Here is a 57,671-nt window from a genome sequence, read left to right on the forward strand (position 1 = left end):
CCGTGGCGGCGGATGAGCTCCTCCACGGCGGCGCGGGTCTGAGAGGACACTTCGGACCGGCCGTTCACGACCTTGGAGACCGTCGCGGTGGAGACTCCGGCCAGCTCGGCGAGCTCGGCGATGGTCAGGGGAGACGACTCCGCGGTCATGGCCGCAGTCTAGCCACGCAGGGCCGGCGGGCAGCGGCGGACGCCCATGAAGATCCGCTGCCGCCGGCGCTGCTCCTCGTGCGGGGCAGGAGCGATCCGTCAGAGGCGGTTCCACCGTTGGTTGGCGCCGGCGTGGCAGGTCCAGATGTTGAGCCGGGAGCCGTTGGCGGTGCCGTTCTCGGTCACGTCCAGGCACTTGTTCGCGCCGATGGCGGTGATGGTGCCGTCGGTGTTGAAGCGCCATTTCTGGTTGTTCTGGCCGTTGCAGTCCCAGATGAGAACGCTGGTGCCGTTGGCGGTGCCGTTGTTGTTGACGTCCAGGCACTTGCTGCCGTAGACGCGCAGTTCACCGGCGGAGGTGGAGGTCCATTGCTGGTTGGCCTGTCCGTTGCAGTCCCAGATGTTCACCGGCGTGCCGTTGGCTTGAGACGCTTCGACCACGTCGAGGCACCGGCCGGATCCGACGCCTTGGATTCGCGTCGAAGGATTAGGGGTGCCGCCGCTGACGCGGTACACGACGGTGCCGTGGGCCGGGACGCTCGCCGAGATGTTTCCCGTGGTCGTGGTGACGGTGTTGGTCCAGGCGTCGCGCAAGGAGAACGAGTTGCCGCTCAGGCCGATGGCGGAGGCGGTGGTGGTGATCGTGGTGGTGCTGCCGCCCTGGTTGAACAGGGCCACCGCGACGTCGCCGTTGCCGAGGCGTTTGGCCAGGATGCGGCGGGTGCCGTCGTTGCTGATCTGGGTGGCCTGGAGGCCGAGGGGGTCCTGGTTGATGGCGATCAGGTTTGGGTTCTTGAGGATTGTCGTGGTGGCGGCGTTCATGTTCCGGACGTCGTTGCCCGCGATGAGCGGCGAGGCCATGACGGCCCACAGGGCGAAGTGGCTGCGCATTTCGGTGTCGTTCATGCCGCCCCGGCCGACTTCCATCATGTCGGGGTCGTTGAAGGCGCCTGGGCGGGCGTAGCCGGCGAGAGGGACGTTGACGTTGACGATGTTCTGGATGCCCATCGGGTAGCCGTTGGTCTGGCCGGAGTCCCAGGTGTTGGTGATGTCCTCGGTGGTGCGCCAGATGTTGGCGACGTCGCCCCAGTTCCGCTGCGGGCCGGTCTTGGCGTGGATGCTGTTGGGGTTGATGCTGTAGAGGATCGGCCGGCCGGTGGCGGCGAGCGCGTCGCGCATCTTGGCGAAGGTGCGCACCTGGTCGTCGATGCTGCCGGTGGGTGAGCACCAGTCGTACTTGAGGTAGTCGACGCCCCAGGCGGCGAACTGGCGGGCGTCCTGGGCCTCGTGGCCGAGGCTGCCGGTCGCGCCGGGGTAGGAGCCGAAGTACTGGGCGCAGGTCCTGTCGAGCGGGGCCTGGTAGAGGCCGAACTTCAGGCCCCTGGCGTGCAGGTAGTCGCCGAGGGCCTTCATGCCGCTCGGGAACCTCGACGGGTTGGCCTGGAGGTTCCCGGCCGAATCGCGGGTTGGGTCGAACCAGCAGTCGTCCACCACGACGTACTGATAGCCCAGGTCGCGCATGCCGTTGCTGACCAGGGCGTCGGCCGTCTGCTTGATCAGCGTCTCGTTGATGTTGCAGCCGAAGGTGTTCCAGGTGTTCCAGCCCATCGGAGGGGTACGGCCCACGCCGTTGTCCAGCGCCTGCGCCGGGCCGGCGGCCACGGCGCCCGTCGTCACGGCCAGCATCGTGGCGGCGGTCAGGGCGAGGGAAAAGCGCGTTCGTTTCCTGCTCATCGATGTCTCCTCAGGCTTGAGCGGCGTAGCCGCTGTTCCGTACGAACGTGTCGCGCATCGAACGGCGGCCGCCGGCCCCGGCGCATGGCGCGGCTCCCTTCTGGCAGGTCATCGGAAGGAGGCGTCGTCGACGTAGAGGCCGTCGGTGCCGTCGGCCGTCTCGACGTAGAAGGAGGCGTTGGACAGCGTCCCGGTCCAGGAGACGGTCGTGGTGCCGGTGAGCTGGGTCCAGCCGTTCGCGCTGACCGCTCGCGCCGGGGTGAGCTGGTGGTAGTTCGTGGTGCCGTTCGCCGTGACCGCCAGGGTCGCCTTCGCACTCGGGGTTCCGCTCCGCGAGCGCACCCAGACGCTCGTGGTGTAGCTCTTACCGTTGGTGAGCTGGGCGGTCACGTTCTGGTTGGGGCCGTTCCAGGCGGCGGTACGTCCGGTGTTGAGCAGGGACCGGCTGCCGGCGTGGGCGACGTCGGTGACCGAGGACAGGGTGCCTCCGGAGGCGGTCCAGCCCGTCGTGCCGTTCTCCATGGTGCCGTTCGTCAGCAGGTCGGCGCCGTTGCCGCCGCTCGGCGTGAACTGCCACCAGTTGAGGTTGAGCAGGTAGCCGCTGCCGCCGGCGAACCGGAGGTAGAGATCATGGGTGCCGGTCGCCCCGGACACCGGGCAGGTGACCGAGGCCCAGTTCTGCCAGCCGCCGGTGCCGGTGACGGTGCAGGTGCCCACCAGGGTCCCGGTGGCGCTGCCGAGCCGCAGCTCGATCCGGCCGCCGCCGGTGGCCGAGGCCACCCGGGCGGTGAAGGAGGAGGCGCCGGTGCCGAAGGCGACCCCCTTGACCTTGAGGTGGTCGCCGTTCTCGATGAAGCCGACGTTCATGCCGCCTTCGCCGGAGGCTTCGGTCTCGACCCCGGAGGCCCAGGCGAGCGTCTCGGCCTCCTGGCGGACGAACGGGTTGAGCGTGCCGATCTGAGGCGGTCCGGCAGTGGTCATGTTGATGGCGGGGATGGTGCCGTCGGCGTTGTAGCTGAACTTCTCCACGGCCACCGACCTGGTGAAACCGCCTCCGCCGGGGAGGGCGCCGTTGTGGTAGAAGAAGTACGACCCGCCGTTGAAGTCGATGATCCCGGCGTGGTTGGTGAAGCTGCTTCCCTGGCGAGGCATGATCGTCCCGCGATAGGTCCACGGCCCGGTGGCGCTCGGGGCCGTGGAGTAGGCGATGAACTCCGAGCAGCATTCGGCGGCGAAGACGTTGTAGTAGAGGCCGTTGCGCTTGAAGACCCAGGGGGCTTCCTCGTAGAGGGTCGGGCGGCTCGCGTTGCCGGTGCGGGTGCCGTAGCCGGCCGTGGTGAGGGGGATCTGGGTGGGGCTGCCGGAGAAGGAGATCATGTCCGTGTTCAGCCGGACGTACCAGAGGCGAGGATTGCCCCAGTACAGATAGGCCTGGCCGTTGTCGTCGATGAAGACGTTGGGGTCAATCTCGCCGTTGTTGACCAGCGGGCGCCCGATGGCGTCCCGGAAGGGCCCGGTCGGGCTGTCGGCGACCGCGACGCCGATGGCCATCGAGCCGGTGGCGCGGTCGCGGACCGGCACGTACCAGTAGAAGCGGCCGTTGCGGTGGGCGACGTGGCCGGCCCAGGCGTTGGCGTCGGCCCAGGCGAAGGTGGCCAGGCTCATGGGCGAGCCGTGGTCGGTCCAGTTGGCCATGTCCGAGGAGGAGTAGACGCGCCAGTCCCGCATGGTGAAGTACGTGGAGCCGTCCTCGTCATGGCCGGTGTAGACGTAGACGCGGCCGTCGTGGACGAGCGGCGCGGGGTCGGCCGTGTAGATGGTCTGCACGATCGGGTTGTCGGCCCCGGCCGCCGACGGGAACAGCACGGTCGGAAGCAGCAGGCCCACGGTGTACAGGACCGTGTACAGGACCGTGCGCAGGGCGGGTCTCACCAGTTGTCTCCCTCGGGCGGGTGGCGGTTCGTGGGCCCCGGACACGGCGGACGCTCCCCATACGCCGTGTCCAGGGCCCGGTTCACAGGAGGGTCATCAGGAGGAGCCGGTCCGCGTCACGCGGTCAGCGCTGCAGTGTCAGCAGACCCGGCCGGTAGGGGAGGAGGCCGTAGTCACCGCCGGAGTTGGGGCTGCGTCCCTGGTAGAGCAGCTGCAGGTTGCACGGGTCGACGGTGAAGGTCTGGTCGGCGCTGGCGCGGATCAGTTCGCCGTGGCTGATGTCGTTGGTCCAGGTGGCGCCGCTGTTGGCCTTGCCGGCGAACGGGTTGCCCTCGGTGGCGGCCTGGGGCGTCCACGAGCCGTTCAGGCTGGTGGACGTGAACGAGCGGAAGTAGCGGCCCTGCGAGCCGATCGCCTCGACGAGCATGAGGTAGCGGTTCTGGTTCTGGAGCTTGTAGACCTGAACGGCTTCGAACAGGTTGTTCGTCGTGTCGCTCATGATCACCGTCGAGTTGCTGCCGAAGCTGCCCGGGAAGTTCCCGATGGGCATGCTGGCCCGGTAGATCTTGCCGTTGTCCCCGGCGAAGAACAGGTACATGTTCGTGCCGTCGCCGATGAGCGTCTGGTCGATGGGGCCCGTCCCGGAGCCGGAGATGCTTCCGGAGAAGAGCACCTGCTGCGATGACCAGCCGTTCGGGTTGGTGGGGTCGCTGGAGGTCCGGTAGGAGAAGGCGGTCCCGCCCCACTGGTAGGCGAGCACCCAGATGTTCTTCGGGGCGAAGTAGAAGAGCGTGGGCGCGACAGTGGAGGAAGACATCGCGTTCTGGCTGGCCGAAGCCATCTCGGACCAGTTGCCGAAGAGGCCGAAGTTCATCGAGCCCCACCTGGTCCCGGTGTCGTGCGTCGTGGCGTAGACCAGGTGCCTGCCGTTGTAGGGGGCGACGGTGAAGTCCTTGAGCGAGACCCACCCGGACCTCGGGGTCGCCAGCGGGCCGGTCGATGTCCAGCGGTACGACGACGGGAGATCACACGGGCCGGGGTTGCCGCCGCCGTCCACCCGGACGAGTTGCCACTGCTGGTTGGTGCCGTTCCAGTCGTCGTATTGGACGATGTTGGCGCCGTCGGTGGTGGAGGCGCCTTGGACTTCGAGGGTTTTGCCGCTGTGGCGGGAGATGAGTCTGATGTGGCCGTCGGGGCTGTCGGCGAGTCTCCATTGCTGGTTGGTGCCGTTGTGGTCGGTCCATTGGACGATGGCGGCGCCGTTGGCGGTGGAGAAGTTGTGGACGTCGAGGACTTTGCCGGAGTGGCGGGATTTGAGGCGGTAGTAGCCGCCGCCGGAGTCGACGAACTGCCATTGCTGCTGGTTCTGGTTGTTGCGGGCCCATTGGGTGATGCGGGCGCCGTCGTTGGTGGCGAGGTTGTAGACGTCCAGCGCCTTGCCGCTGTTGCGGTTGACCAGCACATACCACGCGCTGGTGTCGACGGTGGCCGCGTTGGCGGACTGAGCCTGAAGGGCGACGAACAGGCTCGCCAGTAAGGTGGCCAGCGTTGCGAGGACGGCCAGGAATCTGAATCTCACGATGTGCTCCGATTATCCGATTCGGACTAGGGGGTGGTGAGGTCGAAGCGGCGCACGGTCACCGCGCCGCCGAGGGACTGGGTGGCGTAGTTGAAGATCCCGAAGCGGTAGCCCATGAAGAACTGCCAGGCGTTGTTCAACGTGAAGGCCGGGCCGAGGCTGGCGAAGGTGCTGCCGTCGGTGCTGTAGGAGAAGCGCGCCTGCCTGCCGGACCCGGGCCGGATGTCCGCGTTGACCCGCAACCAGATCCGGCCGCCCGAGACGTTCGCGCTCGCCGCCTCCGTGCCGGTGCCGGTGGTCTGCCACGAGCTGTTCATGGTGAGCCCGTTCGTCATCACGACCCGGTTGACGCCGTTGTCGCGTTTGATGCCGATCCAGGCCGACTGGTCGCGCAGCATCGCCAGCCCGGCGCGGTCGCCGTTGGCCATCTGCGCGTAGTCGAGCTCGATCGTCGCCGTCGACGACGGGCCCTGGATGCGGTGGGTCAGCGTGTTGCGGGCGTTGTAGAGGTCGCCCGTGACGGTGGCCGTCTGCAGGCGCAGGCCGTTGCCGGTGGAGTAGCGGCTGGTGTCGGGGTTGTGGTTCCACTCCCAGCGGTGCCCGAGCGTGCCCGTGGTGAAGGTGTCGGGGCCGATCATGGAGGCCACGGTGCGGCTGGTCTGGATGTTCGGCTTCGGGTAGTTGACTCCCCAGCCGCCGTTGACGGTCTGCACGGCCGGCCAGTCGCCGCTCCAGGTGATCGGCGCGAGTGCCGGGACCCGGCCGCCGGGGTAGGCGTCGACGAACGACATGTAGTACCAGTCGCCGTTCTGCGTCTGGACGAGCCCGCCCTGGTGCGGCACGCCGCCGCCGGAGATGGGGCCGGGCATGTTGAGCAGGACCTGGCGCATCTCGTACGGGCCCCACGGCGAGGTGGAGCGGAGCACGTACTGGCCGTTGGCGGGGCGGGTCAGCCAGATGTAGTAGTAGCCGTTGCGCTTGTAGAAGCGGGCGCCCTCCAGGGTGCCGACGCTGCTCGGCGTCTGGAACACCTGCTGGGCGCGCACCTGGCTGAGCCCGTCGGCCGAGAGCTGGGCGACGCTGATGGTGCCGTTGCCGTAGGCGACGTACATCGTGTCGTCGGTGTCGATCAGCAGGCCGGCGTCGTAGTAGCAGTTGTTGATCTGCGAGCGTTTGCTCCACGTGCCGTCGACGGCGGAGGCGGTGTAGACGTAGGTCCGGTTGAACTCGACGCAGCCCATCCAGTAGTAGGTGCTGTTGCTGGGCCGGTAGTTCAGGGTGGAGGCCCAGATGCCCTTCACGTACGCGCGGCCGCCGTTGAGGTCGTAGGCGCCCGAGCCGAAGTCGAGCCGGGGGACCGAATGCCCCGCGTACTCCCAGTCGACCAGGTTGTAGGAGCGCAGGATCGGCGCGCCCGGCGAGTAGTGCATCGTCGAGGCCGAGTAGTAGTAGGCGTCCCCGACGCGGATGATGTCGCCGTCGGCGAAGTCCTGCCACACGACCGGGTTGGTGTACGTGCCACCACCGCCGCCGCCGTCGACCCGGACGAGTTGCCACTGCTGGTTGGTGCCGTTCCAGTCGTCGTATTGGACGATGTTGGCGCCGTCGGTGGTGGAGGCGCCTTGGACTTCGAGGGTTTTGCCGCTGTGGCGGGAGATGAGTCTGATGTGGCCGTCGGGGCTGTCGGCGAGTCTCCATTGCTGGTTGGTGCCGTTGTGGTCGGTCCATTGGACGATGGCGGCGCCGTTGGCGGTGGAGAAGTTGTGGACGTCGAGGACTTTGCCGGAGTGGCGGGATTTGAGGCGGTAGTAGCCGCCGCCGGAGTCGACGAACTGCCATTGCTGCTGGTTCTGGTTGTTGCGGGCCCATTGGGTGATGCGGGCGCCGTCGTTGGTGGCGAGGTTGTAGACGTCCAGCGCCTTGCCGCTGTTGCGGTTGACCAGCACGTACCACGCGCTGGTGTCGACCGTCGCGGCCGACGCCTGGGGCGTGAGGAACACGCCCACGAACAGCAGGGACGAGAGGACCGCGAGCACGCGCTTCACAGGAACCTCCACAGGTTGGTGTTCGAGCCGTTGTCGTCGGCGAGCACCACCTGGGCGCCCTGGGAGGTGCCGGCGAGGCCGAGGACGCGGCCGCCGTTGGCGCACTGGATGCGGAAGGCGGCGGCCGACCCGTAGCGGAGCCGCCACCGGTGGTCGGCGGTGCCGTTGTCGGCCCACTGCATGACGCGCGACCCCGAGGCGGTGCCCATGTTCTCCACGCCCAGCACCTTCTGGCTGTTGGAGTTGCGCAGCCGCAGGTAGCCGCCGGTGTCCACGACCGCCGTCCACAGGTGGTCGGCGGTGCCGGTGTCGCCCCACTGGACGACGAGCCCGCCGTCGGCGGTGGACATGCCGGTGACGCCGAGCACCAGGCCGGTGCTCACGTTCTGGATGCGCCGCGCGCCGTTCGGCACGAACCGCCACTGGTTGTCCGGGCTGCCGTTGTCGGAGTCCTGGACCACCCGGGCGCCGTTGGAGGTCGAGCCGTTCTGGACGCCGAGCAGCTTGGAGCTGTGGACGTTGCGGATCTTGACGGAGCCGTCGCCGGTGTCGGTGACCGTCCAGCGGTGGTCGGCGGTGCCGCTGTCACCCCACTGCAGCACCTGGGCGTTGTCGGCGGTCGACATGTTCTCGACGCCGAGCACCTTGCCGCTGTGCACGTTGCGGAAGCGCAGGGCGCCGCCGTCGACGACCGGGACCCAGTCGTGGTCGGCGGTGCCGTTGTCGGTCCACTGCAGGGCCGGGCCGCCGTCGGCCGTGGACATGTCCTGGATGCCGAGGGCCAGCCCGCTGGCCGCGTTGACCAGCCGGAAGCTCGCCGTGCCGGTACCGCCCTGGCCGCCGGTCCTCCAGTAGACGACGTAGTTGTGGCCGTGGGCGTCATGGAACGGCCCCAGGCGCACCGGCGCTCCGCCGGCCGTGGCCGTGAAGGCCAGGGAGGAGGCGCCGGCCCTGGCGATCGAGGAAGGGTCCAGGGAAGGGGCCGACGAAAGGCTGGTGTTGCCGTAGTCGCCCGACAGCACGACCGGGCCGTAGGTGACGGCCTGCACGTCGGGGTTGTCGTTGGCGGGCTTCATGACCACCCGCATGGGCAGTCGCACGGTCACGGTGTCGCCCGGCGACCACGACCGCGTGAGGGCGGCGTAGGTGCCCGGCGTGGTGGCGAGGTCCTGCTGGGCTCCGTTGACGCTGATCGTCGCGTCCCGGGTCCAGGACGGGATGCGGATCCGCATCGTCCACGATCCGCTCACATTGCCGGTGACCTGCAGCGACGTGGTGTCACCGACCGGGTAGGAGGTGGCCTGGGTGACCGTGATGCCGCGCCGGCTCCAGTCGAGTGTGGAGGGCACGAACAGGTTCACGAACAAGGTGGTGCCGTCGTGGAAGTAGATCGAGTCCATGAGCTTGGTGTTGGTCTCGATCCCGGTGCCCTGGCAGCACCAGAAGGAGTTGTAGTCCGTGCTCCAGGTGCCGCCGCCCCAGGCCGGGCCGACGCCCCGCCGCCCGCCGGGGTTCAGCGGGGTGAAGTACGTGACGTGCCCGCGCGCGTCCGCCGGGTTCTGCTGCCCGAGCAGGTGGTTGAGCAGCGCGTTCTCGTAGTAGTCGAAGTAGTCGGCCCGGCCCGGCGACAGCAGCCACAGCTCCCGGGTCAGCTTGAGCATGTTGTAGGTGTTGCACGCCTCGCCGGTGTCCCTGGTCAGGTGGGCGGCGATCGCGTCGGGGGCGCGGAAGTGCTCGGCCTGGCTGTTGGAGCCGTTCACGTAGGTGTGCGCGCCGACGGTGATGGACCAGGCGTTGGCGGCGATGTCGCGGTAGCGGGTGGTGCCCGTCGCCTTGTACTCGCGGGCCGCCCCGATCCACTTGGGCACCTGGGTGTTGGCGTGCAGCCCGTTGAGCCGGTCCTGGTTCGAGGCCAGCGGGTCGAACACCGACGCGTGGTCGAACCGCTGGGCCGTGGTCAGCCACCGGGAGTCGCCGGTCATCTGGTACAGGTCCGTCAGCACGGCGTTCATGCCGCCGAACTCGGTGCCGAGCATGGCCTGCATCTGGCTCCGGCTGAGGCGCGAGGTGCGGGCGTCCACCCACCCGGCCAGGGCCAGCAGCACGCTTCTGGCCTGGGTGTTGCCGATCAGCCGCCAGACGTCCAGCAGCCCGGCCAGGGTCTTGTGGATGCAGTAGTACGGGACGTTGCCGTTGCTCAGCGTGCGGTTCTCCACGGCCGTGATGTCCGATTCGGGGAAGCCGGACAGATAGCCGCTGGTGAACCCGGCGGCGCTGTTGTTGGCCTGGCATCTGGCCAGTTCGGCGACCATGTGGTCGGCCTTGTCGCGGCAGGTGGTGTCGCCGAGCACGGCGTACGCCTGCGCCCACGCCGTCAGGAAGTGGCCCTGCATGTGGGACCGGAACGGGAAGCTGGGGGCGTCCCAGCCGCCGTTGGCCGACGCGCCGCCGGTGGACAGCCGATGGTTGGCCCGGAAGACGTAGAGCAGCCGGTCGACGTCGACGAAGCGCAGGTAGTTGAGGGTGCGGTTCTGGTTGTCCAGCAGGCGTCCGGAGGTCAGCCGGACCTGGCCGAGGTCGAACTCGTAGGCCGAGACGCCGATGTCGGGTCTGGCCCAGGAGAGTGCGGCCAGGGCGGGGGAGGTGCCAGCCACCTGGCCGGCGACCGAGAACGCGGCGGTCGCGCCCGCGGCCTGTAAGAGCTGGCGACGGCTCAAGGACATGCGGAACTCCTTGGCTTCCAGACGTTTGTTAGCGCTAACAATTTTTCTGCGGAGATGCTGGGGTTGCTCTGATGAAGGTGTTTCGCGGAGTACATCCGACGGTCCGGCCTGGCGTCAACGAGGGGCGGCCCTCGCCGACCCGGGCGGTGTCAACGCAACGCCTTCCCGCCTGGAGTTTCGTCTCCACGGAGATCACGCCGCACCGCCCGTGCATGTGAAAGTTTCACAGAAGTTACCCCTTGGCAACAGGTAGCTTGCGGCAGATTTCCAGTTAAGTTGCTGCCCGAGTCGGGCTCGTACCGGTCTCGCCGGAGCCGTTCACCGTGTTCAGCACCGCCGAGACCAGGCGGCCCGCGGATCGGCGGCGTGCGGGGGATCTTAGTTAAGTTTCCTCGCGGCGAACGGTTGACGGGCCGCGTCAGGGGCCTTTACCTTCCTGCAAGAAGCGTTAGCGCGAAACAACGTGCCAGTTCACCCGGGAGCACGCCCGAGCGCCGGTGTCGCCCGCGATCAGCAGGGCCCGACGAACACCGATAGGGCGCGGATCAGCGCCGCCAGCCAGAGGAGCCGACATGACGCATGGCCGGGACGAGCCCGTGAGCGAGAAGCGAGAGTGGCCGGGCCGGAGAAGCGTGCTCGCCACGATCGGAGCCCTGCCGGTCCTCGCGGCCATGACACCGGCCGCGACAGCCTCGGCGGCCGCCACCGCCGTCATCGATCCGTCGGCGCGGCGGCAGACGATCCGGGGCTTCGGCGGCATGGCGCACGCGGCCTGGATCGGTGACCTGACGGCCGCCCAGCGGGAGACGGCGTTCGGCACCGGCGAGGGCCGGCTGGGATTCTCCGTGCTGAGGATCCCCGTCCCCGAGAACCGGGCGGACTGGAGCCGTGACCTGGCGACGGCCAGGCGCGCGGCCGAGCTCGGCGTGACCGTCATCGCCTCGCCGTGGAATCCCCCCGCCGGCATGGTCGAGACCTTCGTCCGCGGCAGCCAGAGCGACGCCCGGCGCCTCAGGTACGACATGTACGGCGCCTACGCCCAGCACCTGAACGACTTCACCACGTACCTGCGGGACAACGGCGTGAGTCTGTACGGCATCTCGGTGCAGAACGAGCCCGACTACGCCCATGAATGGACCTGGTGGACCCCCGCCGAGATGGTCCGGTTCCTGCGCGAGAACGCCGGCTCGATCGGCACCAGGGTGATCGCGCCCGAGTCGTTCCAGTACCTGAAGAACATGTCCGACCCGATCCTCAACGACTCCTCGGCGCTCGCCAACGTGGACATCATCGGCGCCCACCTCTACGGCACCTCGTACGCGAACTTCCCCTACCCGCTGTTCAGGCAGAAGGGCGCGGGCAAGGAGCTCTGGATGACCGAGGTCTACCACCCCAACAGCTCCGACTCGGCGGACCTCTGGCCCCAGGCGCTCGACGTGGGGCAGCACATCCACCACGCCATGGTCGACGCCGAGTTCCAGGCCTACATCTGGTGGTACATCCGGCGCGGCTACGGCCCCATGCGGGAGGACGGCCAGATCAGCAAACGCGGCGCCAACATGGCGCACTTCGCCAGGTTCGTCCGCCCCGGATACGTACGGATCGGCGCGACGGCCAACCCGGCGTCGAACGTCTACGTCTCGGCATACCTGGGCGGCGACTCCACGGTCGTCATCGTCGCCGTCAACAAGAGCACCGCCGCGGTGAGCCAGCAGTTCACCCTGTCGAACGGCACCGCCTCCAGCGTCTCGTCCTGGCTGACCGACGCGAGCAGGAACGTCGCCCCCCAGGGCGCGAGCAGCGTGTCGAACGGCTCCTTCACCGCCACGCTCCCGGCCCGCAGCGTGACGACCTTCGTGACGGGTGTGACCCAGACACCCGGCGGCGTCGACACCAGCGCGTGGTACGTGCTGGTCAACCGCAACAGCGGCAAGGCGCTGGACGTCTACAACCTCGCCACCAACGACGGCGCCCGCATCACCCAATGGGCCCGCAACAACCAGAACCAGCAGCAATGGCAGTTCGTCGACTCCGGCGGCGGCTACTACCGCCTCAAATCCCGCCACTCCGGCAAAGTCCTCGACGTCCACAACTTCTCCACCGCCAACGGCGCCGCCATCGTCCAATGGACCGACCACAACGGCACCAACCAGCAATGGAGACTCGCCGACAGCCCCGACGGCCACATCAGACTCATCTCCCGCCACAGCGGCAAAACCCTCGAAGTCCAAGGCGCCTCCACCACCGACGGCGCCAACATCGTCCAATACGACGACTGGAACGGCACCAACCAGCAATGGCAACTCGCCCGAGTCGGCTGACACCCCGCGACCGCCGAGCCGCCAGGTCAGGGGCGGGTCAGGTGCGCGGTCCCAGGAACAGGCCGCCGCTGGCGTCGATGACCTGACCGGTGACCCAGCGGGCCGCGTCGGAGGCGAGGAAGGCGACCACGTCGGCGACGTCGCCGGCGCAGCCGAGGCGGTCGAGCGCGGTCGACCCGGCGATGAACCCGGCCAGGCCCGGCGCTTCGAAGACGGAGGCGTTGGCGGGAGTGCGGGTGGCGCCGGGGGCGACCGCGTTCACCGTGATCCCCCGGACCCCGAGTTCGTTGGCCAAGGTCAGGGTCATCGTCTCGATCGCCCCTTTGGTCATGGCGAAGGACGTCTGGGCGGGGTTGGCCATGCGGGTCGCGACGGACGAGATCGTGACGATGCGGCCGCCGTCGCGCAGCAGAGGCAGCGCTCGCTGGACGATGAAGTACGGCGCCCGCACGTTCACCGCGAACAGGTGGTCGAACTGGGCCCGGGTCGTGGCGCCGAGCGGGCCGGCGGGCTGAGCCGCCGCGTTGTTGACGACGATGTCGAGCGGCCGTCCGGCCAGGCCCGCCTCGATGCCCGCGAAGAGCTTGTCGACGTCGTCGTCCGCCCCCAGCTCCGCCTGGACGGCGAGGGCGGTTCCGCCGGCGCGCTCGATCTCGCCGACCGTCGCCGTCGCGCCGTCCCGGTCCACGCCGAAGTGCACGATCACCATCGCCCCCCTGGCCGCCAGCCGGGTCGCGATCGCCTGGCCGATGCCGCGCGACGCTCCGGTCACCAGGGCCGCCCTGCCGGTCAGATCACTCATGCCCACCACTCCTGTCGTTAGTGACTACCAATCTGGTAGTTGCTATCACGGTGGTAGTGTCTATCACATGCCTGATCAGCCCTCAACCCTGCGAGCGCGACGACGAGCCCAGACGCAGCGCACGATCCAGGCGCACGCGATACGGCTGTTCGGCGAACGCGGATACGACGCCACGACCATGAACGACGTCGCCGAGGCGGCGGGCGTGTCGCCCATGACCGTCTACCGGCACTTCCCCACCAAGGAAGACCTCGTGCTGGTCGACCGGATCGGCGAGCTCATCGCCGAGCGGGTCGTCGCCTCGTCCACCGGCCTGCCCCTGTCCCGCCGCATCGGCGCCGCGCTCGTCGACGCGGCCGCCGCCCTGACCGGCGACGACCTGACGGCGGACCGGCAGTTCCTGCTCGTCCGCCTGCGGCTCATGATCTCGACGCCCGCGCTACGGGCCAGGCACCTGGACAACCAGTACGCCCTCCAGCAGGCCATCGTCAGCGCCCTGGGGGACGAAGCCGCCGATCCCGACACGGCTTTCCGGGCTCAGGCGGCGGCCAGCGCCTGCCTGGCCGCCCTGCACACGGCGCTGGTGCGCTGGGCCGCGGACGAAGGGCGTACCGATCTGCCCCGCCTGATCGGGCAGGCGCTCGCGGCCGTCTTCGGCGACGACGTCGCCGGGTCCGCCCGCTGAGCCGTACCCGTCGATCGTGAGGCGACGCGCATCGAGTACCTTGGCTGCCCACCCCACCCCCTGAGCCAAGAGGAACGGACCGATGACCGACTCCGTCGTGCCCGCTGTCGTCAACCTTGACGTGCCCGGTTCGGTGATCAACCGGCACCTGTACGGCCACTTCGCCGAACACCTGGGCCGATGCGTCTACGGCGGGTTCTACGTGGGCGAGGACAGCGACCTGCCGAACGAGGGCGGGATCCGGCTGGACGTGGTGGAGGCGCTGCGCGTGCTGAACATCCCGAACCTGCGCTGGCCGGGCGGCTGTTTCGCCGACGAGTACCACTGGATGGACGGCATCGGCCCGAAGGCCGATCGGCCGGTGATGGTCAACACCCATTGGGGCAACGTCGAGGAGAACAACCACTTCGGCACGCACGAGTTCATGGCGCTGTGCGAGCTGCTCGGGGCGGAACCCTACATCAGCGGAAATGTCGGCTCCGGCACGGTGCGTGAGATGAGCGACTGGGTGGAGTACCTCACCCGCGCCGGCGACTCGCCGATGGTGCGGCTGCGCAAGCGGAACGGCCGCGAGCAGCCGTGGAAGGTGCGCTTCTGGGGGCTCGGCAACGAGGCGTGGGGCTGCGGCGGCCACATGTCCGCCCAGCAGTACGCCGCCGAGGCCCGCCGGTTCGGCACCTACTCCCGCGACCACGGCGACAACAAGCTCTACCGCATCGCCGCCGGCGCCAACTCCGGCGACTACGCCTGGACCGAAACCCTGATGAAGCAGCTCGGCGAGCTCGGCTGCGCCTACCGGCCGCAGCCGTTCATGCAGGCGCTGTCGTTCCACTACTACACCATCCCCGGCACCTGGCAGGACAAGGGGAACGCCACCGTCTTCGACACCGGCGACTACTACCGCACCCTGGTCCAGGCCGCCCGCGTGGACGAGCTCATCACCGGCCACGCCAACGTCATGGACTGCTACGACCCCGGCAAGAACGTCGGCCTCGTCCTGGACGAATGGGGCACCTGGTGGAACGTCGAGCCCGGCACCAACCCGGGCTTCCTCTACCAGCAGAACACCCTCAGGGATGCCCTCGTCGCCAGCCTGCACTTCGACGTCTTCCACCGCCACGCCGACCGCCTCGTCATGGCCAACATCGCGCAGACCGTCAACGTGCTGCAGGCGATGATCCTCACCGACCCCGGCACCGGGGCCCTCGTCCTGACCCCCACCTACCATGTCTTCGAGATGAACAAGGGGCACCAGGACGCCGCCTCGCTGCGCGTGGACGTCAAGGGCGCGCTTCCCGCGCGCGAGGTGGGGGAGACGACCCTGCCGACCTTGTCGCTGAGTGCCAGCAGCAAGGACGGCCAGGTGCTCGTCTCGCTGTCCAACCTGGACGCCGACGCCCCCGTCGACGTCGAACTCGACCTGCGCGGCGGCACCCTGGCCGACGTCGGCGCCCGCATCCTCACCGCGGGCAAGCTCCACGACCACAACACCCCCGATTCCCCCGCCACGGTCGCGCCGCGCGCCCACGACGGCGTCACGGCCACGGCGTCCACGCTCCGGGTGCACCTGCCCGCCCATTCCTTCGTCACCGTGCAGGGTCGTCTGGCCGGAGGCGGCGGGTCTGAGGAGTCCTAGGACGAGCCGGATGCGACTGGCCTGGGTGCTGCTCCCGCTGCTCGCGGGGTGTGCGCCCAGTGCCGGATCATCTGCCCGGACGCCTGCGGCGCCGGGTGGCTCGTGTGCCCAGGTCCCGCCTCCGCCCCCAGCCTCACCACCGCGGGCTGCGTCAGTACGGGACGGCCCGCGACGGTAGCGCGGTGGACCGCAGGACGGCGGCCGGGTCGTTAGACTCCTACGCCTTCGCAGGACGACGGGACGGGAGCGCTCTCGGTGGGCGTGGAGATCAATATTCTGGGACCGTTGGAGGTCACGGCCGACGGCGCCGTGCTGAGGCTGCCGGGTGCGCGGCGCGCGGGGGTGCTGGCCCGGCTGGCCCTGGGCGTCGGACGGGTGGTCTCCTCCGAGCAGCTGATCGCCGATGTGTGGGGCAGCAGCCCGGCGTCCACCACGAGCAAGCAGCTCCACATCGCGATCTCCAAACTGCGCGAGGTGCTGCCGGGTCAGGTCATCGCCACGGCGGGCGGCGGATACCGGCTGGACCTGCCGCCGGAGAGCGTGGACGCGCACCGGTTCTCCCGCCTGGTCCGGCGGGCCCGTGCCACCCGTGATCGCACCACCGCGATCGGCATGTACGAGCAGGCGCTGGCGTTGTGGCGCGGTGATGCCCTGCAGGGCAAGAGCGAGGGATGGGCGCTGATCGAGGCGACGCGGCTGGAGGAGGAACGACTCGCGGCGCTGGAAGACTGCGTCGAGCTGCGCCTGGCCGCCGGTGACCACCACGCCGTGTTGAACGAGCTGACCGCGCACGCGGAGGCGCACCCCTTACGGGAACGTCCGCGCGCGCAGTTGATGCTGGCGCTGTACCGCGCGGACCGGCCCGCCGAGGCGCTGGCGGTCTACCAGGAGACGCGCCGTGCCATGGCGGATGAGCTGGGCATCGAGCCGGGGGCCGCGCTGCACCGGCTGCAACATGCGGTGCTGACCGGCGACCCCGTGCTCGACCTGGTCACCGATCCCGCCCCCGCTCCGGCCACGAGTGTCGTGCCCGCCGAACTTCCGGCCGACACGCCCGCCTTCACCGCGCGGTCGGCCGAGATCGCCTGGCTCGACAAGGTGCTTTCCGGCACCGCGCCGAACTCCCCGGCGATCGCCGCGATCGACGGCCCCGGCGGGATCGGGAAGTCCGCCCTGGCGATCCACGCCGCGCACGCCGCCGCCGACCGGTTCCCCGACGGCGTGCTCTACGTCGATCTGCACGGCGCGACGGCGGGCCTCTCGCCGGCAGCTCCGATCCACGTCCTCGGCCGGCTGCTGCGGTCGCTGGGCGTCGGCGACTCCGCCGTCCCCTCCACCGTGGAGGAGGCGATCGCCCACTACCGCTCGCTCACCGCCACGCGGGCCCTGCTGATCCTTCTCGACAACGCCCTGGACGCGAGTCAGGTGCGCCCTCTCGTCCCCGCCGGGACGGGCTGCGCCGTCATCGTCACCAGCCGCGAGCGCCTGGCCTCCCTGGACGGCGCGGAACACTGCCACCTGACCGGCCTCGACCACCAGGACGCCACCGCACTGCTGGCACGCATCACCGGCCGCGAACGCGTCCACGCCGAACCGGCGGCCGCCGACCGGATCACCGCCCTGTGCGGTGGTCTGCCGCTCGCCCTGCGCATCGCCGCCGCCCGCCTGGCCGCCCGCCCCGACTGGACCCTGACGTACCTCGCCGGTCGGCTCGCGGTCGCCACCGGTCGCCTGGACGTGCTGCACTATGCCGACCTGGCCGTCCGCACCGCCATCGCCGTCAGCCATCATCACCTGCGGGAGGAGCCCACCGGGCAGGACGCCTCCCACCTGTTCACGCTCCTCGGGCTGCTCGACACGCCCACCCACACCCCGGCGGCCACCGCGGCCCTGGCCGACTGGCCCGATCACCGGGTCGAAGCGGCCCTGGACCGCCTGCTCGACGCCCGCCTCCTGGAATCGGCCGGTCTCGGCCGCTATCGGATGCATGACCTGGTCCGCCTCTACGCCCGGGAGGAGGCCACCCTCGGCTTCCACGAAGCCGAACGCCACGCGGCCGTCCGCCGCACGTTCCACCACTACCTGGCCACCGCCAAGAGCGCCAGCCTGCTGCTCGACCCCTCCTCAGCTCATGCCCTGGCCGACTACGACGGCGACCGCCCCGGAATCGCGCTCGCCACCGCCCAGGAGGCCGGCGACTGGACGGATCAGGAGCGCGACAACCTCCTCGCCGCCGCCCACCAGGCCGCGTCCGTCCGCGACGACCCGGTGACCGCGATCGGCCTGGCCTGCGCCCTCTACCGGCCGTTCGTCAGGATGTGCCTGAACCGCGAACTGATCGATCTCCACACCCGGACCCTGGAGATCGCCGTGGCGAGCGGGAACGCCGCCGCCCAAGGGCTGGAGCACCACCTCCTCGGCGACCGGCACCAGGCCATGGGGCAGTTCGCCCTCTCGGTCGAGCATCAGGAGCAGGCCCTCATCTGCTGGCAGCGGGCCGACCGGCCACGGCGCACGCTGTCGGCCTACAACGGCCTCGGCATGGCCTACGCCCAGCTTGAGCGCTACGACGAAGCCCTCGCCAGCATGGAGAACGGCCAGGCTCTCGCCGAAGCCGGCGGGCTGCCGGACTTCCAGGCCGTCTTCCTCAGCAACCGCGCGGTGATCTACGGCAAGCTGGACCGGCCGGCCGACGCGATCACCATGGCCCGGGCCAGCCTGGCCCTGTGGGCCGAGCTCGGCAACCCGTTCCGGGAGGGCATCACGTACGACACCCTGGCAAGCGCTCACCACAGGGCGGGGCAACTGGACGAGGCCGAGTCCGCGTACCGGACGGCCGTCACGCTCCAGCAGGAGGCCGGCTTCCACCTCGGCGCGGCCACGTCCAGCTGGGGCCTCGGCCGGGTCCACCACGACCAAGGGCGGCACGACGAGGCGTGGACCTGGTGGCGGCGGTCGCTCGGCATCCTGCGCGACGTCGAGCTGCTGACCCAGGAGCAGGTGGATCACCACCTGGCCCAGGCCGTGCCCGATACGCCCGCCCCGATCCTGAACGTCCTGTGAGCCGCACCGGAGAGACGCCGGCACGGCCCTGACCTCGGCCGGCGTCGCGCCGGTGGCTCACCCGCCGCCTCGGCGGCAGCGCCGTCAACGCCCGCCGCCCCGCTTGTTCACGACGGCAACCTCGGGCACGATCCGGCGGTGACGGTTCCGGTGGGCGCCGGTCATCGGGCGGTGCCATGTGATCGACCGCGCCTATTTAATGGTGGGATGACGCAGTACCGTCCCCCCGGCAGAGCCGGCCAGGCCGCTGTCATCGGTGCGATCGCCCTGGGCGCCGCCGCGGCCGCCGTGGTGGGAACCATCGGCCACGTAGCCCTCAACTTCCTGGTCGGCGGCCACGTGCCGGGCCACGAGACCAGCAAGATCATAGTGAAGATGCTCTTCGCCGGTGCTGCGTTGCTCATCGGGGTGATCGTGGGCGGCGCGGTGATGATGACCCGCCGGGCCGGGCCGCTGGCACCGATCTTGGCGGCGGTCGCGGCCGTGGTGGCGGGACGCCTCGCGAGCGCGTTCGGCTTCCTCGTCTGGCACCTGTCGCTGTTCTTCAGCCTCCCCTTCCAGGGCGACCTGGTCGCCATCACCGACATCGTCTTCAAGGTGCACGGGGCGTGGGGGTACACCCTCCTGGTCCTGCCCGCGCTGACCGCGGGCGCCATCGCCACCCTGCGGGTGCTGAAGCCCCGCGTCCACCGCCCACCGGCCCCGGCCTGGCCCGGCCCTGGCCCCGGCCCCGGCCGGCATCCCCACGGCGCTCCGCCACCTCCGCCTTCGCCACGGCCCGGCCCCTACCGGGAATGACATCACGTCGGACGGTGCACCTGGCCGGTACGAACGCCGCGCTCCGGATGTCGCCGCGCCGCACCCGGCGGCATCCGCAGTGCCGCCTCGCCGAATCCTGAGCCGGGGCCCGGAGGCGGTACGTGCTGGCGGGCCGCTCACGGCCCCACGCGACCTGGCGCGACGCTGTGGGATATTTGCCCTTTCGATCACGATTCGCCGAATTGGGTGCCCATGCTGACAGAGTTCTTGCGCGACCAGTGCTTCACGACGGCGTGGTTCGGCTTGATGGCCTTCGTGTGGTTCGGCTGGGCTCAGGAGGACCCGCCCCGCGGTTGGCGGATCTGGCTGGGCGCGGGGTCGGTGCTGGGCGTCGGGCTCGCCGTGGCCTTCGGGATGCTGACCGCCACGCACTGGGACCAGCCGAGCGCGCTGGAGGGAAGGTACGCCTGGTTCGGCGTCCTGGTCGCGGTTGAGGTCGTCGCCGCCGGAGCCGGATGCTTCCTGCTGGCCAGGCGCGGGGCGGCCCGCTGGATGGCCTGGTGGGTGGCGCTCGTCGTGGCCGCGCACTTCCTGCCGCTGGCGCTGTTGCTGAACGACGTCGGTGTGGCGGCCGTCGGCGTCGTCCAGCTGATCGCGCTCGCGGTGGTGGGCACCCGCCTGCGCGGCACCACCACGCCGAGCAGCCGGTCGGCCGCGCCGGTCATGGGCGCGACCCTGCTGCTGAGCGCGGCGATCAGCGCACTGGTCACAGCCACGGCACTGTGAGGACCCCGACGCCCCTCGCGTAGCTCGACGACGTCGAGCCGGGCACCGGTCCGGACACGGTCATGCCGAGGGAGAGGGCGGGATACGCTGCCTGCGGTGCCTCGAACCACGTGACCGGAGGAGTCGATGCTGGGATGACGGCAGGGCGACCGATGCCTGCACAGGACGACGTGCTCGGGTACTTCGACACGCTGTCGAACTGGGGACGGTGGGGCGACGACGACGAGCTCGGCACTCTTAACCACATCACCGACGACGTCCGGCTGGCGGCGGCCCGGGCCGTGCGCCACGGCCGGAGCGTGTCGTGCGCATGGGAGGTCGCCGTACCGGACGACATGGAGCGGTCGACGACGGCATGCCCGTGCGCCGCCGACATGCCGGGTGCCGAGAACATGCCGGCGCCCGGATTCCGTAACGACCGCCACTGGGGCTTTTCGACCGAGCGGCTCGGCATCACCTTCCACGGCAACACCCTCACCCACATCGACTCGCCGTGCCACATCTTCTGGGACGGCACGATGTACAACGGGCGGTCGCACTCGCTGGTCGACGCCGCGACGGGGTCGGGGTGGGCGGCCGTCACGGCGGCGGCGAACGGGATCGTCACGCGCGGTGTCCTGCTGGACGTCGCGAGCGTGCGGGATGTGCCGTGGCTGGAGCCGGGGCAGGGCGTGTTTCCCGGCGATCTGGAGGAGGCCGAGCGTCGCCAGGGTGTGCGGGTGCGACCGGGCGACGCCGTACTCCTGCGGACCGGCAATGGCCGCGTCCGGCACGAGAGCGGTGCGGTCAGCGGTTTCGCGCAGGCCGGCTGGCACGCGTCCTGCCTGCCGTGGCTGCACGAACGGGAGGTCGCGCTGATCGGCGCCGACACCCCCCAGGACGTTCTGCCGTCGGGGTACGACGACGTGCTGATGCCGGTTCACGCCGTGAGCCTCGTCGCGATGGGCCTGTGGATGCTCGACAACTGCGACCTGGAGGCGTGCGCGGCGACGGCTGCCGAGCTCGGCCAGTGGGACTTCCAGCTCGCGGTCGCGCCGGTCCGCTTCGCCGGCACGTCCGGCAGCCCGGTCAACCCGATCGCCACGTTCTGACCGCGGCGCACGGGAGGCGCGCCGCCGCCCGGGTCACCTCGCGGGGATGAGCTCTTCAGGCAGCCGGCCGCCCGTGACCCAGGCCCGGATCATGTCGGTGAACAGCCCAGGCTTCTCGCCGTTCCACGCGTGGCCCACTCCCGGCGCCAGGTATGCCTCGCCGCGGGGGAACGTGGCGGCGATGTCGGCCAGGGACCTCCGCGTGAGATCGTGTTCGTTCTCGCCGGCCACGGCCAAGACCGGGCACGGAGAGCCTGCGGCCTGAGCGGGCAGCCGGAAGCGGAGGGCTTCGTCGTTGACCAGGCGGAACGCCTGCCGGCTGGTGGCCCGGGCGGCGCTCTGATAGCCGTCGACGTCCTCCGCGGGAACGTTGAGCGCGCGAGCGTTGGCCCGCAGCACCGGCCCCCACTTCATGACCGGGGCCAGCAACGCGCCCATGAGCCGCAGCCGGCCCGGATGGGGGAACGGCAGCACGTTCACCCCGCTCATGATCGCGCCGATCACCGCCCCGGGGGCGGTCGCGGCCAGTTGCGCCACCACGTAGCCGCCCAGGGAGAGGCCGACCACATGTGCCCTGCCCTCCGGCACCCGGGCGGTGATCTCCTCGGCCACCAGGCGGGCGGTGTCGGCGATCGAGATCCACGGCAGCGTGTTGCTCCGCCCGTGCCCCGGCAGATCGACAACCAGCACGCGCATCTCGCCGGCCAGCGCCTCGGCCTGCTTGGCCCACATCCAGCCGCTCGTGCCCACACCATGTAACAGCACCACCGCCGGCGCCTCGGCGGCACCCACCTCTTGGACAAAGATCGCCATACCGATCATGCTGGCACAGCGTCGCCGGCCATGGCGAAATCGGTCGCAAACGCGTCGGAGCGCTATCGGTCTCGCGCCCCGAGGCTGGCCTGATCGGCGGCGGTACGGCCGGCCGCCCAGCCCTCCCGGTCCCAGGACGTGCGGACCGCGTGCGAGACCAGGTTCGGGAACATGCGCCCGACCGCCTGCTCCACCTCCTGTTCGCGGGCCGCCAGCACCGGCACCAGGTCGGTGCCCCGGCCGGCGCTCTCCTGCGAGACCGCGGCCGCCGTGGCCTCGGCGAGCCGCTCTCCGATCCGGGAGGCGAACGCCGACAGGAACGACTGGCGGAACGTCTTGTTCTTCGACTTGCCGCTGCCGTGCTTCTTGGTGCCCGAGTTCACCAGCGCGGTCTGCGCCTGCACCAGCAGCGAGGTGAACAGCTCCTCCGCCCAGGACAGGTCCGTCCAGAACCCCAGAACGGTGGCGAACCCCAGCTCCTTCGACCAGATCACCCGGCACCTGTTGGCCTCGGCGATACGGTCGAGCAGCACGACCTTGGGCTGCTCGTACGGCGCGTCGATGCCGACCCGGATGCCCGCCGGGGCCTCACCTCCGCCTGGCCGGGCGTCCAGCATGGCCACGTCGATGCTGTACTTCGCCATCAAGCTCTGCGCCGCCGACGTGAACGTCTCCGCCTCCGCCTCGTACGTCGTCGACTCCGCCTTGGCGAGCAGCGCCCGCACCCGCGCGAACGTCTTGGCGCTGACCGCGTGCGGTCGGGCCCGGACCGTGCGGCGAGCGGTTCCGGGCGGCGGGCCCAGCGACTCCAGCCGGGGCAGCCCGGTCAGCAACCCCAGCAGTTCCAGCACACCGGAGACGGTCGCCAGCCGGCCGGCCCCGTCGCGCGCCTGCCGCGCCGCCAGGTAGCCGCCCTTCCACCACACCGCGGCCCCCAGGCCGGCGAGCTGGTCACGCCAGCGATCGTCCACGGTGGCCGGCGCGTAGGCGCGCATCTCCCAGGCGATCAGGTCAGCCGCCGCCCGCCCGTGCCGGTCGGTCAGCCGCCTGGCCGCGATCCTGACCACGTCGGCGGGCTGCCAGCCGTCCCGCCACAACCGGGAGATCGTACGGATCGCGGCCTCCAGCAGCACGCGGTCGGCGTCGTCCCGGTCGGCCAGGAAGGCGGCGGCGGAGTCGAAGGCCGCCTGATCCTCGCCGGCGAGGGCCTCCATCGCCGCGCCGATCAGTTCGTCAGCCTTGTTCACACGTGCCGTCCACCTTGAGGAAAGTCCGCCAGAACTCTACCGTGACGGAGCCTGCCCCCCTGCGCGGCCGAAAGGCGGCGAGGTGCCGGAAAGAGTCAGCCGCGCACATCCCCGCCCTGACGGGTGTCCGGCCCCCGCGGGTCGGCGGATCCCGGAGGGGCCGGCCGGCACAGCGTGGGGCGTCCCGCCTGGCCAGCAGCCGGCCGCCCGGCGATCGGGTGAGTCCGGTCAGCTCTTGGGGGCGGCCGTGCTAGCCCGGACCACGAGGCGGGTCGGGACGAGATCGGTGCCGGGCTCCGCGGCCCGGTTGTCGCGGATCCGGCGCAGGACGTGCCGCACGCACCGCCGGCCCACCTCGGCGAAGTCCTGGTGCACCGTGGTCAGCGGCGGTATGAAGAAGGCGGCGTCGGGCAGGTCGTCGAAGCCGACCACGCTGACCTCGTCCGGCACCGGCCGGCCGCGCTCGTGCAGGGCGCGCAGCACCCCGAGGGCCATCTGGTCGTTGGCGGCGAACACCGCCGTGCAGCCGGGCTCGTCAGCGAGGGCGAGCCCGGCCGCGTAGCCGGACTCTGCCGACCAGTCGCCGTGCAGGGGCTCGGGCACCGGCCGGCCCGCGGCCTCCAGCGAGGCGCGCCACGCCTGGGCGCGGCGCCGGGCGGCGAAGGACGACCGCGGCCCTGTCACGTGCCAGACCGTCCGATGCCCCAGCTCCAGCAGGTGACTCACGGCCCGCCGGGCGCCGTCGGCCTGGTCGGTGTCGACGACGCTGTAGCGGTCGCTGGCGTCGGAGTCGACCACCACGACGTGCACGCCGGGCGGCAGCGTCACGGTGCCGGCGTCGAGCAGATGGACCTCCATGATCACGATCACGGCGTCCACGGCCAGCTCGCCCATCCGGGTGAACGCGCCCAGCACGTTGTCCTGAGTCGCCACGTCGATGGGCATCAGAGTGATCGCGTAGCCCTCCGCCGCGGCGTGGGTGGCGATGGCCTCGACCGTGCGGCTGTTCCCCGTCGAGGAGAGGGTGAACAGGATGACGCCGATCGTGTTGAACTGCCCGTAGCGCAGCGCGCGGGCGGCGCTGTTGGGCCGGTAGCCCAGCTCCCGCATCGCCGTCAGCACCTGCTCGCGGGTCGAGTCGATCACCCCGGGGTGGCCGTTGGAGACCCGCGAGACGGTCTGCGAGGAGACCCCCGCCAGGCGGGCGACGTCGGCCATGGAAACACGCTGTTTGCGCCGCTCGCCCGGCACGCCGGACCCTCCGCGCTGGACCCCCCCGGTGGATTGCATCCCTGCACACCTCCTTGACGGCCCATGTGACCGATGCCACGATACCGCAACGTACGTTTACGTAAACATAGCTGTGCGTACCTGTGTGACAACGTCACGCGTCCATGACGGCGACCGATGTTAACGTGAACAAATCTTCGAGGGAGTACCCCGTGGCCTTAAAACGATCATGGGCGGGCTGGCGGTTCGTCGCGCCGTTCATGGCGGTGTTCGCGCTCGTCTTCCTGGCGCCGATCGCGTACTCGATCTACCTCAGTCTCTTCCGCACCCAGCTGATCGGCGGCACCACCTTCGTCGGCGCCGGCAACTACGTCAAGGCGCTGAGCGACCCGCGGTTCTGGGCGGCCTTCGGCAATGTCGCGATCTTCCTGGTCGTCCAGGTGCCGATCATGTTGTTCCTGGCGCTCCTGGTGGCTCTCGTGATCGACAGCGGCCGGCTTTACGGGACGAGCTTCTTCCGCATCTCGGTCTTCCTCCCTTACGCGGTGCCCGCGGTGGTCGCCACGCTGATGTGGGGCTTCATGTACGGCACCCGGTTCGGCCTGATCGGCAACCTGAACGAGCGCCTCGGCCTGTCGCTGCCCGACCCGCTCTCCGCCGACCTCATGCTCGCCTCCATCGGCAACATCGTGACCTGGGAGTTCGTCGGCTACAACATGCTGATCCTCTACTCGGCGCTGCGCGTGGTGAATCCCTCGCTGTACGAGGCCGCGCAGATCGACGGCGCGGGCCAGCTCCGCGTCATCTGGGCGATCAAGCTCCCCGCCCTGCGCGGGGCCCTGCTGATCGCCACCATCTTCTCGATCATCGGCAGCTTCCAGCTCTTCAACGAGCCCAGCATCCTGCGCGTCCTGGCCCCGAACGTGATCACCACCTACTTCACGCCGAACCTCTACGCCTACTCGCTGTCCTTCTCCGGCCAGCAGTACGACTACTCGGCGACCGTCGCCATCGTCATGGGCGTCATCACGATGATCATCGCCTACGTCGTCCAGCTCCGCGGCATGCGGAAGGGGGCATGAAGTGACCGCCACGGCCAGGAGACGGCACAAGCCGCTCGTCGTACGCCGCCGCCCGGCGCGCCGCCACCGGCGGAGCGTCACCCTGACCCTGCTGACCTCGATCATGCTGGTCTACACGCTGCTCCCGCTGGCCTGGCTGCTGATCAACGCCTCCAAGACGCAGGAGGGACTGTTCGGCTCGTTCGGTCTGTGGTTCGCGGGAGACTTCGCGCTGTTCTCCAACATCGCCGACACCCTCACCTACGACGGCGGCATCTTCACCCGCTGGCTGCTCAACACGCTGCTGTACGTGATACTCGGCGCGGGCGGCGCCACCGCGCTGGCCACGATCGCCGGCTACGGGCTGGCGAAGTTCGACTTCCCCGGCAAGAAGGCCGTTTTCGCCGTCGTCATCGGCGCGGTCGCCGTGCCCGGCACCGCGCTGGCCGTGCCGACGTTCCTGATGTTCGCCGGCCTGGGCCTGACCGACACCCCATGGGCGATCATCATCCCGTCGCTGATCTCGCCGTTCGGCCTCTACCTCATGTGGATCTACGCCGCCGACGCCGTGCCCGACGAGATCATCGAGTCGGCGCGCGTGGACGGGGCGCGGGAGTTCCAGACGTTCTTCCGCGTCAGCCTGCCGCTGCTGTCGCCCGGCATCGTCACGGTCCTGCTCTTCACCGTGGTCGCGACCTGGAACAACTACTTCCTGCCGCTGGTCATGCTGCGGGACCCGGACTGGTACCCGCTCACCCTCGGGCTCGACAGCTGGAACGCCCAGGCCGCCACCGCGGGCGGCGAGGCCGTTTTCAATCTGGTGATCACCGGTTCGCTGCTCACCATCGTCCCGCTGATCGCGGCGTTCCTGCTGCTCCAGCGGTACTGGCAGTCGGGCCTGGCCGCCGGAAGCGTGAAGGAATAACCACCACCGAAAGGGAACACCTCCATGAGGACAACCCGCAGCGCCGCCCTCCTGCTGGGCGCCGCACTGATCGTCGCCGCCTGCGGCGGCCCGGGAGGCGGCACGGCGTCCGCCCCGCAGAGCAGCGCCTCCGGTGACAGCGTGCAGGCCGCGCTGGACGCCGGTGGCAGCATCACGGTCTGGGCCTGGGAGCCGACCCTCGAAAAGGTGGTCACCGACTTCCAGGCCAAGTACCCGAAGGTCAAGGTCAACCTGGTCAACGCCGGTACGGGCAACGACCAGTACACCGCCCTGCAGAACGCGATCAAAGCAGGCTCGGGCGTGCCCGACGTCGCCCAGGTCGAGTACTACGCGCTGCCGCAGTTCGCGCTGGCCAAGTCGATCGCCGATCTGACGCCGTTCGGCGCGGACAAGCTGGAGGGCACCTTCACCCCCGGCCCGTGGGGCTCGGTCCGCTCCGGCGGCGCCGTCCACGGCCTGCCCATGGACTCCGGCCCGATGGCGCTCTTCTACAACAAGGAGGTCTTCGACAAGCATCAGATCGAGGTGCCGAAGACCTGGGAGGAGTACATCGAGGCCGCCAGGAAGCTGCACGAGGCCGACCCGAAGGCGTACATCACGAACGACATCGGCGACGCCGGCTTCACCACCAGCATGATCTGGCAGGCCGGCGGCAAGCCGTACCAGGTCGACGGCACCAACGTCACCGTCAACTTCGCCGACGCGGGCACGCAGAAGTTCACCGCCGCCTGGCAGCAGCTGGTCAGCGGCAAGCTGGTCGCGCCGGTCGGCTCCTGGAGCGAGGCGTGGTACAAGGGCCTGGGCGACGGCACGATCGCCACGCTGGTGATCGGCGCCTGGATGCCCGCCAACCTCGAGTCCGGCGTCAAGGCCGGGGCCGGCAAGTGGCGGGTCGCCCCCATGCCGCAGTGGGAGGCCGGCGGCCAGGCCACCTCGGAGAACGGCGGCAGCTCCCTGGCCGTCCCCGAGGCGTCCGCCAGCAAGGCGCTCGCCTACGCCTTCATGAAGTACGCCGCCGTCGACGAGGGCGCGCAGTCCCGCGCGGACAACGGCGCCTTCCCCGCCACCACCGCCCAGCTCAACTCCCCGGCCTTCCTGGACAAGAAGCTCCCCTACTTCGGCGGCCAGCAGGTCAACCAGGTGCTCGCCCAGTCGGCCGGCCAGGTCGTCAGCGGCTGGTCGTACCTGCCGTACCAGGTGTATGCCAACAGCATCTTCAACGACACGGTCGGCAAGGCGTACGTCGGTGACGCGACCTTGCAGGACGGCCTGAAGGCCTGGCAGGACGCCTCCGTCAAGTACGGCCAGGAGCAGGGCTTCAGCGTGCGGTGACCGCAGGACTGCCTGCCGGACGCGGGCCGCCCCCGGAAGGGGGCGGCCCGCGTGCGTCAGGAGGTGACGCGGAAGGTGGCGTCGCCGCGGGCCGTCGCGGTGCTGATCTCGTCGATGCGGAGCAGGTAGTTGGAGTGGCGGAGATAGCGTCCGGGGAAGTTGTACGACTGGAACGACGACCAGGACGAGCTCGCGAGCCCGGCGACCTGGCGGAACGACGCGTCCGCGGCGAAGATCGAGCTGCCGTCGGAGGCCTCCAGCCGGAGATCGTAGTCGTAGTGGCGCAGGTAGTGGCCGGGGAAGTTCACCGACATGAAGGACACCGTGCCAGAGCCCGCCAGGCCGGGAACCAGGCGGAACTGCGCGTCCTGGGCCGGGCTGACGTTGGCGTCGATGCGCACGTCGTAGTCGATGTGCCGCACGTACCGGTCCTGGAAGTTGTAGGACTGGAGGCGGTTGATCGGCGTCGAGTCGCCCCAGCGGCCGAGCACCCTGTTCTCCTCCGCCTGGGTCAGGTTGAGAATGGACCCGTGGCGCTTGCGGGTGCCGCCCAGGCCGTAGCCGGAGACCGTGCGGAAGTTCCGCGTGCTGCCCAGGTCGGTGGAGGCGATGGGCATGTAGCCGCGGCCGGTGGCGAACTGGTCGAGCCACAGCGCCCACTCGCTGCGGCCGTTGAACTGCGCCCACATCGGGCCCTCCACGACGTTGCCGCCGCCGGTGCCGTTGGAGATGCCCATGTGCGACAGGTTCCCCAGCGTGGTCCACGAGCCGAGGATCGAGTTGCTCGCCTCGATCGTGATGTGGCCGTCGGCCGAGGCCCGGTAGTAACGGTAGCCGCCGGTGCTGCCGGCCACCTCGACGATCTGCGTGTCGATGATGCCCTGGCTGCCGCCGCGCTCGATGTAGAGCTGCGGCGTGGTGACGGTGCGGAAGTCGCTGGTGCGCGCGTACCAGATGCGGTGCTTGGTGACGCCGTTGCGCGCCGAGTTGGTCGCCCAGTAGAGGACGTAGTCACCGGTCGCGGGGTTGTAGATGGCCTCGGGGGCCCAGGCGTTGCCGGCGCCGGGGATGCCGCCCGCGACGTTCATCAGCCGCGGCGCCGACCAGTTCACCAGGTCGGTCGACTCCCACACCACGAGCGAGGTGCTGCCCCGGTTGGCGGCGTCGTTCCATGAGGTGCCGCCGGCGATCCGCAGGTCGGTGGCGATGATCCAGTAACGGTCGCCGCCGGGGGAGCGGACCAGGGCGGGATCGCGCACCCCGCGCGTGCCGACCGTGGAGCGCAGCACCACGCCGCCGTTGTTCAGGTCGGTCCAGTTGAGACCGTCGTCGCTGTGGGCGAGATAGATCTGCTCGCCGTCGGCCGACTCGCCCGTGAAGTGCGCCATCAGGTAGCCGGTGAACGGGTCGAGGGCGGCCGCCTTCTCCGCGGTGAGCGCCGACAACGACGCGAGTGTCAGGCACATGGTGGTCAGGACCGCGGCTAATCGGGACAACATGGGTGCACTCTTCTCTGTCAGAGGGTGGGGACGATCGGGCGTATGGTGCCGTCGGCGTTGAACTCCATCCGGTCGACGGTGGTCTCCCGGTTGGTGCCGTTGCCGGCCGGCACGGCGAAGCGGTGGTAGGCGAGGTGCCAGCCGTCCGGGCCCTGGACCACGGAGTGGTGGCCGGTGCCCTTGATGCCGGCGTCGAGCCGCTTCTGCAGCACGACGCCGCGCTTGGTCCACGGCCCGAGCGGCGAGGAGCCGGTGGCGTAGGCGACCCGGTAGTCCTCGCTGCGGGTGTCGTTCTCCGACCACATGAGGTAGTAGGTCCCGTTGCGCTTGAACACGAACGGCGCCTCGTTGTAGCCGGACGGCGTGATCACGCGTACCTGGGCGGGGTCGAAGGAGATCATGTCGCCGTTGAGCGGCACGACCCTGGCCGTGCCCTGCCCCCAGTACAGGTAGGAGCGGCCGTCGTCGTCGGTGAAGACCATCGGGTCGATCGCCTGGCCGGAATACTGCCCGCCCGCGATCAGCGGCCGGCCGAGCGCGTCGCGGAACGGCCCAGCGGGGGAGTCGGCGACCGCCACGCCGAGCTGCTTGGCGCCGCTGCCCTGCCCGCCGCTGAAGTACAGGTAGTAGCGGCCGTTCCGCGCGGCCACGGCCGGCGCCCAGGCCGAGTGCTCCGCCCACGACACGCCGGGCCCGAGGTCGAGGATCACGCCGTGGCCGGTCCAGTTCACCAGGTCCGGGGAGGAGAAGGCCTTGTAGTACGTGCCGCTCCAGCTCGCGTACCCGTCGGTCGTCGGATAGAGGTAGTAGCGGTCCCCGAACCTGGCGATGTGCGGGTCGGCGAACAGCCCGGGAACGATCGGGCCCTTGTTCGTCTTCGGCACCCACGGCGCCGCGATCCGGAACGAGCTGTCCGCCCGGAAGGCGGCGGTGTCCTGGTAGGTGTCCAGCCACAGCGCGAAGTCGCGGTGCCTGATCCGCCGGTCCGGATAGTTGTAGGAGGTCAGCGCGTACGAGCCGGCGCCAGAGCCGTCCACGGCGCAGAACGTGGCGTCCGCGCGGAAGGTCGCGTCCCCGGTGTTGGCGTCGATGCGCAGCCGGTAGTCCCTGTGCCGCAGGAACTGGCCGTTCCCGGCCTGGAACGAGAAGCAGTCCGGCGACGCCAGCCCGTTCACGATCGTGAACGTGGCGTCCTGCTTCGCCTGGGAGGCGCTGCCGGCGTTGATCGGGTCGATCCGGCCCAGGTAGTTCTGGTGCCGCACGTACCGGCCGGGATGGCTGACCGACTCCAGTGATCGCGTGCCGGTCGGCAGCACGGCCGCGTACGCGGGCGTGACCGCCACCAGGTCGGCGGCCAGGAGCATGCCGGCGAGGAGGATCGCCCGCTTCGGAAGCTTCATGGGTCTCTCCTGGGTGAGGTGCCCGCGCGTGATCGCCGGTGCTCTCGTCGACCGCGGCGTGCGATGGTGGCCGGCGGGAGGGGATTCGTCTCGATGAAAAGTTCATCCGTTCGATGGCGTGATGTTAGCGCTAACATGAATGCGGTGGCGGATCTCGGCACGGTCATGGCATGGAGTTCGAGCGGCACGCACCCGTGAAGGGGTGCGGGGATCACATCGGCGTAACAGCAGTGTTATCGCTCACATCGGAGGGGGTCAATACCCCAGTTTTCCCGGCGCCCCGGCAGCCTTCCAGGCGGGGGGTTGACAAGGCTTCTGTGAGCGCTAACACTCTGCGGAAACGCCACGAACGCCAAGTGATCTGATTGCCGCCCATCCTCGCCAGAGCTGGGAAAGCGCTTGCCTACAGCTTTTGCCGCGCGAAGTTTACGTAAACATCTCCCTGCCGCCGAGGAGCGCGTGTACGGATCCGATGGCGCATCGCAGGTGAGTGCCGACCCGGGAATCCAGATCGATCGATGGGAGTCTCATGAAACCGATCATGGCGTTACGCCGGTCGCTGATCGCCCTTGTGGTGACCGCGGTCGCCGCGGCCGCGAGCCTCGTCGTCTCCGCGCTGCCGGCCCATGCCGCCACCAGCCAGTTCCGGGGCATGAACTGGGCCGTGCTGGGTGACAACTTCAGCACCGGCACGCTCGTCCCGCAGGGCCTGAGCCAGTCCGACAGCAACGCGACGGTACGGGCCAAGGCCGACGCCCTCTACGACGACATGGCCTCCACCATGGGCGTCAACACCGTCCGGCTGCCCATCAACACGCACACAGTGGCCAACTCGACCTGGTGGAACGCCTACCGCGGCGCCATCGACGCCGCCACCGCCCGGGGATTCAAGGTCATCCTCGCCTATTGGGAGGACGGCGCCGCCTCCGGCGGCCGGATCACGAACCTCGCCGCTTGGAACACGATGTGGTCCAGCGTGACCAACACGTACGGCTCGAACGGCAACGTCTACTTCGAGCCGATGAACGAGCCGCACGGCTACAGCTCGGCCGAATGGCGTGACGTCGCCGCCGACTGGCTGGCCTACCACTACTCGGCCCCGGCGAACCGGGTGCTCATCGGCGGCACCGGCTACAGCCAGGACCTGCGGGACGTCTGCAACGACAGCCGCTTCAACTCGACGCTGCTGTCCTTCCACCACTACGCCTTCTTCTACGGCGCGATGACCTACGACGCCTTCCGGAGCCACATCCAGACGCGTCTGGGCAACTGCGCCTCCCGCGCGGTCGCGACCGAGTTCGGCGCGCCGATGTCCACCGGACTCAACTACGGCGACGCCAACAGCACCGACAACTTCGTGCGCCACATCCGCGCCATGGCCCAGGTCATGCGGGACAACCAGATGGGCGGCACCTACTGGCCCGCCATCGGCGGCAAGCCGGGCGACATCGGGTACGACTGGTACTCGATGTACGCCCTCAGCGGCAGCGGCACCGATCTCAACCTGACCGTCCGCAACACCTCCGGAGCTGACCGGATCCGCTATGCCTGGGGCGACACCGTCGGCGGCGGCCCCACCTCTCCGTTCTACCGGCTCACCGTGCGCCACAGCGGCAAGGCCATGGACGTCCAGCAGCCGAACACCGACAACGGCGCGCGCGTCGGGCAGTACGCCTACAACGGCAACGCGTGGCAGCAGTGGCAGTTCCAGGACGCCGGCAGCGGCTACTGGCGCATCATCAGCCGCCACAGCGGAAGGTGCCTCGACGTGGCGAGCGCCTCGACCGCCGACGGGGCCGAGCTCATCCAGTACACCTGCGGCACCGGCACCAACCAGCAGTTCCAGATGGTCGCCAACGGCAGCTACTTCCAGCTCCGGGCACGGCACAGCGGCAAATGCGTGGACGTGCCGTCCGCATCGACCGCGGACGGCGTGATCCTCAAGCAGTATCCGTGCAACACCGGCACCAACCAGCAGTGGTCGCGCGCGACCGTCTGACGCTCGTCCCACCGTGACCGCGGATCCGCGGTACGGCCCGCACGCCCCCGGCGCCGATCCCGTGCTGTGTGCCCGGCGCCGGGCAGCCGGGGCGTGACCCTCCGGCGACGACGTGGAGGGCGCGAGGGCGGCGCTGACGGGCAGATGGCAGAGGTCGTTCCGCGCATGGCCGCCTGAACGGGGTCTCACGCGGCTGGCGATGCGGAATGTGGCGCCGGTGTGGAGGCGGCGCTGCCGTCGTACCGCACCGGCGCGTAACGCCGCCGACTCGTCCGCCTGCTCCGAGGAACCGGCCCAGTGCTGGGCCAGGACTCAATCGCGGACGGCCCGCGGCGTCGGGTCGCCGGTGAGAGCGGCGGTCACGGCGCCGACCAGGTGCTCCTCGACGTCACCGGCGCTCCTGCCCCGGTCGGCCGTCAGCTGCTCCCACACGGGGATCGAGGTCATCGCCCATGCCAGGTCGGCTGCGACGTCCGGAGCCAGGCCGGCTCGCAGCCGCCCGGCGGCCCCCAATCGGTGGGCGGCGGCGAGGAAGCCCTCGTGAAGTTCGCCCATCCGGTCCGTCCAGGCGGCGGCGGCGTCGGGGTCGTCGCGGCGGGAGGCCAGCAGCACCGAGGCCACCGGGTGGATCGTCGCCACGTAGCGCAGCCAGACACGCAGGAAGGCGCGGAACGCCTCGACGGGCTCCTTCCCGGTCAGCGCCTTCTCGCAGCGCGAGCGGATCCCGTTCTGCTCGTCCATGTTCCGCACGACGGCCACGAGCAGGCTCTCCCGGGAGCCGAAGTGGAGGTAGACCGCCTGCCGGGAGATTCCCGCCGCGCGGGCCACCTCGGCCATCGAGACCTGGGGGCCCTGCTCGGTGATGAGCCGCCGGGCGGTCTCCAGGATGCTCGATCGCGTGCTTGACACGTGTCAAGCATACCTCTAGCTTGACACGTGTCAAGCTAGAGGTGCCTGAGGAGGACCAGATGGACACCACCCACCCGGCGGCCGTCGCCGCGCTCACCGCGATGAGCGCGGTCGGCGCCGGCGACCGGGACGCCTGGCTCGCCTGCTACGCCCCGGATGCCGTGCTCCACGACCCGGTCGGCGGCTCCCCGCTGGATCCCCGCGACGCCGGGCTGCGGGGGAGGGCCGCCCTCGAACGCTTCTGGGAGCTCACCGTCGCCTCCAACGAGGTGCGCTTCGAGGTCACGGCGGTGCACCCCGCGGGGGAGGAGGCCGCGGTCGTGGCCTCGGTCTCCGTCCGTTTCCCCACCGGCGCCTGCGCCGGCTACGACGGCGTCTTCGTCTACCGGATCGATGGCGACGGGCGGATCGTCTCGCTGCGCGCCTACTGGGACCTGGACTCCGTCCTGTCCGCGCTCGGCGGTTGACCGGCGCCGTCAGCGGCTGCCGATCGGGCGCGCGGCAGCGGTGGAGCGGGACGTCTGCCACCTGCCGTTCCTGAGCAGCCGCCGGCGATGCCGGGACGAGGAATCCGCTTGTATGACGGCCGGTCATATTGGGACATTGAGGCGATGAAAGATCACCGGACTTTCTTCCCCGCTCATGACCTGAAGCGGCTCGCTCCGCATGCCTTGGTCGTCGCCGGCCCCTTCGGCGATCTGCTGCCGGCGATGACCATCGGCCACCGGCAGCTCGCATCGGTCCCCGACCGGTGCTGGGAACTGCCGCGCGGCAGGATCGGCGCCTGGTCGCTGCCGGAGGCGGTTGTCGAGGTACTGGTCTCGCCGGTGACACCCCGTTGGACCCCGCGCCCCGTCACGGCGTGCTGGGGGATGGTGTGGCGGGTCACCGCGCAGGCGGAGGTGAGCGGTCTGCGGATGAGCGTGGGTCATGACACCCTTCCCGCCGGCGTCACGATCCGGCCTGACGCCGGGTACGGGCTGTGCGCGCTCGACGTCGGCGACCGTGACATCGAGCTGACGTTCGGCGGGTGGAATGAGAACTTTCTCCATCATGAGGCCACGATGGGGCGGTTGCTGCCGCGCCGATGGGCGGAACTGCTGGAGCCGGACCCTGACATCCCTTTCGTCACGTACAGCTCCGGTCACCGCCACGTGATCTGGGAACTGCCGGGGCTGCTGGAAGGGGAACGATGCGATGTCCACGCCGCGGTCTCCTGGGCGCCTCGGCCGGCCGACGGCGCCCCGTCGCACCACGTTGATTTCGTGTACGCGGGGGACATCATCGAGCAGGCGATGCTGTGAGCGGACAGCCGCGGCGTGCCGTCCGCGTCCAGCCGGCGGACCTCGGCTGGGCGCGTGACCTGACCACGCTGTTGGGGCCGGTCAGGGGCAGCAGAATCCCGGCCCAGGTGGCGTGCATGCCCGAGGCGGTTGCCGTCGCCCGACGCGCAGTCCGGCGCGCAGCCCGGCGCGCCGGAGCCTTCCCGGATCCGCCGGTCATCGCGGACCTCACGCTGGGCAGCCGCCTGTCCTTCGCGGTGCTCGGCTGGACGTTGTTCCTCGGGGTCGTGGCCGCGCTGCTCACCGCCACCCGTGACGACCCGCCGCTGGCCGCCCGTGAACTGCCCGCCTACCACCAGCTGACCGCCGCCGACCTGCGCGGCGACCCCGGCGACCTGCCGGGACGCTACACGTTGCGGAAGATCCCGGCGTACGGCAGGCTCCATCCGGCCCTGCTCGGCCCCAGCCTGTCCCCCCGCGCGCCCGGCGGAGCGGCGATCACCCTGAAGGGGCGGGTGGCGACCGTCGTCTCCGTCCCGGCCGGAGCCACCCAGTCCCTGCAGCGCGGCGACCACGCGACGCTGATCGCCAAGAAGGAGCCCGCCATCGACGTCCTCGTCCTGGACGTGCTCTCCGCGGACCGCGTCGTCCTCGCCATGCTTCCGGCAGATCTGTCCGGCTTGGCGAACATGCCCGCCCCGATCCAGATCGCCAAGCATCTGAACTGACACCCTGCCGGGAGGAAGGGGCTCCGGGACCGGGGCCCGCGAACCGAGGACCATTGCCGCGTCCCGGACCCGGGCCAGGTGAGGATGCTCTCGCCGGGGCGAGCGTGTTGACGCCGTCGGTGCGGCGTGTTGTGATCCACACATGCATATTTCGTACTTATTTAGTAGGAAATAAGGTGGTTATGGGGTTCCTCCAGCGTGCCGCCGCGGCTGTCATGCTCCTGGTGAGCGCGGCGGGCATCCAGGTCGTGCAGGGCGGACCGGCGCAGGCGGCTCTGCCCACCGCCGCCGTCGCGCTCGGCGACAGCTTCGTCAGCGGGGAGGGCGCGGGGGCCTACCAGCCCGTCGTCGACGCCTCCGGTACGGCACAGGCCTTCCCCGGCTGGTCGGCGGCCAACAGCAACGCCTACTTCTGTCACCGGTCGGCGAACGCCTCGGTGTTCACGGCGTCGCTCCCGGGCATCCAGCAGCGCTTCAACCTCGCCTGCTCCGGCGCCCAGCCCGCCGACATCGCCACCCCCGCGAGCGCCCGGCCCGAGGGCCGCGTCGTCGCCTCGCAACTCGATCAGCTGCGCGCCGTCGCCCAGACGCACGACATCGACGTCGTCCTCGTCGGTCTCGGCTCCAACAACACCCAGTTCACCTTCGGCGACGTGGCCACGCTGTGCGCCAACCGCTTCATCGCCGACGCCTGGACAGGCTGGTGGGAGTTCTGGGCCTATCTGAAGGGCGAGGTGCCGCAGAAGCCCTGCACCGCCTCGGACCTGGCCACCGACACCGAGGTCGCCGCCGCCACCACCGAGACCACCGCGGCCCTGCGCCAGATCCTCGACACCCTCGCCCAGGTCGACGCCGACGGCGTCCACCAGGTGGTTCTGCAGACCTACACCAACCCGCTGCCGCCCGACGTCGCCCCGCAGTACCACGACGAGGACGGCCGCACCGACACCCGCGACAAGTTCCGCGCCCTCGGCGCCGAGCGCTACGCCGCCGGGTGCCCGATCCACCGTGCGAGCCTCGCCCCGGGGCACGCGTTCTCCCAAAACCTCGGCTCTCTGGTCAAGAACGCGCATCACACGCTGGCAGCCGAACGCCCGGCGGCCGACCTGCGCGTACTGGACGTCCAGCAGGCTTTCGACGGGGCCAGGCTCTGCGAGAACCCCGGCAGCCCGGCGGGTGCGCTCGCGACGCCGGTCCGGGTACAGGACGGGCCGTCCGGCACGTTCGTCACCAGCCTGTCCGGCTGGGACAAGATCGGTATCCAGCGGGCGGCGAACACCTGCGTCACCTACTTCCAGACCTGCCAGGAGTCGTGGCACCCCAACGCCGCGGGCCACACGGTCCTCGGCCAGTGCCTGGCCGGCGCCTTCGCCGCGGCGCCCCGCGCTACCGTCACGTGCGCCCGTAACGCGAACGGCACGCTCACCATCTCCTGACGTCTCCTCGGCTTCGCGTCCGGCTGTCCGGAGCCGGACGCGTCGCGGGGCCGGGTGGTGCCGCCGGCACTGGCCCGGGTCGGCGATCGAACCGGCAAGCGGGCCCGCGGCGCCGGTCCGGGCCGTGCCCAACCCCGCCGATCATCGGAAAGTCAGATTCGGCCCGGGACGTCCTGCCAGCGGTAGAGGTCGCGCAGCAGGGAGATCTCGGCGCCGTGATGGATCAGCTCCTTGTTGACGTGCAGGACGATGCCCTCCATGGGAAACCGCTCGGGACCCACCGCGGGCGGACTCTCCAGGTCGGCGTCCGAGAGCTCCCGGACCCCCGCGTTCCATCTCCCGTACATCTCATCTAGCTGCTTCAGCGCCTCGTCGGCGGTCCCCGCGTAGGCGAACGTCCGGGAGTCGACGTCCTGGCCACCGAAGTGCCATCCGACCCGATAGCCCAGGCAGGAGACGATGACGTGCGCCAGCCGCCAGGCGATCGTGGTCACCGGCGCCGGCACCGGGTCAGGGGACGCGAAGTCCATCGTCCATTCCCCCGAACCTGCCGGCATCGGTGCGGCCGACGTGCCACGTGGGCGGATGCTCCAGCAGCCGCGCACCGGCTCCCAGAAGTACTCCTCATCGGCAAGACCGTGCAGCCGCGGCCGCAGGTTCTTGTGCCAGTGCCGGTCCAACTGGTCCGCGATCCGCTCGCTTCTTGTCATTTCGGCACACTACAGACATCGGAGATTCGGCTGCGTCCCAAGGGTGAGCGAGGGGCACGGCCCGGAACCATGCTGATCGAGGACGAGCTCGGGCACGTCGATCGTCTTCGTGTGCCGGATGTCGGCGCCGGACAGGCCGGGCAGAAGGGTGATCCCACCCGCTTCGACGCCCCGCCGGCCGTCCGGCCGGGCGTAGGCGAGGCGCTCAACCGGCACGACCATGCCGATGGCCGCGGCCCCGCGGCGGCCGGTCGCCGGAGATGCGCGTTCACTGATGGGTCCGGCTCAGCTCGATCATGTCCCGCACGGCCTCGTCCGGGAGTCGCACTCCCAACGGGCTGAGGAACTGGTGCATCGGCAGCGACTCGATCATCTTGAGCAGGTCCTCGTGCTCGGCTGCCACGGCCTGCTGCTCCTCGGTCATGGTGGCGGCGATGTGCCGCATGAGAACCGGCCCCACTACGGGGTGGCCGAACCATTCGCCGACGCTGGAATCCAGCGACAGCTCGCGGGCGATCACCTCGCCGGCGAGCTTGAGGATCTCCTCGGCGACGATCGCCGAGGCGTTCTCGCCGATCTGGATGGCGTAGTCGCCGGGGGCCACGAGCCAGCGGCCCTGGGCGACGTCCCAATAGGCGAAGGCCCGTGCGTCCAGGTCGAACGCCACCGTCGAGGACCGGCCAGGTTCGAGTGCGACCTTGGTGAACGCGCGCAGCTCTCGAACCGGGCGCCGGACGGGCCCGGCCTGAGTGGCGACGTAGAGCTGGACGACGTGCTTGCCGTATCGCTCGCCGGTGTTGGTGACGACGACCGAGACGTGCGCGGTGTCATCACCGGTGGCCGCCACCTTCAGATCGCCGACCTCGAACCGGGTGTAGGTGAGCCCGTGGCCGAAGGGGTAGCGGACCGGCCGCTCCGCGCTCTCGTGGTAGCGGTAGCCGATCATGACGCCCTCGCCGTACCGGACGTGGTCCTGTTCCCCGGGGAAGTTCAGGTAGCTGGCCGTGTCCTGCAGGCGCAGCGGGATGGTCTCAGCCAGCCGCCCCGAGGGCGCGGTGACGCCGAACAGCAGGTCGGCGATGGCGCCCCCGCCCGCCTGACCGAGCAGCCAGCCCTCCAGGATCGCGTCGACCTCGTCGTGCCAGCCCTCCAGCGACACCACCCCGCCGTTGGACAGCACCACGACCGTACGGCGCGCGGCTCGTGCGGTGGCCAGGATCAGCTCGATCTGCTCGGCCGGCAGGTCGAGCGAGGCCCGGTCGTAGCCCTCGGACTCGTCGGCGTCGGCCGGCCCGGTGAAGACGATCGCCAGGTCGGCGCCGTCCGGGTCGGTGGTGATGACCCGGTCTCCGGCGAGCTTCCTGATCTCTTCAAGGGGGATGTCGACGCGCGTGGGGGTGATGTGGGAGCTGCCGCCGCCCTGATAGCGCGGCGAGGTGGCGAAGGGGCCGACCACGGCGATGGTGCGGACGTCGGCCTCGACGGGAAGCACGTCGTGGGAGTTCTTCAGCAGGACGGCGCACTCGCCGGCCAGTTCACGGGCCAGCGCGTGATGGGCATCGGCGTCGAAGGCGGCGGCCTCGGGCCGCCACCGCTCGGTCATGGTCCGGACGCGGGAGACGCTGCGGTCCACGTCCGCCTCGTCGAGCTCGCCGGACAGCACGGCCTGCACGATCTTGGCGTCATTGGCGGGATTGCCGGGCATCTCCAGGTCCAGCCCGGCCTTCAGCGCGGCGACCCGGTCGTTGACGGCGCCCCAGTCGGAGACGACAACGCCGTCGAAACCCCATTCGTCGCGTAGCACCTGGGTGAGCAGCCACGGATGCTGGCTGGCATAGACGCCGTTGATCTTGTTGTAGGCGGCCATGACGGTGGCCGGTCCGGCTTGCTTGACGACGCGTTCGAAGGCGGGCAGGTAGATCTCCCGCAGGGTGCGCTCGTCGATCTCGGCGCTGATGCGCATCCGGCCGCTCTCCTGGTTGTTGGCGGCGAAGTGCTTGACCGACGCGCCCACCCCTTCGGCCTGGAGCGCCTTGACGTGCGCCGTCGCCAGGACTCCGGTCAGCAGGGGGTCTTCGGAGTAGTACTCGAAGTTGCGCCCGCACAAGGGCGAGCGCTTGATGTTCACCCCCGGTCCCAGGTTCACCTGAACGTCGAGCGCGCGGGCTTCGGTGGCCACGGCGGCGGCCAGGCGGCCGGCGACCGAGGGGTCCCAGCTGGAGCCGACCGCCACCGCGGGCGGGAAGCAGGTGGCGGGCAGGCTCTCGTGGATGCCGACGTGGTCGGCCTGCGCCTTCTGCCTGCGTACGCCGTGCGGGCCGTCGCTCAGTACGGCAGAGCGCACGCCGCCGACGGGTTCGGTGCTCCAGAAGTCCCGGCCGGACAGCAGGGAGGCCTTGTCCTGCAGGTTCATGCGATGGCTTCCTTCAGGTCGTCGCGCAGCTCGTCGGAGGCGCCGGGGATGAACTCGAGGACGGTGTTGAGTGAGAAGGCGGCGGCTTCGGGGGCGTTGCCGTCGATGGGGATGCCGGGAAGGTGCTTGGCGAACACCTCGGTCAGCTCTCGCCACACGGCCGGGTCCGCCGCCAAGGTCTTCAGGGAGGTGTCCATCGAGTACGGCTCGCGCGAGCCGTACGACCGAGGCGGTTCGCAGGTGAAGGTGTGGCTGCCGCCGGAGATCTCGGCCGTCTCGCCATCGGGCAGGCCGACCACGGCGTGGGTGCCGTCCGGGATGGTCACCTCCAGGACGAACCGCTCGCCGATGCGCCAGGTGACGCGGACGTCGCCGTGGACGGTCCAGTGGCGGAGCGTGGCGTGGGTGAGACCTCCGCCGGGCCTGGGGGCGATCAGCATGCGGCGGTAGCCGGGCTCCAGAGGGGACAGGCCGCCGACGGTCTTGTGCAGCCAGTCGCACACCGCGCCCAGCGCGTAGTGATTGAGCGAGGTCATGCCGGTGGAGTTGAGCGTGCCGTCGGGCAGGATCGCGTCCCAGCGCTCCCAGATGGTGCTCGCGCCCATGCTGACCGGGTAGAGGAAGCTCGGGCAGCCGGTCTCCATCAGCAGCAGATAGGCCTCGGTCAGGTGACCGGTCCTGCTGAGAGCAGGCAGGAGGAGCGGGGTGCCGGCGAAGCCTGTGGAGATCTTGTAGCCGGTCTTCGCGACCAGCTCGGCCAGCCTCTTTCCTGCTTTCACCTCCTGCGCGGGGTCGAGCAGGCCGAAGCAGATGGCCAGGGCGTAGGCGGTGGCGCTCTCGCCGGCGACGCGGCCGTGGGCGGTGACGTACTCGGCGCGGAAGGCGGCACGGACCTTGTCGGCCAGCGCCCGGAAATGCGCGACGTCGTCGCCCTTGCCGAGGATGCCGGCGGTGTCAGCCATCTCGCGGGTGGTCCTGGCCAGGTAGGCGGCGGCGACCAGGTGCCGGTCGGTCTTGCCGCCCGCGGGGTTGTCCGGCGGCGCGTCGGGGTCGAGCCAGTCGCCGAACTGGAAGCCGCTGCTCCACAGGCCGTTCTCGTCGAGCCGGGTCTCCACGTCGCGGACGAAGCTCGCCATGGAGTCGTAGCCGCGGCGCAGGATGCCGGTGTCGCCGTACTCCTGGTAGAGCGCCCAGGGCAGGCCGACCGCCACGTCGCTCCACAACGCGGTGGGAGAGGACGGGGCGGACAGCACGTCCGGCACGACCCAGGGCACGTAACCCTTCTCGCGCTGCTCGGCGGCCAGATCCTCCAGCCAGGAGCCGAGGACGGCGCGCACGTCGTAGAGGAAGGCGGCGGTGGGGGCGAAGGCGTTGAGGTCGCCGGTCCAGCCCAGGCGCTCGTCGCGCTGCGGGCAGTCGGTGGGCACGCCGACGAAGTTGCCGCGCATCGACCGGACGGCGTTGGCGTGCAGGCGGTCGAGCGGCTCGTGGGAGGTGTCCAGCCAGCCTGTGCGGCGCATGTCGCTGTGTACCACGACGGCTGCGACCTCGTCGAAGGGGCCGTCGATCTCGGCGTACCGGAAGCCGTGGAAGGTGAACCGGGGCTCCCACACGGCGGTGCCGCCCGCGTGGACGTAGGTGTCGGTGGCCTTGGCCGAGCGCAGGGTCTCGACGTCGAGTTCACCGTTTTTCAGGAGTTCGGCATGGCGGATCGTCACACTCTGCCCGGCCTCACCGGTGGTCCGGACCTTGACCCAGCCGGTGAGGATCTGCCCGAAGTCGACGATCGTCCTGGCGCCCCTGGTCTCCAGCGAGACGGGAGCGAGCTCCTCGATCCGGCGGATGGGGTCCGCGACCGTGGGAACGAGGGTGTCGAGGCTCCAGCCGAGCGGTTCGACCGGCAGCCAGTCGCCGGGGAAGCCGGGCAGCTGCCAGCGCTCCGGCTCCAGGCGGGCGTCGTAGGTCTCGCCGTCGTACAGGCTCGCCGCCAGCACCGCCCCGGTGCCCGCGGTCCACTGCTCGTCGGTGACGATGACCTCGGTGCGGGGGCCGTACGTGAGCTCCAACCGCATGTAAAGAGCGGGCCGATCGGTGTAGTGGCGGTCCTTGCCCTCGAAGCCGAGGCGTCCGGACGCCCAGCCCTCGCCGACGATCGCGCCGAGGGCGTTGCCGCCCGCCTTGATCAGTGCGGTCACATCGTAGGCGCTGACCTGCACGCGGTGCCGGTAGGAAGTCCAGCCGGGGGCCAGCACCTCGTCTCCGACGCGGGTCCCGTTCAGGTAGGGCTCCACGATGCCGAGCCCGCTCACCCGGAGCACGGCCCGCCCGGGCGGCTGGTCCGCGGTGAACTCGCGCCGGAAGTACGGTGCCTGGGCCGCGAACGGCGCTGTGACGAACGACATGGAACGGGCTCCTCAGCGGACGGATTTGATGCGAAGGACGATCAGGCCGCCGAGCAGCGTGCAGGCGGCGGCGACCAGGTAGAGCAGTGTGTAGTTCTGCTGCGCGCCGCTCGCGCCGACGGCGAGGAACACGGGCGCGACGAACGGGGCGGCGGACTGCGGCACCGAGGTCGCGAAGCCGAAGACGCCCAGGTAGCGGCCCGCGTCGGTGGCCCGCTCGGGCAGCACGTCCAGGGCCAGCGCCTGGTCCACGGCGGAGAACAGGCCCAGCCCGACCGAGCAGATGATCGACCCCGCGAACAGCGGCGGCGCGCTCGACGACAGCGCCATCGTGACCGTGCCCAGCGCGTAGACGGCGCCGGCGACGAGGACGAAGACGCGGCGGCGGCGCAGCTTGTCCGACAGGAAACCACCGCCCAGCGCGCCGCCGGCCGTGGCCAGCACGCCGAGACCCGAGATGGCCGCGAGGGTACCCGCGACCTGCTCAAGGGTGACCTCCAGCCGCGAGGCGAAGAAGAAGGCCGTGAACGTGGTGTTCAGAGTGAGTCCGAAGTAGAAGGCGAAGCGGCCCAGCCAGTTCCACGAGAAGTCCGGGAAACGCCGAACGTTCCAGGTGTACTTCAGCAGCAGCGACCGGACGGTCAGCGGCTCGCCGGGCGGCAGGTCACGGCTGTCGGCCTCGCCGGCCAGCCAGACGAACAGCAGCACCGACAGCACGCCGACCGCGCCCGGGACGAGGAACAGCAGCAGCGCGTCACCCGCGAGCGCCCCGGCCAGCACCACGCCCACCACGGGCGCGATCAGCGTGGCGAAGCCGGCCAGCCCGGCGACCTTGCCGCGCTGCTCCTCCGGCAGCCGGTCGGCCTGGGAGTTCATCAGGCCGCCCAGCGCGGTGCCCCAGCCCATCTGGGCCAGCACCCAGCCGAGCCCCAGCAGGACGACGCTCGGTGCCAGCGCCATCACCACCAGGGAGACCGTGCCGAGCAGCATGCCGCCGATCATGAACGGACGGCGGCGGCCCATCCGGGAGCGGGTGCGGTCGCTCCAGGTGCCCACCAGCGGCCCGGTCAGCAGCGGCACCAGGGCGCCGACGCCGGTGATGTAGCCGAGGTACTGCTCGTTGCCCGGGGCGAGCTGGTCGACGCGTATCGACAGGGAGATGGCCAGCGGCGTGATGAAGGCCATGAAGACCCCGAACTGGCCCAGGACCATCAGCCCGATGTATTGGGAGCTCACTCTGGGCAGAGCGGGGGTTGCGGGTGCGTTGCCGCCTGGATGCAGGCTCATGAGGACCCCACGGAGGGAGAGGAGGGTGTGATGTGTCCCGGATGCTAATGACACGTTACTAACACGTGCAAGTATTGGGCGCGATTATCTCGGCCGTTGAACCGGCTGGCTCAGGCGGAGGCGCGTTCGACGATCTGGATGTCGCCCGGAAGCAGATTCAGGTCCGGCGCCTGGCCCTCCAGCGTCCTCAGCAGGGCCTCGGCGATGCGTATGCCGAGCTCGCCGCTGTTCTGCGCGACGGTCGTCAGCGGCGGCGCGGCGAAGCGGCCGCCGGGGATGTCGTCGGCGCCGATGACGGCCAGATCGGCGGGCGCGGACAGGCCCAGCGTGCGCATGCCCGCCAGGATCGCCAGGGCTACCTCGTCGTTGTAGGCGCACACGGCGCTCACGTCGCCTCGCCAGCCTTCCACCACCCGGGCCGTGACCTCGGTGTCCAGCGCGATCGTGGTCACGGTCGGGGCCGCGAGCCCCGCTTGCGCACACGCCTGCGCCGCTCCCTCCGACCGCCCCCGTCCCAGGGCCGCGAGGCGGGGCTCGTCGCTCAGCGCGTACGCCAGGCGCGTGTGCCCCTTGCCGATCAGATGCTCGGCCTGCAGGCGCCCGACACCCCTGGCCCACAGCGTCGTGCTCACGTCGGAGCCCGGCTCCTCGGCCGCGGGCAGGACGGCGGAGATGCCCGCCCTGCGCATTCCTGCCAGCTCTCCGGAGGTGAACGGCCGCATGCCGAACACCGCCGCCGGAGTGAGCGCGGTCCACAGGCGTGCCAGCCCCTGTTCGTCACCGGTGTGCACATGGGTCACCAGGGTGAGCCCGGCCCGTGACAGCACCTGGGCGGCCCGCTCGACGAACGCGGCCATCGTGGGCCCCTGCGGCCAGTCGGGCAGCACGAACACCGCCACATCGCTGCGCCCGCTGCGCAGCGTGCGCGCCGGGGCGTAGGGGGTGTAGCCGAGCCGCTCGGCCGCCTGGAGCACACGCTGCCGGGTGGCCTCGGGGATGGACTGGCCGGGCGTGTCGTTCAGCACGAAGCTGACCGTGGCGCGCGAGAGCCCGGCCTCCCGCGCGACGTCCACGCTGGTGATTCGGCGCGTGGTCCTCTTCTTCTCCTCCGCCATCCCCTGTCCCTTGTTGCCGTCGTGCCGTCCCGATGCTAGCGTCTGCCCGTCGGCAGCTTACACGTGATAGTTCCGGGTGTTCGCCTCCATCGGGGACCGCCGCTGCCTGAGGCCGCCGGGGCCGTGGAGCGTACGGCGGCGTTCATCCCGCGGGCCGTGGCAGGGCGGGTGGTCGACGGGACCGCCGCGTCCGGCGGTCCCGCATCGTTCGAGGAGGTCATGTAAGTGGAACGGCTCGCCGACCGGAGGATTCTGATCACCGGAGCCGCCTCGGGCATCGCCCGGGCGACGACCTTGCGGCTGCTCGCCGAGGGCGCCCGGGTCGTGGCGGCGGACGTCTCCGAGGCCGGGCTGCAGGAGACGCTGGAGGCGGCCGGCACGGACCGGCTCACGGTCGCCACCGCCGACATCGCCGACGAGGAGTCGGTGAACTCGCTCGTGACCCGCGCCGCCACGGCGTTGGGCGGCCTGGACGCCCTGGTCAACGCGGCGGCGATCCTGCGTGGCGCGCACACCCACGAATGCTCGCTGGAGCTGTGGAACCGCGTCATCGGCACCAACCTGACCGGGACCTTCCTGATGACCCGCGCCGCCCTGCCGTACCTGCTGGCCGGCGGCAGGGGAGTGGTGGTGAACTTCAGCTCCACCGCCGCGTTCTTCGCCCACCCGTACATGGCCGCCTACTCGGCCAGCAAGGGCGGCATCTTCTCCTTCACCCACAGCATCGCCCAGGAGTACGCCAAGCAAGGGCTGCGCGCGGTGAACGTCGTCCCCGGCGGCATCAGCAGCGGCATCACCGACAGCATCGGCCGTCTCGTCCCCGAGGACACCGACTGGGACCTGTTCCTCAAGCTCACGCCCGCGCTCCCGGGTGGCATCCCGGGGCCCGAGAAGGTCGCGGGCGTGGTGGCGATGCTCGTCTCGGACGACGGCTCGTTCATCACCGGCACCGAGATCCGCGTCGACGGCGGCGCCCATCAGTGAGCGCCGTACGTCGGCGTCGATGACGGCGGGAAAGGACCGGGCGGCACCGGATCGCCCGGGTGAGCTTGCTCCGCTTCGGCGGACACCGTCGTTGTCGGCGGCGGGCATGTCCACCGCCCACAGGCCCGGCCCACGATCAGCCCGTTCGTGGTGTTCCGGGAGCCTCGGAGTTGCGGGCCGCGGCCCAGGGCATCAGCTCGGCCACCACGTGTTTGCTCCAGGGGCGCACCAAGGAGCACAGTTCCTGACAGCGATCGTCGCCGAGCGCGGCGTAGGGGGCCCTGCTCATCCGGTCGGTCGCCTCCTCGATCCCCTCACGCTCCCTGCGGCCCCGCACGGTCAGCGAGCCGTTACGGAGCCAGCCGCGTTCCTCCAGCCTGTTCACGGCGGCCGCCCAGTCGGTCTCGGTCCAGCCGCGTGTGACCCGGAGTGTCTCGGCCGGGACGGCACCGGTGGCGGCGTGGGAGACGAGGGCTTCGATTCCGCTGAGCTCGGCTGCCAGCAGGGCGGCCAGATGACCGTCACCGCGAAACTCGCGCAGCAAGGTCTGGGCATGCCAGAGAACCAAATGTGGAGCGGTGGGCCAGGGCAGTGACAGGTGAGCGGCATACAGAGGCCGTCCGCTCAACTCGCCTGAGATCGCTTGGGCCGCCTCCTGGGCCAGCGCGGCGGCGCGGGACATCTCCGGCGAATCAACCACGTCGCCGAGCACGCGGCGCAGTGTCGCATCGACTGCGCTCAGCCGGGCGTCCAGGATGTCGGCGGGGGAGGAGATGTGCCATGCGGCCGGTATCGCCTGACGTACCACCTGCGGATTGAAATTGTAGAAGGTGGCGATCACCGCCTCCGCGGGAACCGGGCCGAGTGCGGCCGCCCGGGATGCGAAGTATCCCATTCGGCCGGTAAGTCCGAGCTGCCGGTAAGCGGCATCCGCCTCCGGGGAGAAGTAGATCATGCCGTGCAACGGCTCCATCATCCGCCAAGTGCGGTGTTCCGGCGTCATGCAGGCGAAAGTACCGACCGGTTGGTAGGTTGTCCATCTTTCCGGAAGAACGGAACATGTGGTCCCAGAGGGGGAACTGTTCGGAGCTCAGGTCATGTGGTTGAGGTGAGGAGGATCAACCACATGATCGTCGCCAGACCTTGATCTTCTGGAAGCAGCCGGTGCGATTCGCCCGAACTGCGGCATGGAGCTGCGACCTTGGCTTCTGGCGGCGGGGACGGAGTTGAAGATGCCGGAGCGCACGCTGGGGCATGCCGGCATCGCGCTGACCGCCGGCACCTACGTCCCGGTGCGGGCGGTCAGCCGGGAGGTCGTAAGGCCCGGGAGGCGTGACTCACGATCAAAAGGCGCGACTGCAGATCCGCGTGAAGCGGCAGGTCGGTCTGGTAGGGCGGGTGGGACTTGAACCCACTACCCGCGGATTATGCGGTGCCGCTGCATGTTGATTTGTATGGCTGTGGCCGGGATACTTCCCGCCATTGTGTCGGCCGGTGTCGCCGCCTGTCGGGCTGCGGCGCGTACACGCGAGCAATCACCGAACAACCACGGTTCTTGACCGTCACCATTATGTGCCGTAACGAGCAACCGCCGAGCAGTCCTGAATAGACGATGTGCGGCCTTGCCAAGATGCTTTCCATCACTTCGAAAGCGACGCCAACCTGCTTTACGTGCAAAGTGAGGCTTTCCGTCGGCGCAACCCACGAGCTCGTTCAGTGGCGGGAATCGCCCGTGAAGTTCCGCGGGGCGGGGCGTGATCTGCTTGATGACGAAGTCTTCATTTGGACGATCGAGGCCGTCCACGGGGGAGCGCCGACACACCTGGCAGGAAGGTTCGCCGATGCCGGCCGCAGTCACCACGCCCGCCCGGGTCATCAAAGATCTCAATGAAATCCTGCCTTCTTCGGAGGGTGCAGTTTCTGGCGCCAGGTGGGCGTTCGGTAACGATTCGTGACTGAGTGTTGTTAGCGCAAACTTGAGCAGCCATCGATTCTCGGCCATTGACATGATGTGTCATTTATGCCCTGCGGTACGGCCTGCAGCGGATAGGGGCTAATGCCGGAGCTTGACATGCAGCATTGCGGTTCCGGTCAGAATCGGCCTTGACGGATCTCCCGCCGCAAGGGATTCTGACGGGGCGATCAAGGAGTTTTATTGTAACAGTCGTCACGCCTGACGGGAGATGCTTTGCGATCAGGGAAAAGGCGCTTATGGGTGGCGGGGGTCACCGCCTGTTTGATGGCAATCAGCACGCCGGCATATTCGGTCGCGGCACACGGTTCGACCGCGGACCTCGAAACCGATGCACGGATTTACCTTCAATCGCGAGTCGACCGGCTGACCGGTGGCTCGCGGGGCGTCGCACTCGATGCGGTGCCGGCGACCGCGCAGTTCCAAGACGCGCTCCGGGCCGACTCCGCGGCGATCGACGTGCGCCGCGAGAAGCTGAGATCGGCCAACGGCGGACACAGCCGGGGCCAGGTCACCGTCTCCGACACGAAGATATCGACCAGCGGGAAGACCGCGACGGTCCAGCTGACCGAGCACACCACGTTGTTCTACGCCCGCACGACGCCGGGCAGTCCGGACGCCGAGGAATACCAGCTACGTCACACATTGACGTACAACCTGGTCGGAAGCCAGTGGGTGCTCAGTCATGACGCGCCGGACATTCACGTGGGAGACCTCGCTCCCGACGCGTACCCGAGCAAGCCGGAAGCCGTATCGGAAGCCGCTCCATCCAGTAAGAAGATCAGCAGCACATCCCGGCCGCGGACGACCTCCCAGGGCGCGGTGCCCGACAAATCGTCGCCCACCTATCGTGCTCCCGGTAACTCCACGCTCGCCTACGACTACGGCGCAATGACGAGATACGCCCTGCAGTACTGGGACAACTACAACCCGAACTACCGAACCTACGGCGGTGAAGGCGGCGACTGCACCAACTTCATATCGCAGATAGTCAAGGCCGGAGGCTGGGCGGAGACCGGGTCCTGGCCGGGTGAGAACCGGACCCTCCCCGACCAGTGGTACTACGGGTACGAAGGGACCTGGACCACCACCTACACCTGGGCGGCGGCCGAAAACTGGTACTGGTTCGCCTCCCCCTTCAACTCCGGCAGGACAGAAGCCCTCGACTACATCTGGGAAATGGGCGTCAGCGACGTTCTGCAGATCGACTTCGACCGGAACGACAACATCAGCCACTCCATGTTCGTCACCGGCCGCGACGGTGCAGGACAGACAGCCGACGAGCTGTACATGACCTACCACAGCACCAATACTCGCAATAAGAGGCTGAGCAGCATCATCGCGGCGACCCCCGACGCATGGTTCTACGCACATCGGACGTGACACGGCAGACATGAGCATCATCTCCAACATCCGGTGGAGGCCGGCCTTGGTTTCGGCCTGGGTTCTGGCCTTCGCCGGATGCGCGCAGCTGCTCGGATGCGGCATCGCGGAGGCGCCCGGAGGCGCCGGCAGTCCCCGGGCCGCGGTGAACGCCTACGTGCTCGGGCTGAACCAGAATGACGCGGACGGGCTCGCTCTGCTGGCTCCGACCGGGAACGACCCGGCAGCCGACATCCGGCGGCGGCTGGAGGCGTACGGCGGCCGGCGGATCCGGCTGGAGAATGTCGACATCAGCCAGGAGATCTCGCCGGAGGTGGCGACCGCCCGGCTCGTGGGACGCGGCACCTCTGGCCGCTATCGCGAGACCCTGGTGCTCACTCGCCAGGAGCGGCGCTGGTATGTAGCCCTGGGGGAGCATCCCCATCCGGCGAAGACCCCGGCCTCGACGGCTCGCCCTGCGATGCTGATTTCCGGGCGTGTCCGGTGAACGGCTCTGGCCGCAGGCCGCGCGGGATCTCGGCCGCTGGCCACGCCGGGAGTCAGGATCTCGCGGCAGAGCGCGGTCCGGTACGCAGGTCTGCCGGGACCTGCACCCCATGGCCGCCGATCGCGGTTTCCCGATGACCGCCAACGTATGGCAACCCCGTTCCAGATAGTGGTGGCGGACGGTCGGCCTTCGACTGCGCGGGAACATTTGTCCAAGACCGGCGGCCGGGCGCGCGTGCATAGTCCTGGCATGAGTCAATACGACCTTGAACGTTCGCATGGGATGCACGTGGTCCATGACGGCCCTCGGCAGGCGCCGCCGTTGTTGCTCATCCACGGGTCGGGGGCCTCGGGCGGTTTCTGGGGTCCGGTGGTCCCGGCGCTGGCCGGTCACCATCACGTCATCCGGGTCGACCTCCCGGGGTGCGGCCAGTCCCCGCCCGCGCCGTCGTACGACGTGCCCGCGCAGGCGGGTCAGGTGGCGGCGCTGCTGGACGATCTCGGGCTTCGTCAGGTCGCCGTGGCCGGGCACTCCAGCGGTGGCTACGTTGCCACCGCGCTGGCCGAGCAACGTCCTGACCTCGTGGGTTCGCTCGCGTTGATCAGTAGTGGCCCGAGTCTTGATGCGCTCCTCCGGCAGCCGTTCATCCTTCGGGTGCTGCTGGCCCCGCCGCTGGGCCCGCTCATCTGGCCGAGGCGTTCGGATGCGCTGATCCGCAAGGGGATCAGCGCGACGGCCGTTCGCCCCGTGGATCTCCCGGACGACGTGGTCGCCGATGTACGGGGCATCACCTACCGCGTGATGAGGACGGTGCTGCGCCAGAACACCGCGTACATCGCCGAACGGAGCGTGCCCGAGCGGCTCGCCGCCCTCGGGCTCCCCGTGCAGGTGATCTTCGGTGCCGCCGATCCCCGTTGGGAGCCGTCGTCGGCACACCGATACGACGCGGTGCCGGGCGCGCGGGTCGAGTTGCTACCCGGTGTCGGGCACCTGCCCATGCTGGAAGCACCCGAGACGATCGGCGAACTGCTGCTGGACTTCACGGCGGCGGGGCCGAAGACGACCCGTGATCCCTGATGCCTGGACCGGCCGTGTGTCGCCTGCCGGAATGCCGTCTGACCAGGCGTGGGTGGACATCTCCATGATCGTCTACCCGTCCGTCACCCTGCTCTCGCCCGCGCCTGCCTGGGCGTCACCGCCGCGACTGCCCCGAAAGCCCGAGCGGCCTGGTTCGCCTCAGACCGGCAGAAATCCGCCGTCAAGTGTCAGGAGGGCGGGGGAGGCTCACGCGCTGGCCGGCGCGCCCGGGATGGGCTAGGCCAACACCTTCGTGGTGGCCTACCCGGTGGAGCCGCGGACGACCAGCGGGGTGGGCAGGATCCGCGGCGGAGGGGTGACGCCTTCGTTGATCATCGTGATGACGGCCGCGGCCGCCGCCGTACCGAAGCCCGCCTTGTCCTGGGCCAGCGTCGTCAGCCCCGGCGGCACCAGCGCGGCCAGCTCGATGTCGTCGAATCCGACCAGCGCGATGTCCTCGGGCACCTTCAGTCCCGCCTCCGTCACGGCCCGCAGCGCGCCGATCGCCATCTCGTCGCCCGCGACGAACACCGCGTCCGGCCGCTTCTCCAGCTCCAGCAGGGTGCGCATCCCGGTATGACCACCGGACAGGTAGAAGTCGCCCTCGACAACCAGCTCCGGCCGGTGCGCCAGGCCGAGCGCGGCCAGCTCCTCCAGGTAGCCGCGCAGCCGCTCCGCGCCTGGCCTGGTGCGGACCGGGCCGGTGATGGTGGCGATGGCCCGGCGCCCGGTCGCGTGCAGGTGGCGGACCGCCTCGCGCGCCCCGCCCACGTTGTCGGAAGTCACGTAGGTGGTCCACGGTCCCTCGACGGGCCGGTCGAGGGAGACGCACGGCACCTCCGATCCCGCCAGCGGCTCGAGCGAGGGGTCTGCCCTGCCGTTGTCTATGAAGACCACGCCGTCGAGGTTGTGCCTGCGTACGGCACGAAGATAGCTGTTGGGCGTGCTGTCCTCGCTGGTGGCGAGCATGAGCAGGTGGTAGCCGCGCTCGCTCAGCGCGGTCTTCAGCCCGATGAGGATCTCTTGGAAGAACGGGTGCCGCCAGCCGGGGCGGCGGTGGTCGGTGTCCCAGACCAGGCCGACCATGCGGGATCTCTTGGTGGCCAGGGTGCGGGCCGACTCGTTGGGCAGATATCCGATGCGTGTCGCGGTGCTGAGAATGAGCTCGCGGGTCTGAGCGTTCACCACCTCGGGGTTGTTGAACACGCGGGAGACAGTGGCCGGCGACACCCCGCAGAGGCGCGCCAGCTCTCGAATCGTTGCCACGGACGTACGCTATCGCCATCTCGCTGAAACCGGTTTCATGTAACCGGTTGCATGGAAGTTATGAGAAAGCCCGGACCATGTCAACCCGTCGGCGCGCACTTTCGAGGCGTGATGCTTCTGTGACTTGACAGCGACTGGAGGCGTTCTGTGGGATAAGTCACTGACAGGCCGACGCCGGACCGTTGCCGCGGGGCTGGGCCTTGTCATCGCATCTCGCAGCCACCCTTCCTCTCCCTTCGAAGGAGTTCCAGGTGTCTGCTGGACGAATCCGCCTCGCCGCCGGAGTGCTGGCCGTGAGCATGCTCGCCGCCGGTTGCGGCGGCTCCGCCTCCACCGGCCCGACGCCGGCCGAGGGCAAGATCACCTTAACCCTCAACCTGTTCGGGAACATGGGCTTCAAGGAGCTCTACGCCAAGTACGAGGCCGCCCACCCCAACATCAAGATCGTCGAGAGGACGTCGGCGTACAACGACCACCACCGCAACCTCGCCGCGCACCTGGCCACCGGAAGCGGCGCCGCCGACATCGAGGGGATCGACACGGGTTTCGTGGCCCAGTTCAGAAGCCGGCCCCAGCACTTCACCGACCTGCGCCAGCACGGCGCCGACCAGCTCAAGGACCGCTGGCTGCCATGGAAGTGGGAGGCGTCGCTGGCCGCGTCGGGGGCTCAGATCGGCTACGGCACCGACGTCGGCGGCCTGGCCATGTGCTACCGCCGCGACCTGTTCGAGAAGGCCGGGCTGCCCACCGACCGTGACGAGGTCTCCAAGCTCTGGCCCGACTGGACGTCCTACTTCGAGACCGGCAAGCGCTACACCGCCAAGAAGCCCGAAGGCGCCGCGTTCTTCGACGGCGCCCCCCAGGTGTTCAACGCGATGATCGGCCAGGCCGAGACCGGCTACTACGACACCCAGGACAAGGTCGTGGTCGCCACCAACCCGGCCGTCCGCTCCGCCTACGACCAGGTGCTCAAGGCCGTGGCCGACGGTGAGTCGGCCAAGCTCGTCGGCAGCTCGCCCGCCTGGAACACCGGTTTCGCCAAGAGTCAGTTCGCCACCATCGCCTGCCCCGCCTGGATGCTCGCCAAGATCCAGGACCAGGCCAAGGCCTTCGCCGGGCAGTGGGACGTGGCCGCCATCCCCGGTGGCGGCGGCAACTGGGGCGGCTCCTACCTGACCGTCCCCGCCCAGGGCAAGCACGTGAAGGAGGCCGTGGAGCTGATCGCCTGGCTGACGGCGCCTGAACAGCAGATCGAGGTGTTCACCAAGCACGGCATCCTGCCCTCCACCCTCGCCACGTACGACAGGCCCGAGGTCACCGGGCTCAAGCACGAGTTCTTCAACAACGCGCCGATCGGGCAGATCTTCACCACCGCCGCCCGCAACCTCAAGCCGCAGTACCAGGGCCCGAGGGCCGGCGACATCCAGACCGCCATCCGCGACGCGATCAACCGCGTGGAGGAGGGCAAGCAGGACGCCGCCGAGGCGTGGACGCAGATGCTCGGGGACGTCGAGCGCATCAGCAAGTGACGCGCATCGACCCGTGAGAGCCGGGCGACGACGGGCGGTCAGGGCCCGCCGTCGCCCCTTCCCCCGAGGAGCCGACCATGACCTCCATCCGATCAGGGCCCCGGCGCCGCTGGGCCTACCAGCTCGACGTCAAGGGCTCGCCGTACCTCTACATCGCCCCGTTCTTCCTGCTGTTCGGCGTACTGGGCATGTTCCCGCTGCTGTACACCGGGTACGTCTCGCTCACCGACTGGAACCTGCTGGACCCGGACCGCGGATGGGTGGGGCTGGCCAACTACGCCGAACTGCTGACCGACGACTACTTCTGGAACGCGCTGTTCAACACCGTCAGCATCTGGCTGCTGTCCACCGTGCCGCAGTTGCTGGCCGCGCTGTTCGTCGCGCACATGCTCAATCGCAGGTTGCGCGCCCGCACGCTGTTCCGCATGGGCGTGCTGCTGCCCAACGTGACCTCGATCGTCGCGGTCACGATCATCTTCGCCCAGCTCTTCGGCCGTGACTTCGGCATGGTCAACTGGGCCCTCGAACTGGTGGGCCTGGAGGCCGTCGACTGGCAGGCAGGCACGCTCTCCTCGCACGTCGCGATCTCGATGATCGTCATCTGGCGGTGGACCGGCTACAACGCCCTCATCTACCTGGCCGCCATGCAGACCATCCCCGAGCACCTGTACGAGGCGGCCCGGCTGGACGGGGCGAGCCAGTTCACCCAGTTCCGGAAGATCACCGTTCCGATGCTCCGCCCCACGATCATCTTCACCACCGTCGTGTCCACCATCGGCGGCTTCCAGATCATCGCCGAGCCGCTGCTGTTCCAGGCCGGCACCGGCAACCCGACCGGCGGCTCGGACCGCCAGTTCCAGACCGTCGGCCTCTACCTCTACGAACAGGGCTTCAGCATGTACGAGTTCGGCTACGCCTCGGCGATCGCCTGGACCCTCTGCATGATCATCGTGGTCGTGGCGCTCGTCAACTTCGCCATCACGCGCAGGATCAGGAGCAGCTGACATGACAGCCGTCACCGCGCTCCGCCGCCGTATGAACCCCCGGGGTGCGGGGTTCTGGACCTACGCCGCACTCGTCGCCGTGCTGCTCGGCTCGCTGTTCCCCATCTACTGGTCGATGATCGTGGCCTCCCATGACAACGACGCCATCGCCAGCGTGCCGCCGGTCCTCGCCCCCGGCGGCCACCTGTTCGAGAACATCGCCCGGGTCTTCGACACCACCCCGTTCGCCCAGGCGATGCTCAACTCCGTCCTCGTGTCAGGCTCGGTCACCATCTCGGTCGTGCTGTTCTCCACGTTGGCCGGCTTCGCCTTCGCCAAGCTGCGCTTCCGCGGGCGCAACGTACTGCTCCTCCTGGCCATCGCCACCACTACCGTGCCGCAGCAGCTCGGCATCATCCCGCTGTACATCCTCATGGCGGAGTTCGGCTGGACCGGCAGGCTCGAGGCGGTGATCGTGCCCGGTCTCGTCACCGCCTTCGGCGTGTTCCTCATGACCCAGTTCCTTTCCGGCGCCATCCCCGACGAGCTGCTGGAGGCCGGTCGCATCGACGGGTGCAGCACGATCCGGCTGTTCTGGCACGTGGTGCTGCCCGCCGCCCGCCCGGCCGCCGCCGTGCTCGGCCTGTTCACCTTCATGCACGCCTGGAACGACTTCTTCTGGCCGCTGGTCGTCCTCACACCGGAGAACCCGACCGTACAGGTCGCCCTGTCCAGCCTGGCCAGCGGCTACACCACCGACTACGCGCTCGTGCTCACCGGCACCGTGCTCGCCATCGTGCCGATCGTGGCGGTCTTCGCCGCGCTGGGCCGTCAGATCATTGGGGGAATCATGTCAGGAGCGATCAAGGGATGACCCAGGAACATCCGGCCTTTCCTCCCGGGTTCGTGTGGGGGACGGCCACCGCCGCGTACCAGATCGAGGGCGCCGTGGACGCTGACGGGCGCGGGCCCTCGATCTGGGACACGTTCTGCCGCGTCCCCGGCGCGGTGGCCATGGGCCACAGCGGCGAGCCCGCCTGCGACCACTACCACCGCTGGCAGGAGGACGTGGAGCTGATGGACCGGCTCGGCGCCGGCGCCTACCGCTTCTCGCTGGCCTGGCCCAGGATCATGCCCGAGGGCGACGGCCGGGTGAACCAGCGCGGCCTCGACTTCTACCGGCGGCTCGCCGACACCCTGCGCGAGCGCGGCATCGAGCCGTACGTCACCCTCTACCACTGGGACCTGCCCCAGGCGCTGGAGGACTGCGGCGGCTGGCGCGACCGCGACACCGCCGAGCGTTTCGCCGACTACGCGGAGGTCGCGTACGAGGCGCTGGGCGACACGGTGTCACGGTGGACCACGCTGAACGAGCCGTACTGCTCGTCCATCGTCGGCTACGCCGAAGGCCGTCACGCGCCCGGCGCCCGCGAGGGTCACGGGGCGTTGGCCGCCGCCCACCACCTACTGGTGGCACACGGCCTCGCGGCGGCCAGGCTGCGGGCACGGGCGCGGCCGGGGCAGCAGGTCGGCATCACGCTCAACATGTCGCCCACGGTGCCCGCGACCGGCTCGGAGGCCGACGCCGACGCCGCACGCAAGATGGACCTGCTGGTCAACCGCCAGTTCACCGACCCGCTGCTGCTCGGCGTCTACGCCTCCGACATGGTGGAGACCTTCGGCGCGATCAGCGACTTCTCCTTCCGCCGCGACGGCGACCTGGAGCTCATCGCCGCCCCGCTGGACTTCCTGGGAGTCAACTACTACTACCGCATCCACGCCGCCGCGGCGCCGTACGAGCAGGCGGATCCCGCGTTGCGCTCCGCCTTCGACCTCGGGGTGCGCAGCCTCACCCCGGACGGCGCGCCGACCAGCGGGCTGGGCTGGCCGATGGAGCCGCACGGGCTCCACCAGACCCTCCTCGGCCTGGCCCGGCGCTACCCGGCGCTCCCGCCGATCTTCATCACCGAGAACGGCTACGGCGATGACGGGACTCTCGACGACACCGGCCGCGTCGACTTCCTGCGCGACCACCTGGCCGCCATCCGCGCCGCGATGAGCGACGGCGTGGATGTGCGCGGCTACTTCTGCTGGTCCCTGCTGGACAACTTCGAGTGGGCCCGCGGGTACGCCGCCCGGTTCGGGCTCGTCCACGTCGACTACGAAACCCAGGCCCGTACCGAGAAGGCGAGCTTCCACTGGCTGCGCGAGTTCATCGGGAACCAGGGATGAGGATCCTCGCAACCGGCCAGTGCGAAAGGTGCTTGGGGTGCGGTTTGCCGGGACTATAGAGTCTGGCCACACATCAGAGCGGTGCCGGGGTTGAGGAGGGGGATGTCCATCACGCCCTTGTCGCTGCCGCAGCCTCCTGCGAAGGTGCCGGAGTTCGGGCGGGACGCGCTGATCGTGTGCGAGAGCCTGGTGCGGATCTACCAGTCCGGGTCGGTCGAGGTGCAGGCGCTGCAGGGGCTGGACCTGGTCGTGGACAGCGGCGAGATGGTGGCCGTCGTCGGGGCGTCCGGGTCGGGGAAGTCGACGTTGTTGTCCATCCTGGCCGGGGTCGACGCTCCCACCGCCGGGCGGGTGCGGGTCGATCGGTGGAATCTGCTGGACATGTCGCGGGCCGATCGTGTCCGGTATCGGCGGCACACCGTGGGACTCGTACGCCAGCAGACGGCCGCCAACCTCATCCCGTACCTGACCGCGCGGCAGATGGTCGACCTGCCGATGACGGCGGCCCGCACTCCCGGCGGGGTCCGCCGCGGGCGGGCCGCCGAGTTGCTGGACCTGCTCGGCATCGCCGAATGCGCCGAGCGGCGGCCCGCGCAGATGTCCGGCGGGCAGCAGATGCGGGTGGCCATCGCGGTGGCCCTGG

Annotated in this window: 44 protein-coding genes (1 of these 44 running past the window's edge); 24 read left to right on the forward strand and 20 right to left on the reverse strand. The window is 69.8% G+C overall.

Features of this window, described 5'->3' with window-relative positions; translation table 11 throughout:
- The 6 genes from ADY59_RS48505 to ADY59_RS07820 form a co-directional block, all read right to left on the reverse strand.
- Positions 1–149, reverse strand: a 149-nt coding sequence (locus ADY59_RS48505; RefSeq protein WP_156325364.1) for a LacI family DNA-binding transcriptional regulator, incomplete at its 3' end; no start/stop codon positions are given.
- Positions 150–248: 99 nt separating this feature from the next.
- Positions 249–1,883: a glycoside hydrolase family 27 protein gene (locus tag ADY59_RS07800; protein ID WP_049559541.1), complete on the reverse strand. Its 1,635-nt coding sequence runs from the start codon at positions 1,881–1,883 to the stop codon at positions 249–251.
- 108 nt (positions 1,884–1,991) lie between these two features.
- On the reverse strand, positions 1,992–3,815 hold the full coding sequence (locus tag ADY59_RS07805) for a family 43 glycosylhydrolase (RefSeq protein ID WP_231618592.1): 1,824 nt from the start codon (positions 3,813–3,815) through the stop codon (positions 1,992–1,994).
- A 124-nt stretch (positions 3,816–3,939) separates the two neighbouring features.
- Positions 3,940–5,394 carry a non-reducing end alpha-L-arabinofuranosidase family hydrolase gene (locus ADY59_RS07810; protein ID WP_231618593.1) on the reverse strand — a complete coding sequence of 485 codons (1,455 nt, stop codon included), beginning with the start codon at positions 5,392–5,394 and terminating at the stop codon, positions 3,940–3,942.
- A 26-nt stretch (positions 5,395–5,420) separates the two neighbouring features.
- Positions 5,421–7,439, reverse strand: coding sequence for a family 43 glycosylhydrolase (locus ADY59_RS07815; RefSeq protein WP_197093487.1), 2,019 nt, complete (start codon positions 7,437–7,439; stop codon positions 5,421–5,423).
- Positions 7,436–10,162 carry a beta-L-arabinofuranosidase domain-containing protein gene (locus tag ADY59_RS07820; RefSeq protein ID WP_049559548.1) on the reverse strand — a complete coding sequence of 909 codons (2,727 nt, stop codon included), beginning with the start codon at positions 10,160–10,162 and terminating at the stop codon, positions 7,436–7,438. The genes ADY59_RS07815 and ADY59_RS07820 overlap by 4 nt, the downstream gene beginning before the upstream one ends.
- Before the next feature lie 572 nt (positions 10,163–10,734).
- Here ADY59_RS07820 and ADY59_RS07825 point away from each other — a divergent pair.
- The gene (locus tag ADY59_RS07825; RefSeq protein WP_049559551.1) at positions 10,735–12,483 is read left to right on the forward strand and encodes an RICIN domain-containing protein; all 1,749 of its coding nucleotides are present in this window, start codon (positions 10,735–10,737) and stop codon (positions 12,481–12,483) included.
- Positions 12,484–12,520: 37 nt separating this feature from the next.
- Here the strand turns inward: ADY59_RS07825 and ADY59_RS07830 are convergent, their stop codons facing one another.
- A complete protein-coding gene (locus tag ADY59_RS07830) occupies positions 12,521–13,285 on the reverse strand; it encodes an SDR family NAD(P)-dependent oxidoreductase (protein ID WP_049559553.1) in 765 nt (254 codons plus the stop codon).
- Positions 13,286–13,352: 67 nt separating this feature from the next.
- Here ADY59_RS07830 and ADY59_RS07835 point away from each other — a divergent pair, with 67 nt between their 5' ends.
- The 6 genes from ADY59_RS07835 to ADY59_RS07860 all read left to right on the forward strand — a co-directional run bounded on the left by ADY59_RS07835 (position 13,353) and on the right by ADY59_RS07860 (position 21,305).
- Positions 13,353–13,970: a TetR/AcrR family transcriptional regulator gene (locus tag ADY59_RS07835; RefSeq protein WP_049559556.1), complete on the forward strand. Its 618-nt coding sequence runs from the start codon at positions 13,353–13,355 to the stop codon at positions 13,968–13,970.
- An 82-nt stretch (positions 13,971–14,052) separates the two neighbouring features.
- Positions 14,053–15,606, forward strand: coding sequence for an alpha-N-arabinofuranosidase (locus ADY59_RS07840; protein WP_049559559.1), 1,554 nt, complete (start codon positions 14,053–14,055; stop codon positions 15,604–15,606).
- Between the two features lie 285 nt (positions 15,607–15,891).
- Positions 15,892–18,669 carry an AfsR/SARP family transcriptional regulator gene (locus ADY59_RS07845; RefSeq protein ID WP_049559561.1) on the forward strand — a complete coding sequence of 926 codons (2,778 nt, stop codon included), beginning with the start codon at positions 15,892–15,894 and terminating at the stop codon, positions 18,667–18,669.
- Positions 18,670–18,876: 207 nt separating this feature from the next.
- Entirely contained in the window at positions 18,877–19,467 is a 591-nt protein-coding gene (locus ADY59_RS07850; protein ID WP_049559563.1) for a hypothetical protein, read from the forward strand.
- Between the two features lie 213 nt (positions 19,468–19,680).
- Positions 19,681–20,214: a hypothetical protein gene (locus ADY59_RS07855; RefSeq protein ID WP_049559566.1), complete on the forward strand. Its 534-nt coding sequence runs from the start codon at positions 19,681–19,683 to the stop codon at positions 20,212–20,214.
- Positions 20,215–20,366: 152 nt separating this feature from the next.
- Positions 20,367–21,305, forward strand: coding sequence for a cyclase family protein (locus tag ADY59_RS07860; RefSeq protein ID WP_049559569.1), 939 nt, complete (start codon positions 20,367–20,369; stop codon positions 21,303–21,305).
- A 33-nt stretch (positions 21,306–21,338) separates the two neighbouring features.
- On the opposite strand, the gene ADY59_RS07865 is transcribed toward ADY59_RS07860, so the two are convergent.
- The 3 genes from ADY59_RS07865 to ADY59_RS07875 form a co-directional block, all read right to left on the reverse strand.
- On the reverse strand, positions 21,339–22,118 hold the full coding sequence (locus ADY59_RS07865; protein ID WP_197093488.1) for an alpha/beta fold hydrolase: 780 nt from the start codon (positions 22,116–22,118) through the stop codon (positions 21,339–21,341).
- A 62-nt stretch (positions 22,119–22,180) separates the two neighbouring features.
- Positions 22,181–23,365 carry a DUF2786 domain-containing protein gene (locus tag ADY59_RS07870; RefSeq protein WP_049559574.1) on the reverse strand — a complete coding sequence of 395 codons (1,185 nt, stop codon included), beginning with the start codon at positions 23,363–23,365 and terminating at the stop codon, positions 22,181–22,183.
- Between the two features lie 228 nt (positions 23,366–23,593).
- Positions 23,594–24,583, reverse strand: a complete 990-nt coding sequence (locus tag ADY59_RS07875; RefSeq protein ID WP_049559577.1) for a LacI family DNA-binding transcriptional regulator — start codon at positions 24,581–24,583, stop codon at positions 23,594–23,596.
- Between the two features lie 224 nt (positions 24,584–24,807).
- On the opposite strand from ADY59_RS07875, the gene ADY59_RS07880 reads away from it, so the two are divergent.
- The 3 genes from ADY59_RS07880 to ADY59_RS07890 are packed head-to-tail and all read left to right on the forward strand — an operon-like array spanning position 24,808 to position 27,934.
- Entirely contained in the window at positions 24,808–25,677 is an 870-nt protein-coding gene (locus ADY59_RS07880; RefSeq protein ID WP_231618594.1) for a carbohydrate ABC transporter permease, read from the forward strand.
- Between the two features lies 1 nt (position 25,678).
- Positions 25,679–26,581, forward strand: a complete 903-nt coding sequence (locus ADY59_RS07885) for a carbohydrate ABC transporter permease (protein WP_049559582.1) — start codon at positions 25,679–25,681, stop codon at positions 26,579–26,581.
- Positions 26,582–26,605: 24 nt separating this feature from the next.
- On the forward strand, positions 26,606–27,934 hold the full coding sequence (locus tag ADY59_RS07890; protein ID WP_049559585.1) for an ABC transporter substrate-binding protein: 1,329 nt from the start codon (positions 26,606–26,608) through the stop codon (positions 27,932–27,934).
- A 56-nt stretch (positions 27,935–27,990) separates the two neighbouring features.
- Here the strand turns inward: ADY59_RS07890 and ADY59_RS07895 are convergent, their stop codons facing one another.
- The gene (locus tag ADY59_RS07895) at positions 27,991–29,433 is read right to left on the reverse strand and encodes a glycoside hydrolase family 43 protein (RefSeq protein ID WP_049559587.1); all 1,443 of its coding nucleotides are present in this window, start codon (positions 29,431–29,433) and stop codon (positions 27,991–27,993) included.
- Between the two features lie 17 nt (positions 29,434–29,450).
- Entirely contained in the window at positions 29,451–30,833 is a 1,383-nt protein-coding gene (locus ADY59_RS47435; protein ID WP_053174527.1) for a family 43 glycosylhydrolase, read from the reverse strand.
- A gap of 529 nt (positions 30,834–31,362) precedes the next feature.
- On the opposite strand from ADY59_RS47435, the gene ADY59_RS07905 reads away from it, so the two are divergent.
- A complete protein-coding gene (locus ADY59_RS07905; RefSeq protein ID WP_049559589.1) occupies positions 31,363–32,832 on the forward strand; it encodes an RICIN domain-containing protein in 1,470 nt (489 codons plus the stop codon).
- Positions 32,833–33,144: 312 nt separating this feature from the next.
- Here ADY59_RS07905 and ADY59_RS07910 read toward each other — a convergent pair whose 3' ends face one another.
- Positions 33,145–33,741, reverse strand: a complete 597-nt coding sequence (locus tag ADY59_RS07910; RefSeq protein WP_049559592.1) for a TetR/AcrR family transcriptional regulator — start codon at positions 33,739–33,741, stop codon at positions 33,145–33,147.
- A 59-nt stretch (positions 33,742–33,800) separates the two neighbouring features.
- Between ADY59_RS07910 and ADY59_RS07915 the strand changes: the two genes are divergently transcribed.
- The 4 genes from ADY59_RS07915 (at position 33,801) to ADY59_RS07930 (ending at position 37,188) form a co-directional block, all read left to right on the forward strand.
- Complete coding sequence (locus ADY59_RS07915) at positions 33,801–34,208, forward strand: nuclear transport factor 2 family protein (RefSeq protein ID WP_049559594.1); 408 nt, start codon at positions 33,801–33,803, stop codon at positions 34,206–34,208.
- Positions 34,209–34,316: 108 nt separating this feature from the next.
- Positions 34,317–35,045 carry a hypothetical protein gene (locus ADY59_RS07920; RefSeq protein ID WP_049559597.1) on the forward strand — a complete coding sequence of 243 codons (729 nt, stop codon included), beginning with the start codon at positions 34,317–34,319 and terminating at the stop codon, positions 35,043–35,045.
- Positions 35,042–35,752 (forward strand): hypothetical protein, encoded by a 711-nt coding sequence (locus ADY59_RS07925; protein ID WP_049559600.1) that lies wholly within the window; start codon positions 35,042–35,044, stop codon positions 35,750–35,752. Before ADY59_RS07920 ends, ADY59_RS07925 begins: the two co-directional genes overlap by 4 nt.
- A gap of 182 nt (positions 35,753–35,934) precedes the next feature.
- On the forward strand, positions 35,935–37,188 hold the full coding sequence (locus tag ADY59_RS07930; RefSeq protein WP_049559602.1) for a hypothetical protein: 1,254 nt from the start codon (positions 35,935–35,937) through the stop codon (positions 37,186–37,188).
- A gap of 152 nt (positions 37,189–37,340) precedes the next feature.
- Here the strand turns inward: ADY59_RS07930 and ADY59_RS07935 are convergent, their stop codons facing one another.
- The 5 genes from ADY59_RS07935 to ADY59_RS07960 all read right to left on the reverse strand — a co-directional run bounded on the left by ADY59_RS07935 (position 37,341) and on the right by ADY59_RS07960 (position 45,115).
- Positions 37,341–37,898, reverse strand: coding sequence for a DinB family protein (locus tag ADY59_RS07935; protein WP_049559605.1), 558 nt, complete (start codon positions 37,896–37,898; stop codon positions 37,341–37,343).
- A gap of 268 nt (positions 37,899–38,166) precedes the next feature.
- Complete coding sequence (locus ADY59_RS07945) at positions 38,167–40,311, reverse strand: glycoside hydrolase family 3 C-terminal domain-containing protein (RefSeq protein WP_049559607.1); 2,145 nt, start codon at positions 40,309–40,311, stop codon at positions 38,167–38,169.
- Positions 40,308–42,713, reverse strand: coding sequence for an alpha-L-rhamnosidase (locus ADY59_RS07950; protein WP_049559610.1), 2,406 nt, complete (start codon positions 42,711–42,713; stop codon positions 40,308–40,310). Before ADY59_RS07950 ends, ADY59_RS07945 begins: the two co-directional genes overlap by 4 nt.
- Before the next feature lie 12 nt (positions 42,714–42,725).
- Complete coding sequence (locus tag ADY59_RS07955) at positions 42,726–43,949, reverse strand: MFS transporter (protein ID WP_197093489.1); 1,224 nt, start codon at positions 43,947–43,949, stop codon at positions 42,726–42,728.
- 161 nt (positions 43,950–44,110) lie between these two features.
- Positions 44,111–45,115, reverse strand: coding sequence for a LacI family DNA-binding transcriptional regulator (locus ADY59_RS07960; RefSeq protein WP_053174530.1), 1,005 nt, complete (start codon positions 45,113–45,115; stop codon positions 44,111–44,113).
- 225 nt (positions 45,116–45,340) lie between these two features.
- On the opposite strand from ADY59_RS07960, the gene ADY59_RS07965 reads away from it, so the two are divergent.
- Entirely contained in the window at positions 45,341–46,099 is a 759-nt protein-coding gene (locus tag ADY59_RS07965; RefSeq protein WP_049559614.1) for an SDR family NAD(P)-dependent oxidoreductase, read from the forward strand.
- A 136-nt stretch (positions 46,100–46,235) separates the two neighbouring features.
- Here ADY59_RS07965 and ADY59_RS07970 read toward each other — a convergent pair whose 3' ends face one another.
- Complete coding sequence (locus tag ADY59_RS07970; RefSeq protein WP_049559616.1) at positions 46,236–47,102, reverse strand: SCO6745 family protein; 867 nt, start codon at positions 47,100–47,102, stop codon at positions 46,236–46,238.
- 1,212 nt (positions 47,103–48,314) lie between these two features.
- On the opposite strand from ADY59_RS07970, the gene ADY59_RS07975 reads away from it, so the two are divergent.
- The 3 genes from ADY59_RS07975 to ADY59_RS07985 all read left to right on the forward strand — a co-directional run bounded on the left by ADY59_RS07975 (position 48,315) and on the right by ADY59_RS07985 (position 51,018).
- A complete protein-coding gene (locus ADY59_RS07975; protein WP_049559619.1) occupies positions 48,315–49,454 on the forward strand; it encodes an amidase domain-containing protein in 1,140 nt (379 codons plus the stop codon).
- 10 nt (positions 49,455–49,464) lie between these two features.
- On the forward strand, positions 49,465–49,941 hold the full coding sequence (locus tag ADY59_RS07980; protein ID WP_049559624.1) for a hypothetical protein: 477 nt from the start codon (positions 49,465–49,467) through the stop codon (positions 49,939–49,941).
- A 249-nt stretch (positions 49,942–50,190) separates the two neighbouring features.
- Entirely contained in the window at positions 50,191–51,018 is an 828-nt protein-coding gene (locus ADY59_RS07985) for an alpha/beta fold hydrolase (RefSeq protein WP_049559760.1), read from the forward strand.
- Positions 51,019–51,279: 261 nt separating this feature from the next.
- Here ADY59_RS07985 and ADY59_RS07990 read toward each other — a convergent pair whose 3' ends face one another.
- Positions 51,280–52,284 (reverse strand): LacI family DNA-binding transcriptional regulator, encoded by a 1,005-nt coding sequence (locus tag ADY59_RS07990; protein WP_049559627.1) that lies wholly within the window; start codon positions 52,282–52,284, stop codon positions 51,280–51,282.
- 251 nt (positions 52,285–52,535) lie between these two features.
- On the opposite strand from ADY59_RS07990, the gene ADY59_RS07995 reads away from it, so the two are divergent.
- The 5 genes from ADY59_RS07995 to ADY59_RS08015 all read left to right on the forward strand — a co-directional run.
- Positions 52,536–53,813 carry an ABC transporter substrate-binding protein gene (locus ADY59_RS07995; RefSeq protein ID WP_231618595.1) on the forward strand — a complete coding sequence of 426 codons (1,278 nt, stop codon included), beginning with the start codon at positions 52,536–52,538 and terminating at the stop codon, positions 53,811–53,813.
- A gap of 77 nt (positions 53,814–53,890) precedes the next feature.
- Positions 53,891–54,817, forward strand: coding sequence for a carbohydrate ABC transporter permease (locus ADY59_RS08000; RefSeq protein ID WP_049559630.1), 927 nt, complete (start codon positions 53,891–53,893; stop codon positions 54,815–54,817).
- A gap of 1 nt (position 54,818) precedes the next feature.
- Positions 54,819–55,670 (forward strand): carbohydrate ABC transporter permease, encoded by an 852-nt coding sequence (locus ADY59_RS08005; protein WP_049559633.1) that lies wholly within the window; start codon positions 54,819–54,821, stop codon positions 55,668–55,670.
- Positions 55,667–57,028, forward strand: coding sequence for a GH1 family beta-glucosidase (locus tag ADY59_RS08010; protein ID WP_049559635.1), 1,362 nt, complete (start codon positions 55,667–55,669; stop codon positions 57,026–57,028). Before ADY59_RS08005 ends, ADY59_RS08010 begins: the two co-directional genes overlap by 4 nt.
- 102 nt (positions 57,029–57,130) lie before the next feature.
- On the forward strand, positions 57,131–57,671 hold the 5' portion of the coding sequence (locus ADY59_RS08015; protein ID WP_049559637.1) for an ABC transporter ATP-binding protein. 392 nt of this gene lie beyond the right edge of the window; 541 of the gene's 933 nt are visible here — the first part of the coding sequence; it begins with the start codon at positions 57,131–57,133; its stop codon lies off the right edge, out of view.

This window comes from Nonomuraea sp. SBT364, from assembly GCF_001083785.1.
Classification (GTDB): domain Bacteria; phylum Actinomycetota; class Actinomycetes; order Streptosporangiales; family Streptosporangiaceae; genus Nonomuraea.

Excerpts from the sequence above, each read along its gene's own strand:
- ADY59_RS07800 (WP_049559541.1), bottom strand. The coding sequence starts at position 1,883 with ATGAGCAGGAAACGAACGCGCTTTTCCCTCGCCCTGACCGCCGCCACG.
- ADY59_RS07820 (WP_049559548.1), bottom strand. The coding sequence starts at position 10,162 with ATGTCCTTGAGCCGTCGCCAGCTCTTACAGGCCGCGGGCGCGACCGCC.
- ADY59_RS07825 (WP_049559551.1), top strand. The coding sequence starts at position 10,735 with ATGACGCATGGCCGGGACGAGCCCGTGAGCGAGAAGCGAGAGTGGCCG.
- ADY59_RS07830 (WP_049559553.1), bottom strand. The coding sequence starts at position 13,285 with ATGAGTGATCTGACCGGCAGGGCGGCCCTGGTGACCGGAGCGTCGCGC.
- ADY59_RS07835 (WP_049559556.1), top strand. The coding sequence starts at position 13,353 with ATGCCTGATCAGCCCTCAACCCTGCGAGCGCGACGACGAGCCCAGACG.
- ADY59_RS07840 (WP_049559559.1), top strand. The coding sequence starts at position 14,053 with ATGACCGACTCCGTCGTGCCCGCTGTCGTCAACCTTGACGTGCCCGGT.
- ADY59_RS07850 (WP_049559563.1), top strand. The coding sequence starts at position 18,877 with ATGACGCAGTACCGTCCCCCCGGCAGAGCCGGCCAGGCCGCTGTCATC.
- ADY59_RS07855 (WP_049559566.1), top strand. The coding sequence starts at position 19,681 with ATGCTGACAGAGTTCTTGCGCGACCAGTGCTTCACGACGGCGTGGTTC.
- ADY59_RS07860 (WP_049559569.1), top strand. The coding sequence starts at position 20,367 with ATGCCTGCACAGGACGACGTGCTCGGGTACTTCGACACGCTGTCGAAC.
- ADY59_RS07865 (WP_197093488.1), bottom strand. The coding sequence starts at position 22,118 with ATGGCGATCTTTGTCCAAGAGGTGGGTGCCGCCGAGGCGCCGGCGGTG.
- ADY59_RS07875 (WP_049559577.1), bottom strand. The coding sequence starts at position 24,583 with ATGGCCGACGTCGCCCGCCTGGCGGGGGTCTCCTCGCAGACCGTCTCG.
- ADY59_RS07890 (WP_049559585.1), top strand. The coding sequence starts at position 26,606 with ATGAGGACAACCCGCAGCGCCGCCCTCCTGCTGGGCGCCGCACTGATC.
- ADY59_RS07895 (WP_049559587.1), bottom strand. The coding sequence starts at position 29,433 with ATGTTGTCCCGATTAGCCGCGGTCCTGACCACCATGTGCCTGACACTC.
- ADY59_RS47435 (WP_053174527.1), bottom strand. The coding sequence starts at position 30,833 with ATGAAGCTTCCGAAGCGGGCGATCCTCCTCGCCGGCATGCTCCTGGCC.
- ADY59_RS07905 (WP_049559589.1), top strand. The coding sequence starts at position 31,363 with ATGAAACCGATCATGGCGTTACGCCGGTCGCTGATCGCCCTTGTGGTG.
- ADY59_RS07915 (WP_049559594.1), top strand. The coding sequence starts at position 33,801 with ATGGACACCACCCACCCGGCGGCCGTCGCCGCGCTCACCGCGATGAGC.
- ADY59_RS07930 (WP_049559602.1), top strand. The coding sequence starts at position 35,935 with ATGGGGTTCCTCCAGCGTGCCGCCGCGGCTGTCATGCTCCTGGTGAGC.
- ADY59_RS07935 (WP_049559605.1), bottom strand. The coding sequence starts at position 37,898 with ATGACAAGAAGCGAGCGGATCGCGGACCAGTTGGACCGGCACTGGCAC.
- ADY59_RS07945 (WP_049559607.1), bottom strand. The coding sequence starts at position 40,311 with ATGAACCTGCAGGACAAGGCCTCCCTGCTGTCCGGCCGGGACTTCTGG.
- ADY59_RS07950 (WP_049559610.1), bottom strand. The coding sequence starts at position 42,713 with ATGTCGTTCGTCACAGCGCCGTTCGCGGCCCAGGCACCGTACTTCCGG.
- ADY59_RS07960 (WP_053174530.1), bottom strand. The coding sequence starts at position 45,115 with ATGGCGGAGGAGAAGAAGAGGACCACGCGCCGAATCACCAGCGTGGAC.
- ADY59_RS07970 (WP_049559616.1), bottom strand. The coding sequence starts at position 47,102 with ATGACGCCGGAACACCGCACTTGGCGGATGATGGAGCCGTTGCACGGC.
- ADY59_RS07980 (WP_049559624.1), top strand. The coding sequence starts at position 49,465 with ATGAGCATCATCTCCAACATCCGGTGGAGGCCGGCCTTGGTTTCGGCC.
- ADY59_RS07985 (WP_049559760.1), top strand. The coding sequence starts at position 50,191 with ATGAGTCAATACGACCTTGAACGTTCGCATGGGATGCACGTGGTCCAT.
- ADY59_RS08000 (WP_049559630.1), top strand. The coding sequence starts at position 53,891 with ATGACCTCCATCCGATCAGGGCCCCGGCGCCGCTGGGCCTACCAGCTC.
- ADY59_RS08005 (WP_049559633.1), top strand. The coding sequence starts at position 54,819 with ATGACAGCCGTCACCGCGCTCCGCCGCCGTATGAACCCCCGGGGTGCG.
- ADY59_RS08010 (WP_049559635.1), top strand. The coding sequence starts at position 55,667 with ATGACCCAGGAACATCCGGCCTTTCCTCCCGGGTTCGTGTGGGGGACG.